The organism is Paenibacillus sp. PAMC 26794, from assembly GCF_000316035.1.
Taxonomy (GTDB): Bacteria; Bacillota; Bacilli; order Paenibacillales; family Paenibacillaceae; genus Paenibacillus.
In genome coordinates this window covers 1-57,205 of the sequence record NZ_ANHX01000084.1, presented here as the reverse complement: position 1 = coordinate 57,205, position 57,205 = coordinate 1, and the positions used below count along the sequence as shown (strand labels likewise).

Below are 57,205 nucleotides of genomic sequence, written 5' to 3'. Positions count from 1 at the left end.
ATTAGGCAGGTATAAATACATCTCTTAGCCTGTAAAACCTTTGCTGCTGCTGGGTTTGGACGGTTCTTGTCGTCAAGAACAGCATCCAAAAATCACTGGACGATTGAAAATGAAGGAAGAAAAACAAAAGTTTTAAGGGGAGCAGCATTGCGACTTTTAGCTGTTGATATGTAAGGGACTTTTATCGTTTCCATAAGAAATACTGATAAGGTTTGCACCAAAGAATTAAGCGCAAAACAGTAAGCTGAGTGCATTCAAGAAATCCGGCGCGAGTTCTAAACGATGATTTATATGAGCTGTTATAGAATGTGTGGTGAGCGATGGGTAAGAGCGTAAGAGCAAATCCAATGATCTAAAACGATTAGAGAGGTTCAGTAAGATGTAGATGTATTAACGTACACATTATAGGACTGTATTGAGGGACAGTAAGAGCACATTGAAAAGGCAATGAAGGAAAAATGCAGAGCATCGGGAGAGACATCAGAGATATGAGGGCTATCGCATAAACTAATATAATATATGGCGTAATAGTCATGAATATATAAAAAAGCCTTTGACCGAGGCCAAAGGCTTTTAATATTAACGTTTGGAGAACTGAGGTGCGCGACGAGCCGCTTTAAGACCGTATTTTTTACGCTCTTTCATACGTGGGTCACGAGTCAGGAATCCTGCTTTTTTCAGGGATGCACGGTATTCCGGATCTGCTTTGAGCAGAGCGCGGGAGATACCATGACGGATTGCGCCGGCTTGACCGGAGATTCCGCCACCATGAGCAATAACAAGAACGTCATAGTTGTTGAGCGTTTCTGTCAAGTTCAGTGGTTGTTTTACGATCAGTTTGAGTGTTTCCAAACCGAAGTATTCATTAATATCACGTTTATTGATGACAATGCGTCCTTCACCCGGTACAAGGCGAACACGTGCTACCGAATGTTTACGACGACCTGTCCCATAGTATTGTACTTGTGCCATGAAACTGTCCTCCTTTTAATTAACCGCGAAGTTCGTAAACTTCTGGTTTTTGTGCTGCATGTGGATGCTCAGTGCCTTTGTACGCTTTAAGTCTCAGCTTCATTTTCTCGCCCATGCGAGTTTTAGGAAGCATACCGCGAACAGCCAATTCCAACACACGCTCAGGTTTGTTCTTGATCATTTCTTCTGCTGTAGTTACTTTCAAACCACCTGGGTGCATCGAGTGACGGTAGTATTTTTTACCTTGCATTTTCTTACCAGTCAATACGATTTTCTCAGCATTGATGATAACAACGAAATCGCCAGTGTCCACGTGTGTAGTGAATTGTGGCTTATGTTTGCCGCGAATCAAAGCAGCTGCTTCGCTCGCCAAACGTCCGAGGGTTTTGCCTTCAGCATCAATGATGTGCCATTGGCGCTCAACTTCGTTAGGCTTCGCCATGTACGTAGTACGCATGAAAAGTTCCTCCTTAAAATGTTCAAAATCATTATTTTCATTTATCTTCGTTCGTTAGGTTATAACTTTAGGTGTTGATGGATTGTTATATTTCGATGTGAACATCTTAATTGGGGCTGTGGGAAAGCCATTAAGAAAACACAACTTTTATATTACAGGATAATCGATTAAATCGCAAGTGTTAATTAAACTTTTCACTCACGAAATTTAATCTTTTTTGTATTCAAGATCCCAGAGCATTAAACCACAGCTAACTGCAGTAGGTCCTGCAGCAGATCGGTTACATGCAGCAATCATATTCGGTACATCAGAGGCTTTCCGTTTGCCCTCTCCGATCTCCAGCAGTGTACCTACAATGATACGAACCATATGCTGCAAAAAGCCGTTACCACTCACATAAATGTGAATGACACCCTGATCGCGCGGATGGTCTCTGCACATTGATCGGTCCACTTCCATCCATGCTTCGTACACCGAACGGACATGATTCTCTTTCTGAGACTTGCGTGAAGCAAAAGAGGTAAAATCATACGTCCCTATGAAATGTCGTAAGCCCTCCTGCATTGCCATAATATCAAGCTTCGCATGATGATGATACTGCAGTCTTCTGTTAAATACATCCGGAAATTGATTCGCATTGACTGTATAACGATACGTTTTCTTTTTCGCTGCATAGCGAGAATGAAAATCAGCCGAAACTTCAATCGCATCAATAACGACAATATCGGAGGGTAATCTGGAGTTGAGTGCAATACACCAACGTTCAATCGGGATCTGGGACTCCGTAGGAAAATTGAAGATTTGTCTGCGGGCGTGAACACCTGCATCTGTTCGGCCTGAACCTGTAATTTTAACCTTCTCACCGGTTAAAGCACGAATCGCATCTTCAAGATGATCCTGAATGGTATTCCCACCCGGCTGTACTTGGAAGCCGAAATAGGCAGTGCCATCATAAGTTAACGTCATACATAAGTTCCGCATTATTACCACACCTTTGTTCCATACTATACATATCCCTATCCCGAACAGCAAAAGAAGCCCCTTACGGAGCTTCTATTACAGCACGAATTCCGAAATGAAGAGAAAAAAAGGGTTAATCCAGAATCGTTGATTCTGTCCCCTTTCCTCATCTCATCTGTTTTACGCGCGGTCTACCAGTTCCAAGTAAACCATTGGCGCTGCGTCACCACGACGAGGTCCCAGTTTCAAGATACGAGTGTATCCACCTGGACGCTCAGCGTAACGACCGGACAATTCGCTAAACAGTTTTTGGATTGCATCTTGCTCACCATCGATAGTTTCGCGGCGAACATAAGCTGCCACTTGGCGACGGGCATGAAGATCTCCCTTTTTCGCTTTAGTGATCAGTTTTTCAGCAATAGAGCGAACCTCTTTTGCTTTCGCTTCAGTTGTCTGAATGCGTTCGTATAAGAACAGGTCGGTTACCAGGTCACGGAACAAAGCTTTACGTGCGCTGGAATTACGGCCCAACTTTTGGTATGCCATTGTTATCCCTCCTTCACTTCAAGCACTCGGCTGTCTATTCTTCTGTACGGAGTCCCAAACCAAGTTCCTCAAGCTTCTCTTGAACTTCTTCCAAAGACTTGCGTCCGAGGTTACGGACTTTCATCATGTCTTCTTCCGTTTTCGTAGTCAGCTCTTGCACGGTATTAATACCGGCACGTTTGAGGCAGTTGTAGGAACGAACAGAGAGATCCAGCTCTTCGATCGTCATTTCGAGTACTTTTTCTTTTTTGTCTTCTTCTTTTTCGACCATGATCTCTGCATCTTTCGCTTCGTCTGTAAGACCCACGAAGAGCATCAAATGCTCAGTCAAAATTTTAGCGCCGAGGCTTACAGCCTCTTCAGGACGAATACTTCCATCAGTCCAAACTTCCAACGTGAGCTTGTCATAGTTGGTCACCTGACCGACACGCGTATTTTCCACAGCGTAGTTAACGCGACTGATCGGGGTGAAGATGGAATCGACTGGGATGACGCCGATCGGCTGGTCATCGCGTTTATTCCGATCTGCCTGGACGTAGCCGCGACCGCGATTGGCAAAAATACGCATGTGAAGTCTCGAACCTGGTCCGAGCGTAGCAATGTGCAAATCCGGGTTAAGGATTTCCACATCGGAGTCAGCACGGATATCTCCAGCCGTAATTGCTCCTTCGCCTTCAGCATCAATCTCGAGCACTTTCTCCTCGTCCGAATGAATCTTAAGCGACAAAGCTTTCAGGTTAAGAATAACCTCCGTTACATCTTCCATTACGCCAGGAACTGTAGCAAATTCATGCAGAACGCCATCGATTTGAACCGAAGACACTGCCGCACCCGGCAGTGACGAGAGCAAGATTCGGCGAAGCGAGTTTCCAAGCGTCGTACCGTATCCGCGCTCAAGCGGTTCTACTACGAATTTCCCATAGGTGCCATCATCGTTGACGTCTACCGTCTCAATTTTCGGCTTTTCGATTTCAATCACTGCAATACCCCTCCTTCAAAACGTCGGTCCTCTATGAAACATTTACCTTCTCTTGCGAAAACATGTAGTAGTATGCCTAAACAACCATTATTAGCAGATTGTGCCGGAAATATACCACACGCAGGGGCAAATCTCATTAGACACGACGACGTTTTGGAGGACGGCATCCGTTATGCGGGACTGGAGTTACGTCTTTGATCAGGTTAACTTCAAGACCAGCAGCTTGCAAAGAGCGGATCGCTGCTTCACGGCCTGCGCCTGGTCCTTTAACCATAACCTCAACGGCTTTCATCCCATGTTCCATTGCAGCTTTGGCAGCAGTCTCAGCAGCCATTTGTGCAGCAAACGGAGTCGATTTACGGGAACCTCTGAATCCGAGGCCGCCGGAGCTTGCCCACGAAATTGCATTTCCGTGAGGATCCGTAATAGTAACGATAGTGTTATTGAAAGTGGAACGGATATGCGCCACGCCAGATTCAATATTCTTACGGTCACGACGTTTAGTACGTACGACTTTTTTCGGTTTAGCCATTTTCTCTTATCCCCCCTTATTATTTCTTCTTGTTCGCTACTGTACGACGAGGACCTTTACGAGTACGAGCATTCGTTTTCGTACGTTGTCCACGAACAGGCAGACCACGACGATGACGAACTCCACGGTAACAACCGATCTCCGTCAAACGTTTAATATTCAAAGAGATTTCTCGACGCAGGTCACCTTCTACTTTGACCTCTTTATCGATACTTTCACGCAATTTGCCGACTTCATCTTCCGTCAAATCACGAACACGAGTGTCCGGATTGATGCCTGTTGTGCTCAGAATTTTCTGGGAAGTCGTTTTACCGATTCCGAAAATATAAGTCAAGGCGATCTCAACGCGCTTATCACGTGGCAAATCCACACCAGATATACGTGCCATTTTACGCTACACCCCCTTCTTTAACCTTGTTTTTGTTTGTGTTTCGGATTTTCACAGATAACCATAACATTCCCTTTGCGGCGAATGACTTTGCACTTTTCGCAAATCGGCTTGACCGAAGGTCTTACCTTCATGTGAATTACCTCCTCAAAGTTTTGCTAAGCAAAACCCTCTTCGTAAGCATTGACCTTGTTCTACTATTGTAAAACCGGCTTCGAAGCTTTCGCAAGTTTTGCCGGGCAAAACCCGCTTCATAAGCTTCACAGTTCATTGCAACTGTCTACTACTATTTACGGTAAGTTATGCGACCTTTTGTTAAATCATAAGGCGACAACTGAACAACTACTTTGTCTCCAGTCAGGATACGGATAAAGTGCATCCGCAGTTTTCCGGAAACGTGAGCGAGAATTTGATGACCGTTCTCAAGCTCAACCTTGAATGTTGCATTCGGTAGCGGTTCGAGAACCGTACCTTCCACTTCAATGACATCTTCCTTGGCCATTAGTCAGTCTCCTTTCTCTTCAGCTTGAATGTTGGTGGATTCCAGAAATGAATGAACCGCGTAACGGAGCTTTCCATTTGTCACCCGACCACTCTCGTTTAAACTGTTCACAACCTCGCTACTAATCATGGGCTGGAGTTCAAGATGAAGAAGATTCTTCTTCTTGGGTTGATCAAACTTACGTTTGTCTCCATCCGCAATATATACGAACTTACTGTCCGCTATAGCAACAATTACTGCGGCTTGGTCCGCATTGCGGCCTTTACGGATCTTCACAAGTTGACCGAGCTGCGGATTAGACTGATTGTTCATGCCTTATCACCTACGCATTCAGTTTCGTGAAAATTTCCATACCATCTGGTGTAACTGCTACGGTGTGTTCAAAGTGGGCACATAACGTTCCATCAACTGTGACGACAGTCCAGTTATCTTCCAACGTTTTCACATACCGTCTACCTACGTTAACCATCGGCTCTATGGCCAGCACCATGCCCGCTTTAAGCCGTGGTCCCCGATCAGGAAGACCATAGTTCGGAATCTTTGGTTCCTCGTGCAAATCTGCACCTATGCCGTGACCGACATATTCACGAACCACGGAGAACCCTTCATCTTCAATATATTTCTGAATCGCATGAGATATTGTAAACAAGCGAACGTCCGGTTTTACCAGCGCCAGACCTGCGTATAACGAAGCCTCGGTAACGTCCAGAAGACGACGGGCTTCTTCGGAAATACGGCCGACCGGATAAGTCCAGGCGGAATCTCCATGATACCCCTGGTACTGCGCGCCAATGTCAAACGTAACGATATCGCCCTCGTTCAACTTGCGTTTGCCGGGAAATCCATGTACCAACTCTTCATTGACTGAAGCGCACACACTGGCAGGGAAACCGTTATAACCTTTGAAAGACGGCACAGCTCCTTGACTGTGGATATATTGATCGGCCATATGGTCAAGTTCTCCAGTCGTAATACCGGGAGCGATATGCTCTGCCAAGAGACGATGCGTTTCCGCAACAATTCTCCCTGCTTCCCTCATCAAGCCCAGTTCCGTTTCGGACTTACCAATGATCATCAATTAACCTCTCAGTAAGGACACGATTTCTTGAGAAACTTGATCGATATCCTGTTCTCCGTTCATTTGTCGAAGAAGACCTTTAGTCTCATAGAACGTGAGGAGTGGTGCTGTTTTGTTGATATACTCGTCCAGTCGTGTACCTACACTCTCTTCATTATCATCAGAGCGTTGATACAACTCACCAGCACATCTATCACAAATACCTTCCTGCTTAGGCGGATTGAATACCACATGATAAGTGGAACCACAGTTTTTACAAATTCGACGCCCCGTCAAACGAGCGAGCAATTTGTTGCGATCCACTTTCAGGTTGATTACATGATCGAGACCTGAGTTCAATCGATCCAGAATGCCATCGAGCGCTTCTGCTTGGGAAAGGGTTCTTGGAAATCCGTCCAAGAGGAAACCTTCTCTGCAATCAGGCTGCTGCAAACGTTCTTCAACGATGCCAATGGTTACATCATCTGGTACAAGCAATCCTTGATCCATATATTCCTTGGCTTTCATGCCAATGGGAGTTCCCTGTTTGATCGCGAGACGAAATGCATCGCCTGTTGAAATATGGGGAATACCGAACTCTTTCACGATGACGTCTGCTTGTGTTCCTTTTCCTGCCCCCGGAGGGCCCATGAATAGGATGTTCACGTTATGTCACTCCCTCCAAGACTACCCTACATCAACAAACAGCACAATAGGTGCCGGCAAGTAAATCTTCACTCCACCGGTACCTATTGCCTATTTATTGATAAAACCTTTGTAGTGGCGTTTGATCAATTGGCTTTCGATTTGCTTCATCGTATCCAGCGCAACACCGATAACGATCAGGAGGGATGTTCCTCCAATTTGCGCAGATTGAGGCAAACCAGACAGTGCCCCCAAGATTACAGGCAGAACGGAAATGACTGCCAAGAACATGGCACCGGCCATTGTCAAACGAGTCATGACACGGGTCAGATATTTCTCGGTTGCTTTACCCGGGCGAATGCCTGGGATGTAACCGCCGTTCTTTTTCATATTATCAGCCATCTGCTGAGGATTCATCTGTACGAAAGTATAGAAGAATGTGAAACCGAAGATCATCACGACATACAACAACATTCCAAGAGGTTTGTGTGTAGTCAGATTCTGTCCGATCCATTGTGCCCATAAGCGATCTGCCCAGAAGTTGGCGATGATCGTCGGGAACATCAACAGCGATGATGCAAAGATAACAGGGATAACACCTGCTGCATTAATTTTCAGCGGGATATGTGTATTCTGTCCACCGTACATTTTGTTACCTACGACACGTTTAGCGTACTGTACCGGAATTTTCCGAATCGCCTGCTGAATGTAAATGACCCCTATGATGATCAACACAATAACAATTGCGATGATAACACCTTTAAGAATATTCATAAACAGTTGGTCAGGTTGAATGAAGTCGGATTCGATCGTTTGTTTGATAATGTTAGGCACCGTAGATAGGATACCCGCAAAGATCAAGATCGAAATCCCGTTTCCTATGCCCTTCTCGGTGATCTGCTCACCAAGCCACATCAGGAATGAAGTACCGGCCGTAAGTACAATCGCGATCAAGATATAATCTGCAAATGTAGCGTTAGGAATCATGTCTGTATTGTACAAGCGGTTGAATCCGATCGACGTACCAAACGCTTGAATCAATGCCAGGCCAATCGTTAAATAACGGGTCAATTGTGCAGATTTCTTCTTACCTTGTTCACCTTGCTTTGCCCACTCCGCTAATTTAGGAATAACGTCCATGGAAAGCAACTGTACTATGATAGACGCAGTGATGTAAGGCACGATCCCGAGCGCAAATATCGAGAACTGGAACAGCGCTCCACCCGAGAACGTATTGAGAAGTCCAAAAACTTCTTTACCCGCAGAATTTGTCGCTTCGAACACGTCTTTGTTAACTCCCGGTACGGGAACAAAGGAGCCGATGCGGTAAATGATCAGTACAAAAAGGGTAAATAATACCCTTTTGCGCAGATCTTCAACCCGCCAGATATTCTTTAGGGTCTTGAACATTAAATCACCTCGGTTGTACCGCCGGCAGCTTCAATTTTCTCAATAGCAGATTGAGAAAACTTGTTAGCTTTAACAGTCAGCTTCACAGTGACATCACCGTTACCCAGGATTTTGATTCCGGATTTAGCGTTTTTAACTACGCCGTTCGTCATCAAGAATTCTGGAGTTACTTCAGTACCCGCAGCAAAACTGTTCAGGTCTTCAGTATTCACAACTGCATATTCTTTGCGAGTTGGGTTTACAAAACCACGTTTTGGCAAGCGACGATACAATGGATTTTGTCCACCTTCGAAGCCTGGACGTACTCCACCGCCAGAACGAGAATTTTGTCCTTTGTGACCGCGACCTGATGTTTTACCTGTACCACTACTTGGACCGCGACCAAGACGTTTACGTTCTTTGCGGGATCCAGGAGATGGTGAAAGCTCATGTAACTTCATCGTTCGTTGCACCTCCTTAAAGATTTGTGGGATTAACCCGATATTAAGCTTCTACTTCTTTAACAGCAACCAAGTGGCTTACTTTGTTAATCATACCACGGATGGCAGGATTATCGTTTTGAACCACTTTGCTATTGATTTTGCGCAAACCCAATGTTTTCACAGTTGTTCTTTGCGTCTCCGGACGTCCGATCAAGCTGCGGACGAGGGTAATTTCTAATTTAGCCATGAGAATTCCCTCCTTAACCCAGAAGCTCTTCGACGGATTTTCCGCGCAGTTTAGCCACGTCTTCAGCACGCTTCAAACGGGACAAACCTTCCAAAGTCGCATTGACCATGTTCATGGAATTCGAAGAACCCAGAGATTTTGTCAAAATGTCACCTACACCAGCAAGTTCGAGAACCGCACGTACAGGACCACCAGCGATAACACCAGTACCTTCAGATGCTGGTTTTAACAGCACGCGTCCTGCGCCGAACTTACCTGTTACCAAGTGAGGAATCGATGTTCCTACGAGTGGAACGTGTACAAGGTTTTTCTTAGCGTCTTCAATACCTTTGCGAATTGCATCAGGTACTTCGCCCGCTTTACCGATACCAGCTCCAACCCAGCCGTTGCCGTCGCCGACTACAACCAGTGCGCTAAAGCTGAAACGGCGTCCGCCTTTTACTACTTTAGCTACGCGATTAATATTTACAACTCTTTCAGTCAGTTCCAAAGTATTCGGATCTACACGCAAGTCGTTAACCTCCTTTTGAAAAATATCTTAAAACTCAAGTCCTGCTTCACGAGCCGCTTCAGCCAATGCTGCGATACGACCATGGTACAGATAACCGCTACGGTCAAATACGATGTTGGAAACACCTTTGTCTTTCGCACGTTTAGCAACGAGTTCGCCAACTTTACGAGCTGATTCAACAGATGCACCATTTTTGATGTCAGTGCTCAATTCTTTGTCTACGGTAGACGCGGAAGCGATTGTTACACCAGCAACATCATCGATGATTTGAGCATACATATGTTTACCAGAACGGAATACGTTCAAACGAGGACGTGCTGCCGTTCCTTGGATTTTCTTACGAACACGAAGGTGTCTTTTCAGACGAGCCTTATTTTTATCTGGTTTCGTAATCATCTCAAAGATTCACTCCTTTCAGGTTACCTCGCTGGCTTCAAAGCAGAAGCCACGGGGTATATTAGAAACACACGAAGCAAGCAAGCCGAAAGCCGCGCAAAGGCGGTAAGAGAAATCTTATTTCTTCTTACCGGCTTTACCTTCCTTACGGATGATACGCTCGCCTTCATATTTAATACCTTTACCTTTGTACGGCTCAGGTTCACGTACGGAACGGATTTTAGCAGCGTAAGCACCTACACGCTCTTTGTCAATTCCGCGAACGATGATTTTTGTATTCGAAGGTACTTCGAATTCGATTCCCGCTTCCGGTGTAATTTCAACCGGGTGAGAGTAACCAACGTTCAGAACGATTTTATCTCCGGATTTGCTTGCACGATATCCGACCCCAACCAATTCCAGAGATTTCGCGAATCCTTCAGTAACGCCGCTCACCATATTGTTTACAACGCTACGCGTTGTGCCGTGCAAAGAACGGTGAGTTTTGTTATCGGAAGGACGCACAACTGTGATTTCGTTATTTTCAACTGTAACCTTCATGTCTTTATGAAGCTCACGAGTCAAAGTTCCTTTAGGTCCTTTTACCGTAATAACGGTGTTGTCCAGGGTGATGTCTACACCACTTGGTACTGTGATTGGTTTGCGACCAATACGAGACATATGTTGCACCTCCTATCTTGTGACGTTATATTACCAAACGTAGCAAACGACTTCTCCGCCGGATTTCGATTGACGAGCTTCTTTGTCCGTCATGATACCTTTAGATGTCGAGATGATCGCGATTCCCAGGCCACCAAGTACACGAGGTACTTCGTTGCTTTTCGTGTAAACACGAAGACCAGGTTTACTGATTCTTTTCAGACCAGTAATAACGCGCTCGTTATTTTGACCGTATTTCAGGAAAACACGGATAATCCCTTGTTTGTTATCATCGATAACTTCAGCGTCACGGATGAAACCTTCACGCTTCAGGATATCGGCGATTTGTTTTTTCATTGTTGAAGCAGGCATTTCTACCGTTTCGTGACGAACAGTGTTCGCGTTACGAATACGAGTAAGCATATCTGCAATTGGATCAGACATAGTCATTGTGAGTTAACCTCCTTCCCGTTCAGGACTTTTTACCAGCTTGCTTTTTTCACGCCAGGAATCTGGCCTTTATAAGCTAATTCACGGAAGCAAATTCTGCAAATTTTGAACTTTTGCAGGACCGAATGTGGACGTCCGCAACGTTCACAGCGTGTATATGCACGTACTTTGAACTTTGGTGTACGTTGTTGTTTAACTTTCATCGAAGTTTTTGCCACTTAGCCTGACACCTCCTAAATAATTTCGGAGAAAAGGGAGTCCTTCCAGACACCCGGAAACGTTATGCCAACATTACTTAACGAAAGGCATTCCCATTTGCGTAAGCAATTCACGGGACTCTTCGTCTGTTTTCGCCGTTGTTACAATGACAATATCCATACCGCGGACTTTATCAACTTTATCGTATTCGATCTCCGGGAAGATCAATTGCTCTTTCAGACCCAGTGTATAGTTACCACGTCCATCGAAAGCATTACTCGATACACCGCGGAAGTCGCGGACACGAGGAAGCGTTACGTTGAGCAGCTTATCTAGGAAGAAGTACATACGCTCACCGCGTAATGTAACTTTCGCACCGATAGGCATATTCTCACGCAGTTTGAAACCTGCGATAGATTTTTTAGCACGAGTGATTACAGGTTTTTGACCGGCGATCAGTTGCAAATCGTTTACTGCAGAATCCAACACTTTAGAGTTTTGGACAGCGTCGCCCACACCCATGTTGATAACGATTTTCTCGATTTTCGGCACTTGCATTACCGTTGTATAGTTAAACTTCTGCATCAAAGCAGGAGCGATTTCTTGCAGGTAACGTTCTTTCATTCTTGATGCCATGAATCATAGCCCTCCTTTCTCATTCGGTTCAATTAGTCGATAATTTCTCCGGAACGTTTAGCAACGCGCACTTTCTTACCGTTATCCAAAACTTTGTAACCTACACGGGTTACTTTTCCGCTCTTCGGATCGATGTGCATTACGTTGGAAACGTGAATCGGAGCTTCCTTCTCGATAATGCCGCCTTGCGGATTTTGCTGGTTAGGCTTCTGGTGTTTTTTCACCATGTTAACACCTTCCACAAGGACGCGGTTCTCACGAGGATAAGCAGCGATGACACGGCCTTTTTTACCTTTGTCTTTACCGCTGATCACCATAACCGTATCTTCCTTTTTAACGTGAAGTTTGTTGTTATGGGATTCCAGAACTTTTTTCACTCTTGGCATTTCGTACACCTCCTGTTTCTAACATCACGAGATTAAGCTTTAGATAACTTCTGGAGCCAAGGAAACGATTTTCATGAAGTCTTTATCGCGAAGTTCGCGAGCAACTGGTCCGAAAATACGTGTTCCACGTGGGCTTCTGTCGTCTTTTACAACAACCGCTGCATTTTCATCAAAACCGATGTAGGAACCGTCTTTACGACGTACAGAACGTTTCGTACGAACGACAACCGCTCTAACTACATCACCTTTTTTGACAACGCCGCCTGGTGTTGCTTGTTTAACAGAACAAACGATCAGATCACCGATTTGAGCTGTACGACGTCCCGTACCGCCGAGTACGCGGATACACATCAGTTCCTTCGCACCGGAGTTGTCGGCCACAGTCAAACGTGTAAATGGTTGAATCATTTAGTATTCCTCCTTTCAGCAATGCTGCTGATGCATTAGATGATAACCGCTTTTTCTACGATTTCAGTAAGTCTCCAGCGTTTATCTTTCGAAAGCGGACGAGTCTCCATGATTTTCACCGTGTCACCGATTTTCGCAGTGTTTTCTTCGTCATGCGCTTTGAATTTTTTAGTAACCTTAATGCGTTTATGGTACAAGTTGTGTTTTTTGTAAGTTTCTACAGCAACAACAATCGTTTTATCCATTTTATCGCTGACCACTTTACCAGTTTGCACTTTACGTGCGTTACGTTCTTCGCTCATTGTTGGCCTCCTTCCTGATTACGGACGGATTGTCCATCCTATCCCTAATTAACCGATTCCCAATTCTCTCTCACGGATAATGGTTTTAGCACGAGCTATTTCTTTCCGCACATCACGGATGCGAGTCGGGTTATCCAGCTGACCGGTAGCTAATTGAAAGCGGAGGTTAAAGAGTTCTTCTTTAAATCCGGCAATCTTTTGCTCGATTTCAGCAGAGGTTAGGTTGCGAAATTCACTAGCTTTCATTTGCTTCACCACCCAATTCTTCACGTTTCACGAACTTCGTTTTGATTGGCAGTTTGTGAGCGGCAAGACGCATTGCTTCGCGTGCAATTTCCTCCGGTACACCAGCAAGTTCAAACATGATCTTACCTGGTTTCACTACTGCAACCCATTTTTCTACGTTACCTTTACCGCTACCCATCCGAACCTCGAGAGGCTTTTGAGTGATTGGTTTGTCTGGGAAAATTTTGATCCAAACTTTACCACCACGTTTGATGTAACGAGTCATCGCAATACGAGCCGCTTCGATCTGACGGTTCGTAATCCAAGCCGGTTCCGTAGCTTGCAGACCGTATTCGCCAAAGTTCAGAGTCGTTCCGCCTTTAGCTTGGCCTTTCATATGTCCACGTTGTTGCTTACGGTGTTTTACGCGTTTTGGTACCAACATGATTAGTTGCCTCCTTCCTTAGCAGCTTGTTTCTTAGCCGTAGGAAGAACCTCTCCACGATAGATCCATACTTTTACGCCGATAAGTCCGTAAGTAGTATGAGCCTCTGCTGTACCATAGTCAATGTCAGCACGCAGTGTGTGCAGTGGAACAGTTCCTTCGCTGTAGCCTTCAGAACGTGCGATCTCAGCACCGCCAAGACGTCCGCCTACTTGAGTTTTGATACCTTTAGCACCAGAGCGCATAGTTCTTTGAATTGCTTGTTTCAGAGCACGACGGAAAGAAACACGACGTTCCAATTGTTGTGCAATGCTTTCAGCTACAAGAATAGCGTCCAAGTCTTGGTTCTTAATTTCAGAAATGTTGATGTGTACTTTTTTACCGCCAGCAATTTTCGTAATTTGGTTACGAAGATTTTCAACTTCCGAACCACCCTTACCAATAACCATACCTGGTTTAGCAGTGTGAATCGTTACGTTTACGCGGTTAGCCGCTCTCTCAATTTCTACACGAGATAAAGCGGAGTCTTTCAATTTATTTTTCAGGAATTCACGAATTCTCACGTCTTCCATCAAAAGATCACCGAAGTCTTTGCCTGCATACCACTTAGATTCCCAGTCACGGATAATTCCGACACGGAGTCCGACTGGATTTACCTTTTGGCCCACACATTTCCCCTCCTTCTACTTCTCAGATACCACCAAAGTAATGTGGCTAGTACGTTTGTTAATACGACTTGCACGTCCCATTGCACGAGGGCGGAAACGTTTCATTGTTGGTCCTTGGTTCACGTAAGCTTGCGAGATAACCAAGTTGTTAACATCCAAAGAATAGTTATGTTCCGCATTCGCAATAGCGGAGTTAAGCAACTTCTCAACGATTGGAGAAGCAGATTTCGGAGTGTGACGGAGAATGGCAACCGCCTCACCTACTTGCTTGCCACGAATCAAGTCAACAACGAGTTGAGCTTTACGAGGAGCAATCCGGATAAACTTAGCATGTGCTTTTGCTTCCATTGTGTAACCTCCTTTCAAACATTAAAGATATTCATTTATCTTCTTGTTTTCTTATCATCAGCAGTATGGCCTTTGTACGTACGGGTTGGAGCGAACTCACCCAGTTTGTGTCCGACCATGTCCTCAGTTACATACACTGGCACGTGTTTACGACCATCGTAAACGCCAAATGTGTGTCCGATGAATTGCGGGAAAATTGTAGAACGACGGGACCAGGTTTTGATCACATTCTTCTTACCTGAAGCTTCCATCTCTTCTACCTTTTTAAGCATGTAGCCATCAATGAATGGCCCTTTTTTCAAACTGCGACCCATGTGGAGATCCTCCCTTCAAACATAGCTATTATGCATCCGCAGATGCCTCACGAAGTTATGCACAGTGTGTATTACTTCGTGCGGCGGCGAATGATGTATTTATCAGAAGCTTTATTTTTCTTACGCGTTTTGTAACCAAGTGTAGGTTTACCCCATGGTGACATTGGCGATTTACGTCCGATTGGAGCACGACCTTCACCACCACCGTGTGGGTGATCGTTAGGGTTCATTACTACACCACGAACCTCAGGACGTTTACCCAACCAACGGCTACGACCGGCTTTACCGATTTTGATGAGCTCGTGGTCTTGGTTACCTACAGATCCGATTGTCGCGCGGCAAACTTTCAAAATACGACGAACTTCTCCGGAAGAGAGACGAACGGAAACGTATTTTTCTTCTTTACCAAGCAATTGAGCTTCTGTACCAGCAGCACGAACCAATTGTCCGCCTTTACCTGGTTTCAACTCGATGTTGTGGATAACGGTACCTACTGGAATGTTTTCGAGTGGCAGTGCGTTACCGATTTTGATGTCTGATTCAGGTCCGGAGAATACTTGATCTCCAACTTTCAAACCTTTAGGAGCGATGATATAACGCTTTTCACCATCAGCATAGTGAATCAGAGCGATGTTGGATGTACGGTTCGGGTCATACTCAATCGTAGCAACGCGGCCCGGTATTCCATCTTTAGTACGTTTGAAGTCAATGATACGGTATTTACGTTTGTGTCCACCACCATGGTGACGAACTGTAATTTTACCTTGGTTGTTGCGGCCTGCTTGTTTGCTCAACGGGGCCAACAACGATTTCTCCGGCTGATTTGTGGTGATTTCCTCAAATGTAGAAACGGACATGTTCCGTCTTGCCGGGGATGTTGGTTTATACTTTTTGATTGGCACTGGGTTTCCCTCCTTACTTCAAAAATTCAATTATACAGTTTCAAAGAACTCAAGCGTTTTGCTGTCTTTTGTCAACGTTACAAACGCTTTTTTCCATTCGCTAGTATATCCGGAATAACGTCCGTACCGTTTCGGCTTAGCTGGAACACGAAGCGTGTTCACGTTTTTCACTTTTACATTGAAAATAGCTTCTACTGCCTTTTTGATCTCGGTTTTGTTTGCACGGATATCGACTTCAAATACATATTTCAAGTCGTTCATCATGTCAGCAGTACGTTCCGTAATAATCGGACGTTTTACAATATCACGAGGATCCTTCATTACGCGAGCACCTCCTCTACCTTCTGAACTGCTTCTTTCGTAATGATCAATTTGTCGTGCGAGAGCACGTCAAGAACATTAATACCGTCAGCAGCTACGAATTTCACGCCTGGAATATTCCGTGCGGAAAGAGCTACATTATCATCATAGCTAGGAGCTACGATCAAAGCTTTACGTCCCACTTTGAGGTTACTCAAGATGGCTGCAAATTCTTTAGTTTTAGGCGTACTCAACGTGAGAGCGTCCAAAACGATAATGTCATTGTCAAGCACTTTGGATGAAAGGGCTGATTTGATCGCCAAGCGGCGAACTTTCTTAGGCAGTTTATACGCATAGCTCCGTGGTGTTGGACCAAATACGATACCGCCGCCTTTCCATTGTGGTGAACGAATTGAACCTTGACGAGCGCGACCTGTACCTTTTTGTTTCCAAGGCTTACGTCCACCGCCACGAACTTCAGAACGTCCTTTTACTTTGTGGGTACCTTGACGAAGGGAAGCGCGTTGCATAAGAACTGCATCGTACAGAACGTGTTGGTTCGGCTCAATTCCGAAAACCGCATCGTTCAATTCAACTTCGCCTACTTGGCTACCATCTACATTGTAAACTGATACTTTTGGCATTTTGTGTTCCTCCTTTCTTCAGTGGTTATTTTTTCACCGTTTCTTTAACTCTAATGAGACTGTTTTTCGGTCCAGGAATAGAACCTTTCACGAGCAACACGTTACGCTCAGCGTCTACTTTAACTACTTCAAGACGTTGGATTGTAATAGTATCATGTCCCATGTGTCCTGGCAGGCGTTTGCCTTTAGGAACGCGGTTAGCTTGGATCGAACCCATTGAACCAGGGCCACGGTGGTAACGCGAACCGTGTGACATAGGTCCAGTGCTTTGTCCCCAACGTTTGATAACGCCGGCAAAACCTTTACCTTTAGAAATACCCGTTACGTCAACGAATTCGCCTTCAGCGAAAATGTCAGCTTTCAGTTCTTGGCCAACTTCATATTCTGCGATGTTGATACCGCGAACTTCACGAACGTAGCGCTTAGGGGCAGTGTTCGCTTTTTTAGCGTGACCTGCTTCTGGCTTGTTAGCATTTTTCTCTTTCTTATCGGAGTAACCGATTTGAATTGCTTCGTAGCCATCGTTCTCAATGTCTTTCTTTTGCAAAACAACACAAGGGCCTGCTTCGATAACCGTTACTGGAACGACGTTACCTTCAGGAGTAAATACTTGAGTCATTCCGAGTTTTTTTCCTAAGATTGCTTTCATGTTGACACCTCTTTTCCTTTATACATGGTCTTTGTTGTAGCTTGTATTACAATTTAATTTCGATATCTACACCGGACGGCAGATCCAAGCGCATCAAGGCATCCACAGTTTGTGGAGTCGGGTTAACGATGTCGATCAAACGTTTGTGTGTACGTTGTTCGAATTGTTCCCGAGAATCCTTGTACTTGTGCACCGCACGAAGAATAGTAATGATTTGTTTTTCAGTAGGAAGCGGAATCGGACCGGATACACCAGCACCCGAACGTTTTGCTGTTTCAACAATTTTCTCCGCGGATTGATCAAGAATTCTGTGGTCGTAAGCTTTCAAACGAATACGAATTTTTTGCTTTGCCATTTTAGTCCCTCCTTCTATCGCCCAATTTTTTATCGGACATACTCCGTGAAAATTTTCTAGCCACTCTCCCATGGCAAAGGGGCCGGGTGTGCCAGTAACCTCTCACATCATCGCAACGTCACAGAACAACATTCATTATTATATAGAAAAGATAGGCGTATTGCAAGCATATTTAAGAAAAACATTTAAACTTATCTTTTCTGATGAAATGACTTCGTTTATTGCAGTGTTAATCTTCAATATCCAGGCTGCCTTGCCAATCCTTCTAAACTTGTAAATGATGTTCATTTCGTATGACGCAGGTTCCGAACTTTAAACATAATAAAAGAGTTCTCTATCCGATGTCGGATAAAGAACTCTTCCGAAACTTCGTTACAATACAATGTTACTCGTTCCAGTACACTGTTACATATGCTTTATTCAGCGTTAAGCCGAATTATTTTTGGATAGATGCTACGGAACCGGCACCTACTGTACGTCCGCCTTCACGAATGGAGAATTTAGTTCCTTCTTCAATCGCGATTGGGGAGATCAGGGAAACAGTAACAGTGATGTTATCACCAGGCATTACCATTTCAGTACCTTCAGGCAAGTTGATGATGCCTGTTACGTCAGTTGTACGGAAGTAGAACTGTGGACGGTAACCAGTGAAGAATGGTTTGTGACGTCCGCCCTCTTCTTTAGTCAGAACGTAGATTTGAGCTGTGAATTCTGTGTGTGGCTTAACAGAACCTGGTTTTGCAAGTACTTGACCACGCTCGATTTGAGTACGGTCAACACCACGCAACAATGCACCGATGTTGTCACCCGCTTGAGCGGAATCCAACAATTTACGGAACATCTCAACGCCTGTTACAACGGATTTTTTAGTTTCTTCAGTGATACCAACGATTTCGATCTCTTCGCCGACTTTAACAGTACCACGCTCTACACGGCCTGTAGCAACAGTACCACGACCAGTGATGGAGAATACGTCCTCGACAGGCATCAAGAAAGGCTTGTCAGTTTGACGCTCAGGCAGTGGGATGTAAGTGTCGATCTCTTTGAACATCTCAACGATTTTTTGAGCCCATTCGCCATCTGGGTTTGCCAGAGCTTCACGAGCGGATCCACGAGTGATTGGAGTATCGTCACCTGGGAACTCATATTCGTTAAGAAGGTCGCGAACTTCCATCTCAACCAATTCCAACAACTCTTCGTCTTCAACCATGTCACATTTGTTCAAGAATACAACAATGTAAGGTACGCCTACTTGACGGGAGAGCAAGATGTGCTCACGAGTTTGTGGCATTGGGCCGTCTGCTGCGGATACTACCAAGATAGCTCCATCCATTTGAGCCGCGCCAGTGATCATGTTTTTAACATAGTCGGCGTGACCTGGGCAGTCAACGTGAGCGTAGTGACGAGTGTCAGTTTCGTACTCAACGTGTGATGTGGAGATTGTGATACCGCGTTCGCGCTCTTCTGGAGCTTTGTCGATTTGGTCGAAAGCAATTGCTGCACCACCGTAAGTTTTGGACAATACAGTTGTGATTGCAGCAGTCAGAGTTGTTTTACCGTGATCGACGTGACCGATAGTACCGATGTTAACGTGGGGTTTATTACGTTCGTATTTAGCCTTTGCCATTTGAACGTGGCCTCCTTAAAATTATAATTTTATGTTTTCACTGAATGAAGTGCTCCGAATTGAATTCTTATGCACTTGCATTCAGTGTGAGAAAACTACTCGGTGCCTTTTGTTTTGGCAACGATTTCTTCAGCGATGCTCTTAGGAACTTCTTCATAGTGAGAGAGTTCCATGGAGAATACGCCGCGTCCTTGAGTACCGGAACGAAGAGTTGTAGAGTAACCAAACATTTCAGACAGAGGTACCTTAGCACGGATGATTTGAGCTCCACTACGGGAATCCATACCTTCGATGCGGCCACGACGGGAGTTCAACATACCCATTACGTCACCCATGTACTCTTCTGGAACAGTTACTTCTACTTTCATGATAGGCTCAAGCAGAACTGGTTTACACTTGTCTTTAGCCGCTTTAAGCGCCATAGATCCGGCAATTTTAAATGCCATCTCATTGGAATCGACATCATGGTAAGATCCGTCTACGATTGTAGCCTTAACGTCTACAAGCGGGAAGCCTGCAATAACGCCGTTTTTCATTTGCTCTTCAATCCCTGACAGTGCAGGTTGAATGTATTCTCTTGGAACCGAACCACCGACAACCTTACTTTCGAACTGGCTGCCTGTACCCGGCTCGAGAGGTTCGAATTCAACCCATACGTGACCGTATTGACCACGACCACCGGATTGACGTACGAATTTACCTTCAACGCGCGCTGGAGCACGGAATGTTTCGCGGTAAGCTACTTGTGGTTTACCCACAGTAGTTTCAACCTTGAACTCACGACGCATACGGTCGATGATGATATCAAGGTGAAGCTCACCCATACCTGCCAAGATCGTTTGGCCTGTTTCTTCGTCAGTATGAGCACGAAGAGTTGGATCCTCTTCAGTCAACTTACCGAGAGCAACACCCAGTTTATCCTGGTCAGCTTTGGTTTTAGGTTCAACAGCGATTTCGATAACCGGATCAGGGAAGTTCATTGACTCCAGGATAACCGGATTTTTCTCATCACATAGTGTATCACCTGTACCTGTATCTTTCAAACCTACGGCAGCTGCAATATCACCGGAGTAAACTACAGTGATTTCTTGACGGCTGTTCGCATGCATTTGAAGGATACGACCGATACGCTCACGTTTGTTTTTAGTGGCATTCAATACATATGATCCGGATTGAAGAACACCGGAGTATACACGGAAGAATGTCAATTTACCAACGTAAGGGTCTGTCATAATTTTGAATGCCAATGCGGAGAATGGCTCTTCATCAGAAGACTTACGAATTGTTTCAGTACCATCCTCAAGATGCCCTGTAATAGAAGCAACATCTGTTGGAGCTGGCAGGTAATCAACAACAGCATCCAACATCAGTTGAACACCTTTGTTACGATACGAGGATCCACAGATAACAGGGAAGATTTTAACTTCAACAACACCTTTACGAAGTACGGCTTTGATCTCATCAACTGTGATCTCTTCGCCTTCCAGGTATTTCATTGTCAAGTCTTCGTCAAGTTCTGCAACACGCTCGATCAATTCGTTGCGAAGTTCTTCAACTTGCTCAACGAATTCTGCAGGAATTTCAGTTTCTTCGATATCTTGTCCCAGGTCATCTTTGTACATATGTGCCCTTTGAGCAACGATATCAATGATACCATTGAAATCATTTTCAGCGCCGATTGGAAGTTGAATCGCAACAGCGTTCGCTTTAAGGCGATCACGCATATCAGATACAACGTTCAGGAAGTCAGCACCGATGATATCCATTTTGTTTACATATGCGATACGAGGTACGTTGTATTTATCAGCCTGTCTCCATACGGTTTCGGACTGAGGCTCAACGCCTTCTTTCGCACTGAATACACCAACTGCTCCGTCCAATACACGAAGGGAACGTTCAACTTCAACTGTGAAGTCAACGTGTCCCGGGGTATCAATAATATTAACGCGGTAGCCCTTCCAAGCAGCGGTAGTTGCAGCGGAAGTAATCGTAATTCCGCGCTCCTGTTCCTGTTCCATCCAGTCCATTGTCGCAGCGCCTTCGTGAACTTCACCGATTTTGTGCGTACGTCCTGTGTAGAACAGGATCCGCTCAGTTGTCGTGGTTTTACCCGCATCAATATGAGCCATGATCCCGATATTACGTGTATTTTTCAAGGAGAACTCTCTAGCCATGTAATGGGTCTCCCTTCAAAATTGAAGTTATTTTATTGTTAACTGAATCCTACCAACGGTAGTGAGCAAACGCTTTGTTTGCTTCAGCCATTTTGTGCGTATCTTCACGTTTTTTAACGGAAGCGCCTGTGTTGTTGGAAGCGTCGATGATCTCAGCCGCCAAACGCTCTTCCATTGTTTTCTCACCGCGGTTGCGGGAGTAGTTTACGAGCCAACGTAATCCCAGAGCAGTACGTCTCTCTGGTTTCACCTCGATTGGTACTTGGTAGTTGGCACCGCCGACACGGCGAGCTTTAACTTCCAGGACTGGCATGATATTCTTGATTGCTGCTTCAAATACTTCCATAGGGTCATTACCCGTACGTTCTTGAATTAACTTGAACGCATTATACAGAATGCTTTGAGCAACACCGCGTTTACCACCGATCATGATGCGGTTGATTAAACGAGTAACCAACTTACTGTTATATAACGGATCAGGCAACACGTCTCTTTTCGTAACTGGACCTTTGCGTGGCATGGATATCCCCCTTTCTTTCTTGTTCAGCAGATCCTGTACCTTCCAGACCTAAGCCAGAAGGCTTTCAGGTTCTCTGCTTATAATGGTTTAGGCTTTTTTAGCTTTTGGACGTTTTGCACCGTATTTCGAACGAGCTTGCATACGGTTGTTTACGCCTGCAGTATCGAGAGCTCCACGAACGATGTGATAACGAACTCCTGCAAGGTCTTTAACTTTACCTCCGCGGATCAATACCACGCTGTGCTCTTGAAGGTTATGTCCGATTCCCGGGATATAAGCAGTAACCTCGAGACGGTTCGTCAAACGAACACGGGCATACTTACGAAGTGCAGAGTTTGGTTTACGTGGAGTCATTGTACCTACACGAGTGCAGACACCACGTTTTTGTGGGGCACTGATGTTAGTAGATTCACGTTTCAAAGCGTTGAATCCTTTTTGCAAAGCTGGAGATTTTGACTTCTCAACTTTTGCTTGACGTCCTTTACGAACCAGTTGGTTAATAGTTGGCATGTGATTGCCACCCCCTTCCTCAAATATTCATGTTTCTTTATAAACCTCTTTGCACTAAGTCCACAGACCCAGGCGGTTCATAAAAAGACAAATGAAAAGTTTTTGCCTTAGAGAATCCCTAAAAGTTCTCGGACAAAAACGTTCCTTACACTATCATTTTACGACAGCAGCCATAGCTGCTCCTACTCCAATCCCGCAAGCCTTGCCGAGATTTTTCATTGTATCCACTTTCGTGCATTTCACATTGTGTTGTTCACACAAAGCAATGATTTTGGAAGTAAGCTGCGGATCACTATCTTCTGCGACATAGACTTCAGAAGCCATACCCGTCTGTACCATCCGCATGGTCTGTTTGGTACCAATTTTGACATGAGCATCTTGCAAGGCTTTTTCATTAGACATTGTGCATTCCTCCGAATTGAACCATGTACAATCAGCTGCCCACGCACCTTTGATATATTAGCATCTAGCGCAAGCATTGTCAATGCTAATCCTAAAACATTTTTTAAAAGTTTACGTACATCAGGATTCGTCCGCCTGTATCATACAAACGTCCGTCTCCTGACGCACAAAACTTTCTCTCTCCTCATTTAGAGGAGAAATCTATTTAATCAACCGAAACTGGCTCAAGTTCTTCTACTGAAGATTGGCCGTCTTCTGGCTCGGCAAGTTTGATGCTGCGGTAACGGTGCATACCTGTACCTGCAGGAATCAATTTACCGATGATTACATTTTCCTTCAGACCGAGCAACTGATCGACTTTCCCTTTGATCGCTGCATCTGTCAATACACGTGTAGTTTCTTGGAACGAAGCCGCCGAGAGGAAGGAGTCTGTTTCCAGGGATGCTTTCGTAATACCGAGCAGGATTGGTTTTGCAACCGCCGGCTCTTTATCACTAAGAATCGCAATTTTGTTAGCTCTTTCGTACTCATGCATATCCACGAACGATCCTGGCAACAGCGTTGTATCTCCTGCATCTACGATACGGATTTTACGCAGCATTTGACGGATCATAACTTCAACGTGCTTATCGTTAATTTCTACGCCTTGGTTACGATATACGCGTTGTACTTCCTGCAGAATGTAGTTTTGTACACCACGTATGCCTTTAATCCGTAGCATCTCTTTTGGATCGATGGAACCGTCTGTCAACTCGTCACCCGCTTCAACTTCCGCGCCTTCGCTTACGCGCACACGGGAACCGTAGGTAACGGCGTATACTTTGGATTCCGCTTCACCTTGAATTTCGATTTCACGACGATCTTTCGCTTCGCGAATCTCTTTAACCACACCATCGATTTCACTGATCGTTGCTTGACCCTTAGGATTACGAGCTTCGAACAACTCCTGGATACGTGGCAAACCTTGCGTAATATCGTCTCCGGCTACACCACCGGTGTGGAACGTACGCATTGTAAGCTGTGTTCCTGGCTCACCAATGGACTGTGCTGCGATAATACCAACCGCTTCACCAATCTCCACGTGTTTACCAGTCGCCAGGTTGCGACCATAACACTTCTTGCAGACACCATGACTAGCACGGCAGCTGAGCACGGAGCGGATTTGCAATTTGGTGATACCTGCTTCGATGATCGCTTCTGCTTTATCGGAGTCAATCAATTCATTGCGACCTACAATGATTTCTTTCGTTTCCGGATGACGAAGAGTCTCGAAACAGTATCTGCCTTCAATACGGTCATAGAGATCTTCAATAACCTCTTTACCATCTTGGATACGACTTACCGTAAAGCCTTTATCTGTTCCACAATCATCATCACGCACGATTACGTCTTGGGCTACGTCTACGAGACGACGAGTCAGGTAACCTGAATCCGCTGTACGTAGTGCCGTATCCGCCAAACCTTTACGCGCTCCGTGAGTCGAGATAAAGTACTCGAGTACTGTCAGACCTTCACGGAAGTTCGATTTGATTGGGAGTTCAATGATTCGACCGGATGGGTTGGCCATCAGACCACGCATACCGCCCAATTGGGTGATTTGCGATTTGTTACCCCGTGCTTTGGAGTCTACCATCATCATGATCGAGTTGTAACGATCCATGGACTTCATCAGAATCTCAGTGATGTCATCTTTGGATTTTGACCAGATATCAATGATACGGTCATAGCGCTCTTCATTCGTAATCAGACCACGACGGTACTGATTCGTAACGATTTGTGCTTTTTCCTCAGACTGTCTAAGAATTTCAAACTTCTCAGGCGGAACGATAACATCAGATACCGCAACCGTAATACCGGCACGAGTTGAGTATGTGAAGCCAAGTTGTTTGATCTTATCCAAAATAACGGCTGTTTCCGTTGTGTGATAAATTTCAAAACAACGTGCAATGATGGAGCCGAGGTATTCTTTACCGACACCGCCAGCCAGAGGAGCATTCATAATAGCTTCTCTAAGATCAGCACCTTTTTCATATACAAATGAGTGATCTGCAGTACCTTGGTACAGGTTCGCACGAGTCGCATCATTGATATACGGGAAGCTTGCCGGGAAAATTTCATTAAAGATAATTTTACCAACAGTTGTCAGCAACATTCCTTCTTGTTGTTTTTCCGTGAAGCTTGTTTTACCAAGCGCCTTAACCGGAATAGCAACACGCGCATGCAGACCAGCAGTACCACGTTGGTATGCCGATACAGCTTCGTTAACTGTACGCAGGATCATACCTGTGCCCTTTTCTTCCTTGTTGTCCATAGTGAGGTAATAAGAACCAAGCACCATATCCTGGGAAGGAGTAACAACCGGTTTACCGTCTTTCGGATTCAAAATGTTACCAGATGCGAGCATCAGGATACGCGCTTCCGCTTGAGCTTCAGCGGACAACGGAACGTGCACGGCCATTTGGTCACCGTCAAAGTCGGCATTGTATGCCGTACATACGAGCGGGTGAAGACGAATTGCTTTACCTTCAACAAGAATCGGTTCAAATGCTTGAATACCGAGTCTGTGAAGCGTAGGGGCACGGTTCAACAGAACCGGATGCTCCTTGATTACTTCTTCAAGAACATCCCATACTTCAGGACTTACACGCTCAACTTTACGTTTCGCGCTCTTGATGTTGTGGGCAAGCCCTTTATTTACAAGCTCTTTCATAACAAAAGGCTTGAACAATTCAAGTGCCATATCTTTTGGCAGACCACACTGATACATTTTCAGGTAAGGTCCAACAACGATAACGGAACGACCAGAATAGTCAACCCGTTTACCGAGCAAGTTTTGACGGAAACGTCCTTGTTTACCTTTCAGCATGTGGCTGAGAGATTTCAATGGACGGTTACCAGGACCCGTTACCGGGCGTCCACGACGACCATTATCGATCAATGCGTCAACAGCTTCCTGCAACATCCGTTTTTCATTTTGCACGATAATATCTGGCGCGCCCAGATCAAGCAGACGTTTCAGACGGTTGTTCCGGTTGATTACACGGCGGTACAAGTCATTCAGGTCAGACGTTGCAAAACGTCCACCATCCAACTGTACCATTGGACGAAGTTCCGGCGGGATAACAGGAAGTACATCCATGATCATCCACTCTGGCTTGTTGCCGGAGTTGCGGAATGCTTCGATAACTTCCAGACGTTTGATTGCACGATTACGACGTTGTCCTTGCGCAGTCCGGAGCTCTTCTTTCAGGAACTCGAGCTCTTTGTCTATATCAATGTCCTGAAGCAATTTTTTAACCGCTTCTGCGCCCATGCCAGCATGGAAACCATATCCGTATTTTTCACGGTAGCTGCGGTATTCCTTCTCGGACAACAGCTGTTTTTTCTCCAGTGGAGTTTCTCCTGGATCAGTTACAACATATGATGCAAAATAAATAATCTCCTCGAGAGATCTTGGAGACATATCCAGAGCAAGACCCATACGGCTCGGAATACCTTTGAAGTACCAGATATGCGATACCGGAGCAGCAAGCTCAATATGGCCCATCCGTTCGCGGCGTACTTTCGCACGTGTGACTTCAACGCCACAACGATCACAGACAACGCCTTTATAACGGACGCGTTTGTATTTACCGCAATGACATTCCCAGTCTTTTGTAGGGCCGAAAATCTTTTCGCAGAACAGCCCTTCTTTTTCCGGTTTCAACGTACGATAGTTGATCGTTTCCGGTTTTTTCACTTCTCCGCGGGACCAAGACCGAATTTTCTCTGGGGAAGCAAGCCCGATCTTCATGTATTCGAAATTGTTGACGTCCAACAAGGAGCAACCCTCCTTAACCAATTCCTGTATTCTAGGTTACGCCCTCTCCGGCCGAAGCCGGAGCAAGACGCGAGCCTGATGAAAAACGCCGGTCATCATGCGCTCGAAGCGGTTTATTCCGCTCCGACCTCTGTACCCTCAAGGTTGAGGCTGAGCTTATCGCTCGCAGCGTCATCTTCATCGTCCATTTCTCTCATTTCAATCTCTTGCTCATCTTCGCTCAAAATCTTAACGTCCATACCCAAGCTTTGCAGCTCTTTGATCAATACTTTGAATGATTCAGGAACGCCTGGTTCCGGAACATTCTCACCTTTGACAATGGATTCATACGTTTTAACCCGACCAACAACGTCATCGGATTTAACGGTCAAGATTTCTTGCAGTGTATAAGCAGCACCGTATGCCTCAAGCGCCCATACTTCCATCTCCCCGAAACGCTGTCCACCAAATTGGGCTTTACCACCCAATGGCTGTTGCGTAACAAGTGAGTAAGGACCCGTGGAACGGGCATGGATTTTATCATCAACCATGTGTGCCAATTTGATCATGTGCATGACACCTACGGTAACTTCACGTTCAAACTCTTCACCTGTACGACCATCATACAGGACAGTTTTACCATTACGTTGCATACCTGCTTCTTCCATCGTATCGAAGACGTCATACTCCTTCGCTCCGTCGAATACAGGAGTTGCTACGTGAATACCCAGTTGCATCGCCGCCATACCCAAGTGAACCTCGAGTACTTGACCGATATTCATCCGGGAAGGTACGCCCAGTGGGTTAAGAACGATCTGAACCGGTGTACCGTCTGGCAGGAAAGGCATATCTTCTTCCGGCAAGATGCGGGCCACGACCCCTTTGTTACCGTGACGTCCAGCCATTTTATCACCCTCGGAAATTTTCCGTTTTTGAGCGATATATACACGAACGAGTTGGTTAACACCTGGAGGCAGCTCATCACCGTTTTCACGGGTAAATACTTTCACGTCTACTACGATACCATCAGTACCATGTGGTACACGCAAGGAAGTATCACGTACTTCACGTGCTTTCTCACCAAAGATCGCATGCAAGAGACGTTCTTCTGCTGTCAGCTCTGTTACACCCTTAGGTGTTACTTTACCAACCAGAATGTCGCCAGCACTGATCTCAGCACCGATGCGGATAATACCGCGCTCATCCAAGTTACGCAACGCTTCTTCCCCAACGTTAGGGATGTCACGTGTGATCTCTTCAGGTCCAAGCTTGGTATCACGTGCTTCTGACTCATACTCCTCGATATGGATGGATGTGTATACATCTTCCTTAACGAGTTTTTCACTGAGCAAGATCGCATCCTCGTAGTTGTAACCTTCCCAAGTCATGAAGGCAACAACAACGTTACGTCCCAGAGCCAATTCACCCATTTCCGTTGAAGGACCATCAGCGAGGATATCGCCAGCTTTGACAGCAGCACCTCTTTTGACAATCGGACGCTGGTTAATGCATGTTCCTTGGTTCGAACGCATAAATTTGTGTAATTTATATTTAACGATATCGCCTTTGACTTCCTGACCATCCACTTCTTCAACACGACGGACCCAAATTTCGTTCGCAGAAGAACGTTCAATAATTCCGTCATAATCGGAGATAATACATACACCAGAATCTTTTGCAGCTTTGTGCTCCATACCTGTCCCTACAAGTGGTGCTTTAGGAATCAAGAGTGGAACCGCCTGCCGTTGCATGTTTGATCCCATGAGTGCACGGTTGGAGTCATCGTTCTCAAGGAACGGGATCAGCGCTGTCGCGACGGATACAACCTGTTTAGGAGATACGTCCATGTAGTCAACTCGCTCACTCGGCATCGTAAGGATGTTATCCGACTGTTTGTTGTAACGTACAATGATCGCTTCTTCTTCAAATGTACCGTCTTCGTTCAACTTTGCGTTCGCTTGCGCGATAACATAGTTGTCCTCTTCGTCCGCTGTCAGGTAATCAATTTGCTCGGTTACAATACCTGTCTTCGGATCAACCCAACGATATGGAGCTTCAATGAAGCCATATTCATTCACACGAGCAAACGTAGACAAGGAGTTGATCAAACCGATGTTTGGTCCCTCTGGCGTCTCGATTGGACACATACGACCATAGTGGGATGGATGGACGTCACGCACTTCCATACCTGCGCGCTCACGCGTCAAACCACCGGGTCCGAGTGCAGACAAACGACGTTTATGTGTCAACTCACCCAGCGGGTTCGTTTGATCCATAAACTGTGACAACTGAGAGCTACCAAAGAACTCTTTAATCGATGCAATCACAGGACGTATGTTAATCAAAGCCTGTGGTGTAATTACGTTAGCATCCTGAATGGACATTCTCTCACGAACCACACGCTCCATACGGGACAAACCGATACGGAACTGGTTCTGCAGGAGTTCACCCACCGAACGCAAACGACGGTTACCCAGATGATCGATATCATCCGTGCTACCAATTCCCTGCAGAAGGTTAAGGAAATAACTGATGGACGAAATGATATCCGCCGGTGTCACGTTTTTAACGGACTTGTCAATGATTCCATTAGCAATCAGTTTGACTACTTTACCATCTTCTGTTGGTGAAAATACATCGATCGTTTGCATAGGAACATCATTAGCATCCAGAACACCGTTACCCACGTGATACGTGCGGAAACCAACGCTCTTCTCAAGATACGGCATGATTTCATCCAACAAGCGACGATCCACCATTTGACCTGCTTCAGCAATAATCTCGCCTGTTTCAGCGTCAACAAGTGATTCAGCCAAACGCTGGTTAAACAAACGGTTTTTGATGTGAAGCTTTTTGTTCATTTTGTAACGACCTACATTAGCCAGGTCATAACGTTTTGGATCAAAGAAACGTGCTACGAGCAAGCTTTTCGCATTATCCAGCGTTGGAGGCTCGCCCGGACGAAGACGCTCATAGATCTCAATGAGTGCTTTCTCCGTGGAATCCGTGTTGTCTTTGTCCAGTGTGTTGCGGATATATTCGTCATTACCGAGCAGATCCAGAATCTCAGCATCTGTGCCAAAACCAAGTGAACGCAGGAGAACCGTAACCGGTATTTTACGTGTACGGTCGATCCGGACGTAAACAACATCCTTCGCGTCCATCTCCAGTTCCAACCAAGCGCCGCGGTTAGGAATAACTGTAGCGGTATACGTTTTTTTGGCGTTTTTATCTACTTTGGTACTGAAGTAAACGCTAGGAGAGCGAACCAACTGGCTGACAATAACCCGTTCCGCACCATTAATAATAAATGTGCCCGTGTTGGTCATCAGCGGGAAATCTCCCATGAATACTTCCTGCTCTTTGACTTCGCCGGTTTCCTTATTAATGAGCCGGACTTTGACCCGAAGCGGTGCTGCATAAGTAACGTCACGCTCTTTTGCGTCGTCTACTGTATACTTCGGTTCACCGAGACTGTAATCGATAAATTCCAAAATCAAGTTACCTGTAAAATCCTGAATCGGCGAGATATCCTGGAACATTTCGCGCAACCCTTCCTCCAAAAACCAATCATAGGATTTTTGTTGGATTTCAATCAGGTTCGGAACTTCGAGTATCTCGTTAATTCGTGCATAACTGCGCCGAGTGCGTCGACCATATTGAACAAGATGTCCTGCCAACTTAAACTCACCCCTCAATGTCTACTCACTTTAAAAATTTCGTTGCGAACCTCTGTTTGTAACCTTATAATGGTACACATACAGAGCAAAGCAATGCATCCACAAATAAAGAAAAGCCCTTACTCGAAATGTCGTTCGAAAAAAGAGCAACTTTGATCGGCGGATGTCTTTCCAAATCATTCTTATCCCCAGTTTGCCCAAAATGTACATATTATACGCCAAACGTAGGCATAATAAGCCCGTTCGGCGTAAAAAAAGGTTGACATTTTTAGTTAGCTAAAGCCAAGTAGGGCATCTTAATACTGACATTTCACAACTATACCACGACCTGAATTTCAAGTCAATAGTCCTATTGCAAAAAAAATGATCCCCTGCTTACTTTACAAACTCGGATTCAGCTTTTAGTAGATACCTCTTCCGATTTCACCGCTTTGAAAATCCGATAGCCTTTATCCTTCGTCACTTCTTCCACTCTTCCAAACAAAGATTCCAATTTTGCTTTCGCTGACGGGGCTCCTTGTTTCTTCTGAATGACAATCCACAACGAACCGCCTACCTTCAGATGGCGATGTGCCTGTTCGAAAATAGTATGAACCGTCTCTTTCCCAGCCCGTATAGGCGGGTTGGTTAGGATAACGTCAAAATCTTGCTTTTTTACTTCAGCCAGTAGATTACTTTGCAATACCGTAACATTGTTAATTCCGTTCGCTTTTGCATTTTCCCTGGAAAGTTCAACGGCTCTCTCGTTGATATCGATCATGGTGACATGCCCATCCGGTACAAGTTTGGCTGCTGTAAGACCCATCGGTCCGTATCCACAACCCACATCGAGAACATGAGCCCCTGATGGCAACTCTATCGCATCAATCAATACTCTGCTGCCATAATCGATTCCGTTTTTGGAAAATACACCGGCGTCAGTCACGAGTCGCAGACTGAATCCGCGAAGAACCGCTTCAGTTGCTTTGCGATCATGTGCTACTTGCGGTTTGTCCGAATAATAATGATTGGACACATCCTCACTCACTTTCCATTTACAATTACAGCAACAAACCCCTTGATATAAGTCAAGGGGTTTGTTGTTTTGTTCATTTAGCTTGTAATAGCTAAATTATTTAACTTCAACTGAAGCGCCTGCTTCTTCAAGCTTAGCTTTAACCGCTTCTGCTTCTTCTTTAGCAACTTTTTCTTTCAATGCTTTTGGAGCGTTGTCAACCAATTCTTTTGCTTCTTTCAGGCCAAGACCTGTGATTTCGCGAACTGCTTTGATAACGTTGATTTTGGAAGCACCAGCGCTAGTCAAGATTACGTCGAACTCGGATTGCTCAGCTTCAGCAGAAGCTACTGCACCTGCAGCAGCTACTGGAGCTGCAGCAGTTACGCCGAATTCTTCTTCGATTGCTTTAACAAGATCGTTCAATTCCAGTACAGTCATGCCTTTGATTGCTTCCAAGATTTGCTCTTTACTCATGAGTGAACCTCCATATATAATATTATTTTTTTTAATTCATTTGCCGCCTAAGCAGCATTCAGATCAAGTTGCTTACGCGCCTTGTTCTTCTTTTTCTGCAACTGCTTTAACCGCAAGCGCGAAGTTGCGCACTGGCGCTTGAAGCACGCTGAGGAGCATGGAGAGGAGTCCATCGCGGGATGGCAGTTCTGCCAATGCCTTAACTTCTTCTACTCCGATTACGCGACCTTCTACGACTGCACCTTTCAATTCCAATGCATCGTTCTTTTTCGCGAAGTCGTTCAGAATTTTAGCTGGAGCCACAACGTCATCTACGCTGAATGCAATTGCAGTAGGACCTGTAAGAACACTATCGAGTTCTGTCAGTTCTGCTGCTGCAGCTGCACGGCGAAGCAACGAGTTTTTCAGCACTTGGAATTCGATCCCTGCTTCACGAAGTTGCTTACGCAACTCAGTTACTTGGGCAACGTTCAATCCGCGATAGTCAACAACAACAGTTGTAACGCTCTCGCGCAATTTTGCTGTTACTGCATCAACGGATTCTTGTTTTGCTTGAATCACTTTTGCGTTTGCCAATCTGTACACCTCCTGATCAAATTTATCCCATTAAGAAAAGCCTCCGTAGAATCACGAAGGCTTGATATATACTCATCATCGATTTGCATCGTTCTAAGTTCTATAATCACACCTCGGCAGGAAATTAAGCCAAATGGCACCTACTGTCTACGGCAAGCATATTCAAATGTCAACGGTCAGTCACTCGGACTCACAACTTTTATATCTTATCAAAAACAGGACAAGCCTGTCAAGAGATATTATCTAAAAGCTGCTGCGTTCACGCGTGCGCCAGGGCCCATCGTGGAAGAAAGACTAACATTCTTCAGATAAACACCTTTTGCTGCCGCTGGTTTAGCACGATTCAGAGCTTCCATGAGAGCTTTGAAGTTCTCATTAAGTTGCTCAGAAGAGAAAGAAGCTTTACCAATCGGTGCATGAATTTGACCTGCACGATCCAGACGATATTCGATTTTACCGGCTTTAATTTCTTGAACAGCCTTAGTTACATCGAAAGTTACCGTTCCGGCTTTAGGGTTAGGCATCAGACCTTTACCGCCGAGCAGTCGGCCCAATTTACCTACTTCACTCATCATATCTGGTGTCGCTACGCAGACGTCGAATTCGAACCAGCCTTGTTGGATTTTGTTGATCATGTCTGCATCACCAACATAGTCCGCGCCAGCCGCTTCCGCTTCTTTCGCTTTGTCACCTTTTGCAAATACCAATACGCGTTGTGTTTTACCTGTGCCGTGTGGCAAGACAACAACACCACGTACAGCCTGGTCTTGCTTACGAGGGTCTACACCCAAACGAACTGCCGCTTCGATTGTTTCATCGAATTTTGCAGTAGCTGCCTTTTTCACAAGCTCTACAGCTTCTGAAGGCTCGTAAGTTGCTTCGCTGTCAATCAGCTTAGCAGCTTCCAGGTATTTTTTACCGTGTTTAGCCATGTTTTATTCCTCCTTTGTGGTGTTAGCGGATATACCTCCCACATCAACCGGTCGCGAATCAACCGGTTTTACGAAGCCATGTTTCTTATGAAAATTAGTCTTCGATGGTTATACCCATGCTGCGGGCAGTACCTTCGACCATACGCATAGCGGACTCAACGTCTGCTGCATTCAGGTCAGGCATTTTTGTTTCTGCGATTTGACGAACCGCATCACGTTTAACAGTAGCAACTTTTTTCTTATTCGGTTCGCCGGATCCTTTTTCAACTTTAGCTGCCACTTTCAACAGAACTGCTGCTGGTGGAGTTTTAGTGATGAAAGTAAAGGAACGGTCTTCGAATACAGAAATTTCAACTGGAATAATCAATCCCGCTTGATCAGCTGTACGAGCGTTGAATTCTTTACAGAATGCCATGATGTTGACACCTGCTTGACCCAAAGCTGGACCTACTGGTGGTGCTGGGTTTGCTTTACCTGCTGGAATCTGCAGTTTTACCATTTTAATAACTTTTTTCGCCATGATTGACACCTCCTTGCAAAATAGTGGTTAACGGGTTTTTCAACCCTCCCACAAGAAACTTAAAGAAACTAAATCTTCTCCACTTGTGTGTATTCCAACTCAAGCGGCGTTTCCCGTCCAAACATGTTCACGTGCACTTTCAACTTGCTCTTGTCTACCAAAATTTCTTCCACGGAGCCTACGAAATTCGCAAAAGGACCGACTTTAATACGTACGGATTCCTTAAGATCGAACTCAATTTTCGGCTTAGGTTCAACCATTCCCATGTGCTTCAGAATTTGTTCCACTTCTTCAGGCAACAATGCAGTTGGTTTGGACCCAGAACCTGTCGAACCGACAAATCCTGTAACCCCTGGTGTGTTGCGAACAACATACCAAGAATCATCCGTCTGTACCATTTCCACCAAGACATAACCGGGGTAAACTTTACGCATAACGGTTTTTTTCTTACCGTCCTTGTTTACCACTTCTTCTTCCATAGGAACAAGAACGCGGAATATCTTGTCTTCCATGCCCATAGACTCTACGCGTTTTTCCAAATTGGCTTTGACCTTGTTCTCATACCCTGAATAGGTATGAACGACGTACCATCTTTTTTCCATATCAAGCCACCGGAACCCTTCTTAAATAATCGCTTCGATCACAAAGGAGATGCCAATGTCAATGACCCAAAAAAACAGCGTCATAACCACAACAGTACCAAGTACGATCAATGTGTAGTTGGTCAGCTCTTTACGATTAGGCCAGCGAACTTTTTTAAGTTCAGCCCAGCTTTCTGAGAAAAAGGAAATCAGAGATTTGAAACTTCGTTTCACGCCGACACCTCCAAAAACTATCTGGTTTCGCGATGAGAAGTCTGCTCGTTACAAAACTTGCAAAATTTCTTCATCTCCATGCGGTCGGGGTGATTACGCTTGTTTTTTGTCGTAGTGTAATTTCTTTGTTTGCAGTTAGTACAAGCCAAAGTAATAATTACCCGCATGATGTACACCTCCCGAAGACTTCCACATTTAAGCAGAGTCTCTAAATTGATCCTGAAAAAAAGCCATAAATTTAGGCCTACCTAAAACACTTTATCACAAGGGTATAACCATGTCAATGAAAGAATAGCCTCTCATTCATTGGGTATTACTTCCGTACAACGTACATTCGTTTCTCATCTCTGTTTTTCTCTTCTCCTGCATGGACCGAGCGATTACTAGTATAAACATTCTTAGATTTTATAAACTTGAGACACTAAAAAAAGACTCAAACACCGAGCCTTTTCCGTCAATGACAACATGTGTTTAATTATCTCGAACTTCCAGGTACTTTTCAAGTTTGCGCTTGACGCGCTGAAGTGCATTATCAATGGACTTCACATGTCTGTCCAAATCTACTGCAATCTCTTGATAAGATCTCCCGTCCAGATACAACATCAATACTTTACGTTCCAGATCACTCAGAATCTCGGACATTTTATCTTCCAGGCCCACAAACTCTTCCTGATTAATGATAAGTTCTTCCGGATCACTGACCTGGGTTCCACAAATCACATCGAGTAACGTACGATCAGACTCTTCGTCATAAATAGGCTTGTCCAGAGATACATAAGAATTAAGCGGAATATGCTTCTGACGTGTTGCTGTCTTAATCGCCGTGATGATCTGTCTTGTAATACACAGTTCGGCAAAAGCCTTGAACGAAGCCAGCTTGTCCCCTTTGAAATCTCGAATGGATTTGTAGAGGCCAATCATTCCTTCTTGAATAATATCTTCCCGGTCTGCCCCAATCAGAAAATAAGATCTTGCCTTGGCGCGTACAAAGTTACGATATTTGTTAATCAAAAACTCTAACGCTTCGCTTTCGCCTTCACGGAAAGCTTCGACAATGTCTTCGTCACTTTGGTAATCATACTTAGATAACATGATATCTTTGAGGTCGACACTCACAGACAATCCCTCCGGCTGCAACGCAAGGTACCCCGTTACTCTACTCTATGAAATATAGGATCAGTATATATGATGGTACCTCACACCGTCAACCACGCTCTGCCTAAAAAAGAACATCAATAACATAAATGTCAAGAGTTTCAATATTCTAAATTTTGTAAAAACGTGCTGTTATTCCCGGCGCCATCGCTCAAACTCTTTTAATACATCGGGACTTAACTTACCCCCGATTGTGTTACGCGTGGTCTTCGCCTGATCTTCTTCCAGTCGTTTTTTTAATTCTTTTTCGTTCTGCTCAACTTCAATTAGCAACTCCCTTGCAGATACGCGTAGCGCTCCCTGTCCAAAAATGACATGTTGCTCTACCATATCGCTCGTAGCCACATAGATTTGGCGTCTTCGCATGCTTAGTTCCCGAACGAGTCTCTCAATGCATTCGTCTGCCGTCTCTTTTTCCTTTGTAAAATAGATCTGCACTTTGCTCTGAGTAAAGGATTTACCGAGTCCAGGCACGAGGTAGGCGTCAAACACAACAATGACTCGACGGCCGGAGAAAGCCTGGTAGTCTGCAAGACGAAAGAGAAGCCTGTTGCGCGCCTCTTCCAGCCCACTTTCCGCCAGTTTGGTTAATTCCGGCCAGTCGCCAATCATGTTGTACCCGTCTACAAGAAGCACATCACGGGAATCAGCCATACCTTCTATTCCTGCGCTTGACGCGAACGGAGCACTTCGTACATGACAACCCCGGCTGCCACGGAAGCATTCAGAGAATTAATCTGACCTTGCATTGGTAGTTTGATCAGCACATCGCATTTCTCACGAATAAGTCGTCCCATTCCCTTGTTCTCATTTCCGATTACCAATGCCACAGGGCCAGTAAAGACTCCATTACCAAAGACACCTTCGTGAGCCGTGACATCTGTCCCTACAACCCATACACCTTCCTCTTTGAGGCGATCGATGGTCTGACCAAGATTACTTACCCGAGCCACTGGCACGTACTCCACAGCGCCTGCTGATGTTTTGGATACTGTCACGGTTACCGCTGCAGAGCGACGTTTGGGTACAATGACGCCATGCGCACCCGTGCAATCTGCTGTCCGCAAAATTGACCCCAGGTTATGAGGATCCTCGATCTCATCCAGCAGAATCAGGAAAGGATGCTCATTCTTCGCTTTTGCTGCGGCAAGAATGTCTTCTACCTCCACATAAGCGTAAGGTGCCGCTTGAGCAACTACCCCCTGATGCTGAATGCCTGGTACCGTTTGATCCAGCTTACGCTTGTCCACGTGTTGAATGACAATACCTAGTTTTTTAGCTTCCGAGATAATAGGTTGAGTCAGATGTTTCTGTGCTGTATCGGCAATCCATATTTTATTAATGGTCCGGCCTGAACGCAGCGCCTCCGTCACGGAGTGTTTACCGGCGATCCATTCTTCTTCCATCGTTGTTCGATCCTCTCTGTAATGCATTGTTTTGTTGAAATTTCTATTTTTTTGTCGGCGATGGCGATTGTTGTTCCGCGTGCTCAATGCCAAGCCCGATCAGTTCAATCATGCGATCATGATGACCACTGCTATAGAGGTAACCAATGAGACATTCAAAAGCCGTGGCATGTCTGTACTCCAACACATCTGCATTTTTGGGTACACTACCCGACTTGGCATTCCGCCCTTGCCGGACGATATCCCGTTCTTCCTCTGTCAGTTCATCCTCAATCGTTGTAAGTATGCGGCTCTGTGCCTTCGCTGATACCAACCCGGTTGCACTACGGTGCAAATGATTGGGACGCATGTTGGCCTTCGACAACAGATATTGACGAACAGCTACCTCATATACCGCATCACCAATATAGGCCAGTGCAATAGGTGGAATCAACCTCGCAGGTCTGGAAGGAGGATATGGGAACCATCCTCCCTCTGTGACCTGCTCCTGTTGTTTTGGTGTATTTGGATGTCCTTCGCTCATTTGCGCCGCCATCTCATGCCCTGCGCCGTATCTTCAAGCAGAATGCCACGTGCAGACAATTCATCGCGAATTTCATCCGCTCTTGCCCAGTTTTTGGACTTGCGCGCTTCTACACGCTCTTCAATCAGACGTTCTACTTCCTCATCCAGAAGTTCTGGCTCTGCGTCAGTATAAATGCGCAGTACAGCATTCAATTCACTGAACAACTCGAGGAGCGCGCGAATGTCTGCCGCATTAACTACTTCTTGCTGCAACAGTTGGTTGGCTTCCCCTGCCCACTCAAACATAGCAGTAATTGCATCAGGAGTATTGAAATCATCCTGCATCTTCTCGTGATACTGCTGACGAATTTGGTCGAGTCTTGCCGCAAACTCTGCTGTGATATCCTGATCAACAGTTACTGCATTCAGACGATGGTTCAGGTTACCTACCGCATTCGCAATCCGGTCCACACTGTTCTGTGCCTGCTCCATCGTATCATCCGTGAAGTTCAAGGGGTTGCGATAGTGGGTAGACAACATGAAATAACGAATCGCTTCGCGTTTATATTGATTCCGCAAGTCTTTAACAAGAACACCATTACCGAGTGATTTTGACATCTTCTCGTTATCAATCCGGATGAATCCATTATGCATCCAGTAGTTCGCAAGTGGTTTACCTGTTAATACCTCGGATTGGGCGCATTCGCACTCATGGTGCGGGAACTGCAAATCCTGTCCACCCCCGTGAATGTCCAGTGTATCCCCAAGGTACTCCCTAGCCATGGCGGAGCACTCAATATGCCAGCCTGGTCGACCATCCCCCCAAGGACTGGACCAATAGATCTCACCTGGTTTGGCAGCCTTCCAGAGCACAAAATCTTCGGGATGCTCTTTGCGCTCGTCCACACCCACACGGATTCCAAATTGCAGCTCCTGCAGGTTTTGTTTCGAAAGTTTGCCATATTCGCTGAATTTGCCTGTACGATAATAGACGTCACCGCCATTTTCATACGCAAAACCTTTTTCAACGAGCTCACGGATAAAATCAATGATCAGCGGCATGTTTTCCGTTACTCTCGGATTGCTGCTTGCCTTGGGAATACCCAATCCCTCAATGTCTTCATAATAGGCAGCAATAAATTTCTCAGCCACGTGAGGAACGTCTGTTCCAAGTTGTTCTGCTTTGCGAATCAGCTTATCGTCCACATCCGTGAAGTTCACCACATAGTTCACATCATGTCCTGTCTGTTCCAGGTATCCACGAACCGTGTCGAAAAAGATAACCGGGCGTGCATTCCCGATATGAATGTAGTCATATACCGTTGGTCCGCAGACATACATTTTCACTTTCCCTGGCTCTTGGGGAACAAATTTCTCTTTGGTACGACTCATCGTATTATAAATCTGAAGCGTCATGGTCACTTATCCTTTCATCCTATACTGCCTTTATTTATTGTATCACGTATCACGTACAGTCTCATTTTCACGGGCATTCTGCAGTGTACGTACTTCTTTCTGCAATCGTTCGAGTTCTTTTTGCATACCGCGCAAGGAGTCAACGACCGGATCGGGCAATTGCTGACTGAGGCGATCTACCCGTCGGCCATCCTGTTTAACAATTCTGCCCGGTATACCTACCACGGTACTATTGGAAGGGACCTCCTTAAGCACAACGGAGTTCGCACCAATGTTACATTGATCCCCCACGCTAAATGAACCCAGCACCTTGGCTCCGGATGAGATAACCACATTATTACCAATGGTCGGATGTCTCTTTCCTTTTTCTTTCCCTGTTCCGCCCAGGGTAACCCCCTGATAGATAACGACATCATCGCCAATCTCACATGTTTCTCCAATAACGACGCCCATTCCGTGGTCAATAAACAACCGATTTCCGATCGTAGCTCCAGGATGTATCTCAATTCCTGTCATAAAACGGCTAACCTGCGAAATGAACCGGGCAACCGAGAACCATCTTCGCTTGTATAAAAAATGAGCGATCCGGTGTGCCCATATCGCATGCAGCCCTGAGTAGGTGAATACCACCTCAAACCAACCTCGGGCCGCCGGATCGTTTTCAAACACCGCCTGGATATCTGATCTGATCTTCTTGAACATGCTCGTTCCCCTCTTGTTCAGGTTCCCGTCCTCCGGCTTACCGGACGGCGCGTTCCTTGGTAGTGTACTGCACACTCGCCTAAACAAAAAAACGCCCCTGCAGCATTTAGCTGCAGAGGCGTTTATCGCGGTCCCACTCTGCTCGGTTCATTCTTAAATAGAATAAGCCCTCAAGCGGTTTGGTAACGGAAACCAATCGTCACAACCTATCCTAACGTTTTCCCATGTCATGATCGACAAAGGCGGGGCTGGATTCGGCTGTGCAGCTCACGGGCGCATTTCGACTGATGGACAGTGGATGGTTCACAGCCACCGCAACTAAAGAAATCTCTCTTTGCTGCGGGACCATCCTCTCTGAATCTGTCCGTGTCAGTCTACTCCTCCCGATCTTTGCTGTTCTATTAGATAAATCATATCAATTATTCGTTGTGTTGTTATTATAGCGAAAAGGCCTCAGACTGACAACAGCCTCCTACGTAATCCATCCATCGTAGGACTGTGTTCAGATTCCAAAAAACGGAATGTCCTCGACTAAGATTATTTTACTTGTGCAAGCAAACGTTCGATCACCGTATCACGACCCAGAAGCACGATCGTTTGGTTCAGATCCCGTCCATGCGTCTGTCCAGTCAAGGCTACACGAATTGGCATAAAGAGCTGTTTGCCCTTAAAGCCGGTTTCTTTCTGTACTTCCTTGATCAATGCAGCCATTTTGCTTGGAGTAAACTCTTCGCTCGCCTGTACTTTATCCGCAAATGCCTTCAGTACGGTTGGCACCTGCTCCTCAGCAAGCACTGCTTCTGCTTCACTTTCAAGCTCCAGATTGGAACGGAAGAATACTTCCGACAATTCGACAATATCGGAGGCAGAATTCATCTGCTCCTGGTACAGGTGTACCAGAGTATAAGCCCATTCTTTTTGTTCAGCAGACAGCTCGGAAGAAATACGTCCAGCCTTTTGCAGATGCGGAATGGCCATTTCGGCAATACGTTCCGGGTCAGCATGTTTGATATAGTGGTTGTTCAAGTGCGCCAGCTTGTGGGTATCAAATACCGCAGGGCTCTTGGACAGACGTTTCGTATCAAAAATGGAGATCAGCTGCTCTTGCGAGAAGATCTCTTCTTCCCCTTCCGGCGACCAACCGAGTAAGGAAATGAAGTTAAACATCGCTTCAGGCAAATAGCCGAGCTGATCATACTGCTCAATAAACTGAATAACGGACTCATCCCGTTTACTCAGCTTCTTGTGATTTTCATTCACGATCAGCGTCATATGACCGAATTGCGGTGGCTCCCAGCCAAGCGCTTCATAGATCATCAGTTGACGCGGCGTGTTCGAGATGTGATCTTCCCCACGCAGGACGTGGGAGATCTTCATCAAGTGATCATCCACAGCAACGGCATAGTTGTATGTGGGAATGCCGTCTTTTTTCACAATGACGAAGTCGCCGGATTCCTTGCTGTTGAACGAGATTGTGCCTTTAACCATATCATCAAACGTATATGTGCGCTCTTCCGGCACACGGAAACGAATACTCGCTACGCGGCCTTCCGCTTCAAACGCACTAATTTGCTCTGGAGTCAGGTCACGGTGTTTGCCAGAATAACGCGGTGTTTCTCCACGTGCGGACTGTTCCTCGCGCTCTTGCTCCAATTCTTCTTCCGTGCAGAAGCAACGGTAAGCCAGACCTTTATCCAGCAATTCCTGCGTATATTTACGATAGAGGTCCAGACGTTCCGTTTGACGGTATGGTCCGTATTCTCCGCCCACGTCAATACTTTCGTCCCACTCAATTCCCAGCCATTTCAGGTATTTCAATTGGCTTTCTTCACCACCGGCAATATTCCGTTTCACATCTGTATCTTCAATACGAATAATGAATTTACCGTTATTATGTTTGGCATATAAATAATTAAATAACGCCGTACGGGCATTCCCGATATGCAGGTGTCCCGTTGGGCTCGGCGCGTAACGCACACGAATATCCGTGCTCATATGATCCCCTCCGTCACGAATTGATTGATGATATTACACACGTACAAGGCAAACAACGGATTGAGCGGCAATGCCCTCTCCCCGTCCTGGGAATCCAAGTTGCTCTGTCGTTGTTGCTTTCACGTTCACCTGTGTCACATCCGCTTCCAGTGCTTTGGCAATAACCTCAGCCATCTGTGGGATGTAAGGAGCCATCTTTGGCTTCTGGGCAATAATCGTTGAATCGATATTCCCTAGCTTATACCCACGATCCTTCACAAGCTGCCATACATGCTCCAGCAATTTCAGGCTGTCGGCATCTTTGAATTCCGGATCGGTATCCGGGAAGTGCTTGCCAATATCCCCAAGTGCCAGCGCACCCAAAATGGCATCACTAATCGCGTGCAACAGCACGTCTGCGTCCGAGTGACCCAGCAGTCCTTTTTCATAAGGAATCGTTACTCCGCCAATAATACACGGGCGTCCCTCTACCAGCTGATGTACATCAAATCCCTGTCCTACACGTATCATCGCTTCTTCTCTCCCCCCAGCAAAAACGCAGCATATTGCAAATCTTCCGGCGTTGTTAATTTGATATTGGTATAATTGCCTTCCACAACCTTGACCGACATTCCTTGACGTTCAGCCAGCATGGCATCATCTGTCCCCAGAAATCCGTCCTGCTCGGCTGATTCGTGGGCGGAGAGCAGGGAAGAAAGACGAAAAGCCTGCGGGGTTTGAATGCTCCACAGACTGCTGCGGTCTGGCGTCGCCGTAACGACTCCTTCCGCATTCACTTGTTTGATCGTATCCTTCACGGGAACGGCCAGTACGGCTGCTCCACCACCGGACACGGCGGCCGCCATGCATCCCTTGATCTGCTCATGGTTCACAAAAGGACGTACCCCGTCGTGAACGAGAACCCAATCCGTCCCAAGTGCCTCAAGGCCTTTATGGACAGAATGTTGTCTCTCTTTCCCTCCGGGGATAACACGGACACGTGAATCCAGTTGGTATTCTTTTACCCAATCCTGGCAGCGTTCAACATCTGCGGCTCCTGTGACCAGCACCATCTCGCGGATCTCGTCCAGCGCAGCAAATACCTCAAGCGTATGTATGAAAACGGGCTTGTCCTGCAGCAACAGAAACTGTTTGCTCTCGGTCGTCCCCATCCGGGTTCCGCGACCTGCTGCCACAATGACAACGCCCCACCCTTTATCCATGCCGCAATCCCTGCCTTGTCTGTCAGTTTATCGTCCAAAGATATACAATATCATTCAACGATACACTACCCATCATACCGCTTTATTGGGCTTTTTCCAACAGTTTCGGCTTGGCAAAAATCATTCGTCCCGCTGAAGTCTGCAACACACTGGTCACCAGCACTTCCATCATCATGCCGATATACTCGCGTCCGCCTTCCACAACGATCATTGTGCCATCATCCAGATAGGCTACACCTTGACCATGCTCCTTGCCATCCTTGATGATCTGCACCATGATCTCCTCACCTGGCAGAACGACTGGCTTAACCGCATTGGCGAGATCATTAATGTTCAACACAGATACACCCTGAAGTTCACAGACCTTATTGAGATTGAAGTCGTTGGTAACGACCTTGCCTTGAAGTACTTTTGCCAATTTCACGAGCTTGCTGTCCACCTCGGAGATTTCCTCAAAATCCCCCTCGTAGATCAGGACTTTAACATCGAGTTCCTTCTGGATTTTGTTTAAAATGTCCAGTCCACGCCGTCCTCTGTTTCGCTTGAGCAGATCCGATGAATCGGCAATATGCTGTAACTCCTCCAGAACAAATTCCGGAATTACGATCGTACCTTCAATAAATCCGGTTTTGCATATATCAGCGATACGCCCATCGATAATAACACTGGTATCCAGAATTTTATGTTCTTCCATCCGTCTATCCTCGTCCACCTCGGGATGACCCCATCGTCCAGACATCCAGAAGGCCCCCAGATCGTCTTTCTTCGCCATGGCAAGGGTATAACCGGAATAAGCACTAATCACCGTCAGCGCCACTTGCAGCACTTCTCCTGCCGTCCCCATCCATCCCACAACAGGGTAGATCAGCAAGGCCACCAGCAACCCAGCAACGGTACCTGTGGCACCTGCAGCCAATTCGTTCATAGGTACTTTTGCCAATGAATCGATTCTACTATGCAGCCTGTCAGCCATCAATGTTCCACCAATATTACATACAGCCATAAACATTACAGCTCCCAGCAGCGTCGATATACCAGCTCCCAGTAATCCTGCTGACTGAATCCACTCCGCCATCCATGGGACCGATTTTCCTGCCAGATGATATGCCGTGTAGCCGAACCATGCACCGCACAATCCTGTAAAAGTTAAAATGCCTTTTTTCCACATTAGTCCCTGCACCTCCTTCAATGTATCTCGATCTTTATATCCAGTATGATCCAATTCTTGAATTGCTAATCCCATCTGGAAGAACTTTTTGGAAATGTTGCAATCGTCAGTTGAAAGTAGGTAAATTATTGGCATATAATGAATTCAATTCATATCCCGAGGTGAGTGGCAAAATGAGTACGCTAAGTTTACAGGCTTTCCAGGATCAAGTTTCTGAACTGTTGTTGCGTCACCGCAGCCTGATTGATGTACTGTCCAAAACGGGACAAGCCGGAGCGTCTGTTAACCGTGCCGTGTCCAAAGCCATTACCGAATGCGGCTGCATCGAGCTGCACGCCACCAAGCAGAAATATGCCCCGGAGAGCGATATCGCTCAAACCAAGGGCCTGCTGGAAACGCATGTGGAAGGTGAGTTGTGTGAGAACTGCAGAGAGGTCATCAGCTCTGAGCTAGGGCGGAACCTGTTCTACATGTCGGCTCTCTGCAATCTGCTGGACATTAACATGGAAGAGGTCGTAAATCACGAATCACAGAAGTGTTCAACGTTAGGGATGTTTAATCTGTCGTAAGAAGATATGTATGTCGTCCGTAAGGATTTCTTTTACCGTAAATAGATCTGAATAAACAAAAAGCACGCATTCTCCAGTTCAGGAGAGTACGTGCTTTCTTTGTGTAGTGTCTGTCCCCAAGGCGACTTAACGATCGGAAGGACGGGAAGATTTCTCATCCTTGCGCTTTTTCGCCCGACTACGCGAGGCGGCTGTTCGCACATTATGCTTCATTCCATACAAGGCGTATAACACCAGCGGAATAAAGATCAATTTGGATAACTGCTCCGGGAAAATAACGGCTACGGCTATGGCAAATAACACAACCCATGGTGCAATCCAGATTGCCTTGCGTGGCAAACCGACCTTTTTGAAATTGGGATACTTAAGCGAACTCACCATCAGATACGATAACAGCAACGTAGCAATCATCATGCTAACCGGGCCAATATCCTTATTGAACAAGGACAGTGTAGCCAGCACCCCACCGGCTGCGGGAATCGGCAGACCTGTGAAGTACCCGGGAATTCCCGGACGAACATTAAACCGAGCCAAACGAATGGCTCCACAGATCGGAAAAGCCGCTGTTGCAATCCAGGCGAGGATCGGCATCGAATCTTGAAACGACACCATAAATATGATCAGGGCTGGTGCTGCACCAAAGGAAACCATGTCAGACAAGGAATCAAGTTCCTTGCCGAATTCACTTTGGGCATTAAGTGCACGTGCCACTCGGCCATCCAGACCATCCAGCAACATCGCTACTATGACCATAATGGCAGCCAAACTGTAATTTCCATCAATCGCAAGCAAAATTGCCATCATTCCAAGAAACAGATTACCCAGGGTAAAGAGATTCGGAATGAATCTGGTTAGCATCGTTGTTTCACCTCATCCATTTCAAGCCTTTATATAGGCAAACCCTTACATCTGTCTGTCGATAAACATCTGCTCCTGCAAACGCTTGAGGCCTTCCTTAATGGTCCGAGCACGAACTTCACCAATACCGTCCACTTCGTCCAGTTCTTCAATTGTAGCCATAATAACATGAGGCAATTGTTCGAATTGATCCACCAGATTATGGATAATGACATTGGGCAGGCGGGGGATCTTATTTAATACCCGGAATCCGCGAGGTGCAACCGAATCCTCAGAAGTAGCCGCTGATGAAGGATAGCCGAGAAGACGGACAATATGATGTGCATCCAGCAACTCATCGTCCGACAATCTTTTCAGTCCCACGGTAATTTCACGGATTTTGTCATCACTGTCGTCACGAGCATAGTCCTTATACAATAACCAGGCTTCTTCTTCCGTTGTACCCACGAGTTCTTCCATTTGCATGGAAATGAGTCGTCCCTCATTCCCGAGTTCATGAATGTATCGTTTGATTTCCGTTGTGATCCGCATAACCATTTCGGTACGCTGAATCACATTAACCACTTCAGGAATCGTCACCAGTTCCTCAAATTCAGAGGCACTCAGATTCGTAAGGGACTGTGTTAATACCGCTTTGTATTTCTCCAGGGTTTGAATCGCTTGATTCGCTTTGGTCAAAATAACCCCGATTTCCTTGAGGGAATAACGAAGTGTTCCCTGATACAAAGTAATGATATTCCGGCGCTGTGATATGGATACGACCAATTTACCCGTTTGCTTCGCTACGCGCTCTGCCGTCCGGTGACGAATCCCCGTCTCTGATGAAGAGATAGATGAATCCGGGATTAACTGGGTATTGGCGTAAAGAATACGCTTCAAATCCTCGCTAAGAATAATGGCTCCATCCATCTTGGCGAGTTCATACAGATAGTTCGGGGAGAAATCACAGTTAATTGAGAATCCCCCATCCACTACTTCCATTACTTCAGGGCTGTATCCTACAACAAGCAGTGCGCCCGTCTTGGCGCGCAGCACATTTTCCAGACCTTCGCGGAAAGGTGTACCTGGTGCGATCAGCCTTAACAATTCATTCATATTATCCAGTTGGCTCATATCTTTCATCTTGTTATGCCCCCTAATCTAAAGCAACCGCTAGTGCATCTGCCACGGTATTCACACCGATCAGTTGTATCCCGCGAGGATGTTTCCAGCCCTTTAAGCTTTTTTCTGGTAAAATAACTCGTTTGAAGCCCAGTTTCGCAGCTTCTTTCACTCGTTGTTCGGCCCGTGATACGGCTCGAACCTCACCCGTCAGACCGATCTCGCCAAATATGACATCATCTGGCTTGGTCGGTACATCTCTCAAACTGGATGCAATGCAGACCGCAACCGCCAAATCTACAGCGGGCTCATCCAGCCTTACACCCCCGGCCACATTCAGATATGCATCCTGGGTCTGCAAAAACATCCCCATTCGCTTCTCCAACACAGCAATAATCAGGTTTAACCGATGAAGGTCAATTCCTGTTGCCATACGACGAGGTGAAGGGAAATGTGTGGTTGAGATCAATGCCTGCAACTCCACCAGCATCGGACGAGTGCCCTCCATACTGGCAACCACCGTAGAACCCGCTACACCCAGTGGACGTTCCGATAAAAAGAGTTCGGACGGATTGCCCACCTCACGAAGTCCATCCTCGCCCATTTCAAAAATGCCAATCTCATTGGTGGAACCAAAACGGTTCTTCACCGCACGCAGCAGGCGATACGTATGATGCCGTTCTCCTTCAAAATAAAGCACGCAATCCACCATATGTTCTAACATACGTGGACCGGCAATGGCACCTTCTTTGGTAACATGCCCCACAAGAACCGTTGCAATGCCTCTGCCTTTGGCAATCCGCATGAACCTTGACGTACATTCCCTTACCTGTGCAACACTACCAGGCGCACTGGTAACTTCGGGAAGATATACCGTCTGAATGGAGTCGATGACAAGAAAATGCGGCTGGATCTGATCCACCGCTTCCTCTACACGTTCCATATTGGTTTCACACAGTACATACAACTCGGCAGAGAGTGCCCCGAGACGGTCTGCCCGCAATTTGGTTTGCTTGACTGATTCCTCACCGGAAACATATAACACACGCAAACCCGAATGCGTTAAAGCATGAGACGTCTGCAACATCAACGTTGATTTACCGATACCCGGATCTCCGCCCACCAGAACGAGTGAACCCGGAACGATTCCGCCACCCAATACCCGGTTCAACTCTCCGATTCCAGTCTGTACACGCGGTTCCTGACCGCTATCTATATCTATGATAGGAAGCGGTTTATCTTTACTGTCAAACAGAGGAGAATTTCTCCCTTGTGTTTTGACCACCGTCTCTGTTTCTTCCACCATTGAATTCCATGACTGACAACCCGGACACTTACCGTACCACTTGGGGGCTTCATAGCCGCATTCCGTACATTGAAACTTGGTTTTAACTTTGGCCACTTCAGCACTCCTATAATTTAGTTTTATAACAGCATTTTGCATTATTCGACGAATTTCACCCAAACTCCCTGACGTGCAGGGTTACTAAAAGTTTACCATTGTTTGAGATTTTTCGTAAAGGATTATCGCAAACTTTACACATGTTCCTGACATAATCATGTCCGTCTTCTGTCCAAAGTGCAAAAAATCCTCCCCGGCCGAAGCCGAGAAGGATTTGATTAAGGAATAATACAAGCTGAAGTTTAACTCCTAAGCTTGCTGTATATTATTTGGTTTCGATTTCCTCATTGGACGGAACGACCACGTCTTTTTTCGTTACAGACAGTGCACCGTTCTCCTCGTCAATGAGCAATGAATCCCCTTTGGTTACGTTACCCGTGAGCAACTCTTCGGACAATTTGTCCTCGATGTGCTTCTGGATCGCCCGACGAAGCGGACGCGCACCGTAAGCTGGATCAAAGCCTGACTTCGCAAGGAAAGACTTAGCATTATCAGTGAGTTCGAAATCGACCTCATGTTCGAGCAGTCGTTTACGAAGTTCTTCACTCATAAGCGTAACAATTTCAGCGATGTGTTTTTCATCGAGTGAATGGAACACGATAATTTCATCAATCCGGTTAAGGAACTCTGGACGGAAGCTTTTCTTCAGCTCATCCATCACTTTCCCCTTCATGTTGTCATAATCTGCTCCTGCATCTACAACTGCAGTGAAGCCCAGTGTAGAGTTACGTTTGATCGCTTCGGCACCCACGTTGGATGTTAGAATGATCAGCGTATTGCGGAAGTCAACGACGCGACCTTTGGAATCCGTCAGTCGACCATCCTCAAGCACTTGTAACAAGATATTGAATACTTCTGGATGTGCTTTCTCGATTTCATCGAGCAGGACTACGGAATATGGTTTGCGACGAACTTTCTCTGTCAGCTGGCCACCTTCTTCGTACCCAACATATCCTGGAGGCGCTCCGACAAGTCGGGAAGTCGAGTGCTTCTCACCATACTCGGACATATCAATCCGGATTACTGCATTTTCATCGCCGAACATCGCTTCAGCCAGAGCACGAGCAAGTTCTGTTTTACCTACCCCTGTAGGGCCGAGGAAAATGAATGAACCCATCGGACGTTTGGGATCTTTAAGTCCCGCACGAGCACGACGAACCGCACGGCTGACAGACTTCACTGCCTCATCCTGACCGATGACACGTTCATGTAGAATAGACTCCAGATTCATCAGACGCTGTGTCTCTTCTTCTTTCAGTTGGTTCACAGGAATTCCTGTCCAGCTGGCTACCACTTGTGCGATATCCTCAGGAGTAACCTCGGAATCGGTGCGACCTTGTTTCTCTTTCCACTGGTTCTTCGTTACATCCAGCTCTTCACGAATTTTTTGTTCCGTATCACGCAGAGCTGCTGCTTTTTCGAACTCCTGACTTTGAACTGCAGCGTCTTTTTCCTTGCGGATATCTTCCAGACGGCTTTCCAGTTGTTTCAGGTTCGGTGGGATCGTGTAAGAGTTCAATCTTACTTTGGAGCCCGCTTCATCAATCAGGTCAATCGCTTTGTCTGGCAGGAAACGGTCCGTGATGTAACGGTCAGACAGTTTAACCGCCTGCACAATTGCTTCGTCCGTAATTTTCACGCGGTGATGCGCCTCATAACGGTCACGCAAGCCATGCAAGATTTGAATCGCTTCTTCCGGAGAAGGCTGATCTACAGTAATCGGTTGGAAACGACGCTCAAGCGCTGCATCCTTCTCGATGTATTTGCGATATTCATCCAGTGTTGTCGCACCGATACATTGCAATTCTCCACGGGCCAGAGCCGGTTTCAAAATGTTAGAAGCATCGATGGCGCCTTCAGCTCCGCCTGCACCAATCAGGGTATGCAATTCATCGATAAACAGGACAATGTTACCTGCTTGGCGAATCTCATCCATGATTTTTTTCAGACGATCTTCAAACTCACCACGATATTTGGTTCCAGCGACTACTGAACCCATATCCAGGGTCATTACACGTTTGTCGCGTAATGTTTCCGGAATCTCATTTGCTATGATTTTTTGTGCAAGTCCTTCAGCAATCGCTGTTTTACCTACACCTGGCTCACCGATCAACACCGGGTTGTTCTTGGTACGACGGCTGAGCACCTGGATGACACGTTCAATTTCTTTGCTACGTCCAATGACTGGGTCAAGGTTGTTCTCTTTGGCATACGCCGTTAGATCACGCGCCAGACTGTCCAGCGTTGGTGTGCTGACATTGGCAGGTGTTCCATTATGACTGGATACAGCTTCACTGCTGCCAAGCAATTGCAGCACTTGTTGACGTGCTTTGTTCAGGCTGATACCCAAGTTATTGAGCACACGTGCTGCAACACCCTCGCCTTCACGAATCAATCCGAGTAGAATATGCTCTGTGCCTACATAGGTGTGGCCCAATTTACGAGCTTCATCCATAGACAGTTCAATTACTTTTTTCGCACGTGGCGTATATGCAATGTTGGTAGGTTGCTCTTGGCCACGGCCAATCAGCGTTTCTACTTCATCCTGAATTTTTTCCAATCCGAGTCCCAGGCCGATCAGTGCTTTGGCTGCGATGCCTTCGCCTTCACGAATGAGGCCGAGCAAAATATGCTCAGTACCGATGTTATTATGACCGAGACGGACAGCTTCTTCCTGCGCGAGTGCGAGCACCTTTTGGGCCCGTTCCGTAAATCTTCCAAACATCATATCTCCTGCACCTCCATGGTTTTGGATAAAACGAGGGTCATGTAACGAAATAACCGTCGTATTCTTCATATCATTTTTGTTTGCAGCCGTGCTGCGAATAAAGTCATTCGGCATTTGTACATGCCTTATTATATAAAAGCCGCAATGCGGCATGAAACCATAATTCAATACAATATCAGGCTAAGCTAGGACTGCTTCGCTGCATTGATCGTATCACGAATCAACTGAGCACGGTAGATGTCACGCTCATCTGTGCGCATATCTTCCCCGAATGTTTTCTGCAAAAATCCCGGCTGTGTCATCACATTTAACTCATTCATTACCGTGATGGACAGTCCATCCAACAAACCGAGATCCACGCCAAGGCGTACATCCGATAAGCGCTGTGCAGCTTCCTTGGAATCGACAATAGCTGCATGAGACAATATGCCATAAGAACGCATGACCCGATCCGTAATCCGAAGTCTGGAGTCGGTCATTAACCGTTCTCTCGCTGTACGTTCATGACCAATCATCTGTAACACAACACCATGCAGGTTCTCGATGACTTCCTGCTCGGTCTGTCCCAGTGTTATCTGGTTCGAGATCTGGAACAGGTTACCCATCGCCTCACTGCCTTCACCGTATATCCCTCTTACCGTCAATCCCACTTGGGAAACTGCGGTTAGAATACGGCCTATCTGTTGTGTCATCACCAGGGCAGGCAAGTGCATCATAACCGATGCTCTAACACCTGTACCTACATTGGTAGGACAGCTGGTTAAGTATCCTCTGCGATCATCAAAAGCATAATCCACATGCGCTTCAAAAGCATCATCTATTGCGGAAGCTTTCTCCCAAGCTTCTTTCACCTGGAACCCCGGATAGAGGCACTGGATACGAAGATGATCCTCTTCGTTAATCATAATACTGACAGACTCATCCTCACTGAGAATAACCGCACCATTCCTGGATTCATTCGCAAGACTTGGACTGATGAGATGTTTCTCCACCAGCACCCGTTTGTCGAGTTCGTCAATATCGATCAGATCCAACGTATGAAAATCCCCAAAGGCATGAACGTCATCGTATTGAAGTACTTCGCTCAGCTTATTCAGCACCTCTTCCGATTGCTCATTGGAAGCCAGCATCGGAAACGGAACATGCTGAAGGTTGCGTGCAATCCGGACACGGCTGCTAATGACGATTTCGGAATCAGCCGCATCACTGCGCATCCAGTCGCTGAGCGCCTTCTCTGTAAAGCGCAGATTAGGCATTACGCATCCCTCCTACTCATGACAAACTTTACTCCTGAGCTATTCCTTTTTCAAGTCCTCTGATCTGGTCACGGATCTGAGCAGCCTCTTCAAATTCCTCTTGCGCGATGCTCTCCTGGAGCTCACGCTTCAGATCAGCGATTTGCCGTTTCACCTTGATGCGACCACCAGCTCGTGCAGGCACTTTGCCTACATGGGACGTATTACCATGAACCCGCTTGAACAAAGGATCCAGACGGCTGTCAAAATATTTATAACATGAACTGCAGCCGAACCGGCCTATCTTACTAAATTGTGTGTACGTCATACCACACTCTTCACATTGAAGTGCTTTTGCAGGTGGTGTTCCTGCCGATCCACTTTTGCCGGCTGGATCAAAATCAAGCAAGCCGGACAACAAGTTGTGAATGGAAAACCCACCTGCTGTTCCAGGGATCATTTCCCCTTTTTCACGGGCGCATGACTCACAAATATGGAATTCCGTCTTCTCTCCATTCACGATCTTCGTAAAATGAAGTGTAGCCGGACGTTTAGTGCATTCTTGGCACAGCATATTGATGTACCTCCTTTGACCCCGATAGTTTTCATTTACCGAGCAAAGATATTAACATCGCCTTCAACATTCTGGCACGAATTTGATCCCGGTAAGGAAGTTTGACCAATATAACCTCTCTAGATACAGCAGCTCGCATCAACCCGGCTTCCCGCTTGCTCAAGAAGCGCGCTTCTTCCAATTGATAGATCAGACCTTCGGCAGCTGTCTGCCCGATCTCATCACCAATACTATGGTGCAAATGATTATGCAGAGCTGATTGGGCCGGTAATTCAATGCGCTTTATGCGAACATAACCACCACCGCCGCGTTTACTCTCTACGAGGTATCCCTTCTCGAGGGTAAAGCGTGTGCCGATGACATAATTGATCTGGGAAGGTACACATGAAAAATGATCTGCCAGATCATTACGCTGAATTTCAACCATTCCTTCGGGACTTTCATGCAAAATACTCTTCAGATATCGTTCGATAATATCAGAGATATTACGCATCCAATCATCCTCCACTGTCTGAAACGTTAAGTCAATAAGGACCCACACGCCCCCACAGAGTACACCTTCTTCACCCATTTAACCAATCAGGGAAACAACGAATCTTGCTTCCACAGGGCGTCAACAGGAAAGCGAAGGAAGCACGAAGGTCCTTTAATATTCCCTTGATCCTACGATGAGATGAATGCTGTTTAAAGGCTCTCATCCATCAGATTGCAGAAAGAAAGCTACTTAAGTATTAAACCTTTAGTTGACTTTGACTTTCTTTGACTTTATAACCATTATAGCATATTTTGTGGTTTTGCCAAGTGGGGTCACTATTCATTTTTTACGATTTTACACGAAATATTCCCCAGACACAAAAAAACCTCTCCAAAATTGCTGGAGAAGTCCATTTGTCTTTCAATCACGCCGTATTTCTATATAAGCTAATCAAGTTAAATGGAGCATGGGAATGGCAATCAAAAGAAATCGAGCAAGTAGGTTTCCCGTTCAGGAATCGCTTGTTCCAAAGCCTTGATTGCTGTGTTCGGTCCGTGAATTCTTCCGATTCGTGCCATTTCCGTTGGTCTGCGATATCCCATCAGCACGGCGGTAAGGGATTGAATATCCACCTTAATGGTCTGATCATCAGTAATTGGCTCCGATGTTTTCCATATGGACGCCGTTCCGTTCATTGCCACGTTTAATTGCCATACCCCTTCATTCCATGGAGCGTGGGCATCTTCTACCTGAAGAACAATCTGCACCGGTGAGTCCTGGCTTGCAAAGGGATACTGGGATATAAACTGCTCCACACTAACGATACGCGCCATAAAATAAGGTACAATCTCCTGCTGAATCCGTGGGTTATCCAATTGGAAGGCAAGCGTATCACTGGCAGGCGCCTGCAACGTAACTTCCTGGATCATGGAATCATGATTGGCAATGAAGGTCCACAGCCCTTGCCTAGCCTCTTCATTCAGATAGATGATCTCTTTAATGGTAAAGTTATTTTCCTTAACCTCATATAAAAGATAACCTTGTGCTGCATCAGCTTCATCGTAATATACAGCCTTCTGGCTGGTCCCATTAACAAGAACTGAATTCTCCCACCTTGCATCATCCCGAACCAGAGTTCCGTTATAACGCTCAGCATAAGCACTGTATACTTCCTTTAATATGCTAAGGCCTGGATCCCCACGCCGAATCGTTCCAGGTGTCGCTTTTTTCGAAGGCAAATGAGCTGTAGGTACTTTATAACGTTTAAATTCAACATAAGTTTCCCATCCATACTTCCGATAGAAACCAAAAGAGAATGGATGCAAGAATGATATACTCTGTTTGTTACGATTCATTTTTTCCAACGCATGCTTCAGCAGACCCGCTACCCAGCCTTTGCGTCTATACTCTGGCCAGGTGGCTACACCAGCAATACCGCCCATCTCGAACGATCTGCCATGAATATAGGTTTGAAAAGGAATGATGTGAAGTTTGGCTCCTAGCTGCCCGTCCTCATATACACCCCATATATCCTGTGATGAAAATTGACTCCGCCGCTTTTCTTTTTGTTCTTCACTCATTACTACTTGAAAAGCATATTCGGAGAGTGCCATCGCCGGTTCAAAATCATCTACTGTCAATTTCTGAATTTCCATGTTGTCCTACACCCCATTCGCTAGAGTTATTATCAATCCAAATCATGGCCTGATATCTGATATATGTACCCCTTTTGAGTGTGTCAGAGGATTCTTACAAAGTCAAATAAGAGATGCTTTCGCATCCCCTTAAATAAACAAATAAAAACCACCACCGAATAACATCGGCAGTGGTTCTTCGCTTGGCGGCGTCCTACTCTCCCAGGACCCTGCGGTCCAAGTACCATCGGCGCTAGAGGGCTTAACGGTCGTGTTCGGGATGGGTACGTGTGGAACCCCTCCGCCATCGCCACCAAACGCGATTTGTCGAAGCATAGCTTCTTAAAATCAGATATGGAACTGAAAATCATACACACGTTCTGTGATGTACCAATTTTCATTTCAGAGATCATTCTCTGAAAACTAGATTCGAAACGAAACATGCAAATTACAACTTGCTATTGGATAAGCCCTCGACCGATTAGTACTGGTCAGCTCCATGCATTGCTGCACTTCCACCCCCAGCCTATCTACCTCGTCGTCTTCAAGGGGTCTTACATACTGGGAAATCTCATCTTGAGGGGGGCTTCACGCTTAGATGCTTTCAGCGTTTATCCCTTCCGTACATAGCTACCCAGCGGTGCTCCTGGCGGAACAACTGGTACACCAGCGGTACGTCCATCCCGGTCCTCTCGTACTAAGGACAGCTCCTCTCAAATTTCCTACGCCCACGACAGATAGGGACCGAACTGTCTCACGACGTTCTGAACCCAGCTCGCGTACCGCTTTAATGGGCGAACAGCCCAACCCTTGGGACCTACTTCAGCCCCAGGATGCGATGAGCCGACATCGAGGTGCCAAACCTCCCCGTCGATGTGGACTCTTGGGGGAGATAAGCCTGTTATCCCCAGGGTAGCTTTTATCCGTTGAGCGATGGCCCTTCCATGCGGTACCACCGGATCACTAAGCCCGACTTTCGTCCCTGCTCGACTTGTAGGTCTCGCAGTCAAGCTCCCTTATGCCTTTGCACTCTTCGAATGATTTCCAACCATTCTGAGGGAACCTTTGGGCGCCTCCGTTACTCTTTAGGAGGCGACCGCCCCAGTCAAACTGCCCACCTGACACTGTCCCCGCACCGGATTACGGTACCAGGTTAGAACCTAGATACGATCAGGGTGGTATCCCAACGTTGCCTCCACAGCAAGCTGGCGCTCATGTCTCTTAGGCTCCCACCTATCCTGTACAGATCGTACCCAAATTCAATATCAAGCTGCAGTAAAGCTCCATGGGGTCTTTCCGTCTTGTCGCGGGTAACCTGCATCTTCACAGGTATTAAAATTTCACCGGATCTCTCGTTGAGACAGCGCCCAAGTCGTTACGCCATTCGTGCGGGTCAGAATTTACCTGACAAGGAATTTCGCTACCTTAGGACCGTTATAGTTACGGCCGCCGTTTACTGGGGCTTCGGTTCACAGCTTCGGATTGCTCCTAACCACTCCCCTTAACCTTCCAGCACCGGGCAGGCGTCAGCCCGTATACTTCGCCTTACGGCTTCGCACAGACCTGTGTTTTTGCTAAACAGTCGCTTGGGCCTTTTCACTGCGGCCCCCTCGTGCTATTCACACTACCGGGGCACCCCTTCTCCCGAAGTTACGGGGTCATTTTGCCGAGTTCCTTAACGAGAGTTCTTCCGCGCGCCTTAGAATACTCTTCTCGCCTACCTGTGTCGGTTTGCGGTACGGGCACCTTCACCTGGCTAGAGGCTTTTCTTGGCAGTGTGAGATCATGACCTTCGCTACTACAATTTTCGCTCCCCATCACAGCTCAGCCTTACAATGTGCGGATTTGCCTACACATCAGCCTTACTGCTTAGACGGACATCCATCAGTCCGCGTCACTACCCTACTGCGTCCCCCCATTGCTCATAACGGCTTACGGTGGTACAGGAATTTCGACCTGTTGTCCTTCGACTACGCCTTTCGGCCTCGCCTTAGGTCCCGACTTACCCTGAGCGGACGAGCCTTCCTCAGGAACCCTTAGGCTTTCGGCGGATCAGATTCTCACTGATCTTTTCGTTACTCATACCGGCATTCTCACTTGTATAATGTCCAGCGCTCCTTACGGTACACCTTCAACCCTTATACAACGCTCCCCTACCCCTG

68 protein-coding genes, 2 rRNA genes and 1 other annotated feature are annotated in these 57,205 nt (G+C 46.2%); of the genes, 1 reads left to right on the top strand and 69 read right to left on the bottom strand.

The genetic code is table 11. The features are described 5' to 3' along the window. Nucleotides 1–579: 579 nt before the first annotated feature. The 59 genes from rpsI to D829_RS0127045 all read right to left on the bottom strand — a co-directional run bounded on the left by rpsI (nt 580) and on the right by D829_RS0127045 (nt 44,467). Complete coding sequence (gene rpsI, locus D829_RS0127330) at nt 580–972, bottom strand: 30S ribosomal protein S9 (RefSeq protein WP_017692105.1); 393 nt, start codon at nt 970–972, stop codon at nt 580–582. A 19-nt stretch (nt 973–991) separates the two neighbouring features. Further along, the gene (rplM, locus tag D829_RS0127325; protein WP_017692104.1) at nt 992–1,429 is read right to left on the bottom strand and encodes a 50S ribosomal protein L13; all 438 of its coding nucleotides are present in this window, start codon (nt 1,427–1,429) and stop codon (nt 992–994) included. A 207-nt stretch (nt 1,430–1,636) separates the two neighbouring features. After that, entirely contained in the window at nt 1,637–2,410 is a 774-nt protein-coding gene (truA, locus tag D829_RS0127320) for a tRNA pseudouridine(38-40) synthase TruA (protein WP_017692103.1), read from the bottom strand. Between the two features lie 159 nt (nt 2,411–2,569). Next, on the bottom strand, nt 2,570–2,935 hold the full coding sequence (gene rplQ, locus D829_RS0127315; RefSeq protein ID WP_017692102.1) for a 50S ribosomal protein L17: 366 nt from the start codon (nt 2,933–2,935) through the stop codon (nt 2,570–2,572). A gap of 34 nt (nt 2,936–2,969) precedes the next feature. Further along, the gene (locus D829_RS0127310; RefSeq protein ID WP_017692101.1) at nt 2,970–3,914 is read right to left on the bottom strand and encodes a DNA-directed RNA polymerase subunit alpha; all 945 of its coding nucleotides are present in this window, start codon (nt 3,912–3,914) and stop codon (nt 2,970–2,972) included. A 136-nt stretch (nt 3,915–4,050) separates the two neighbouring features. Continuing rightward, on the bottom strand, nt 4,051–4,446 hold the full coding sequence (gene rpsK / locus D829_RS0127305) for a 30S ribosomal protein S11 (RefSeq protein ID WP_017692100.1): 396 nt from the start codon (nt 4,444–4,446) through the stop codon (nt 4,051–4,053). A 19-nt stretch (nt 4,447–4,465) separates the two neighbouring features. Then, nucleotides 4,466–4,834: a 30S ribosomal protein S13 gene (rpsM, locus tag D829_RS0127300; RefSeq protein ID WP_017692099.1), complete on the bottom strand. Its 369-nt coding sequence runs from the start codon at nt 4,832–4,834 to the stop codon at nt 4,466–4,468. Between the two features lie 20 nt (nt 4,835–4,854). Further along, nucleotides 4,855–4,968 carry a 50S ribosomal protein L36 gene (gene rpmJ, locus D829_RS0127295; protein ID WP_003333770.1) on the bottom strand — a complete coding sequence of 38 codons (114 nt, stop codon included), beginning with the start codon at nt 4,966–4,968 and terminating at the stop codon, nt 4,855–4,857. 152 nt (nt 4,969–5,120) lie between these two features. Then, the gene (infA, locus tag D829_RS0127290; protein WP_017692098.1) at nt 5,121–5,336 is read right to left on the bottom strand and encodes a translation initiation factor IF-1; all 216 of its coding nucleotides are present in this window, start codon (nt 5,334–5,336) and stop codon (nt 5,121–5,123) included. A gap of 3 nt (nt 5,337–5,339) precedes the next feature. Further along, entirely contained in the window at nt 5,340–5,648 is a 309-nt protein-coding gene (locus tag D829_RS0127285) for a KOW domain-containing RNA-binding protein (RefSeq protein ID WP_017692097.1), read from the bottom strand. 10 nt (nt 5,649–5,658) lie between these two features. Continuing rightward, nucleotides 5,659–6,411: a type I methionyl aminopeptidase gene (map, locus tag D829_RS0127280; protein ID WP_017692096.1), complete on the bottom strand. Its 753-nt coding sequence runs from the start codon at nt 6,409–6,411 to the stop codon at nt 5,659–5,661. Nucleotides 6,412–6,414: 3 nt separating this feature from the next. Then, complete coding sequence (locus D829_RS0127275; protein ID WP_017692095.1) at nt 6,415–7,059, bottom strand: adenylate kinase; 645 nt, start codon at nt 7,057–7,059, stop codon at nt 6,415–6,417. Nucleotides 7,060–7,149: 90 nt separating this feature from the next. After that, entirely contained in the window at nt 7,150–8,448 is a 1,299-nt protein-coding gene (secY, locus tag D829_RS0127270) for a preprotein translocase subunit SecY (protein ID WP_017692094.1), read from the bottom strand. Continuing rightward, nucleotides 8,448–8,888 (bottom strand): 50S ribosomal protein L15, encoded by a 441-nt coding sequence (gene rplO / locus D829_RS0127265; RefSeq protein WP_017692093.1) that lies wholly within the window; start codon nt 8,886–8,888, stop codon nt 8,448–8,450. Before rplO ends, secY begins: the two co-directional genes overlap by 1 nt. 43 nt (nt 8,889–8,931) lie before the next feature. Further along, nucleotides 8,932–9,117, bottom strand: a complete 186-nt coding sequence (gene rpmD, locus D829_RS0127260; RefSeq protein WP_017692092.1) for a 50S ribosomal protein L30 — start codon at nt 9,115–9,117, stop codon at nt 8,932–8,934. A 13-nt stretch (nt 9,118–9,130) separates the two neighbouring features. Then, complete coding sequence (rpsE, locus tag D829_RS0127255; RefSeq protein ID WP_017692091.1) at nt 9,131–9,628, bottom strand: 30S ribosomal protein S5; 498 nt, start codon at nt 9,626–9,628, stop codon at nt 9,131–9,133. Nucleotides 9,629–9,655: 27 nt separating this feature from the next. Continuing rightward, nucleotides 9,656–10,024, bottom strand: coding sequence for a 50S ribosomal protein L18 (gene rplR, locus D829_RS0127250; RefSeq protein WP_017692090.1), 369 nt, complete (start codon nt 10,022–10,024; stop codon nt 9,656–9,658). Nucleotides 10,025–10,141: 117 nt separating this feature from the next. Then, on the bottom strand, nt 10,142–10,684 hold the full coding sequence (gene rplF / locus D829_RS0127245; RefSeq protein ID WP_017692089.1) for a 50S ribosomal protein L6: 543 nt from the start codon (nt 10,682–10,684) through the stop codon (nt 10,142–10,144). Nucleotides 10,685–10,714: 30 nt separating this feature from the next. After that, nucleotides 10,715–11,113, bottom strand: a complete 399-nt coding sequence (gene rpsH, locus D829_RS0127240; protein ID WP_017692088.1) for a 30S ribosomal protein S8 — start codon at nt 11,111–11,113, stop codon at nt 10,715–10,717. Nucleotides 11,114–11,145: 32 nt separating this feature from the next. Continuing rightward, nucleotides 11,146–11,331: a type Z 30S ribosomal protein S14 gene (locus D829_RS0127235; RefSeq protein WP_013312154.1), complete on the bottom strand. Its 186-nt coding sequence runs from the start codon at nt 11,329–11,331 to the stop codon at nt 11,146–11,148. A gap of 73 nt (nt 11,332–11,404) precedes the next feature. After that, nucleotides 11,405–11,947, bottom strand: a complete 543-nt coding sequence (gene rplE / locus D829_RS0127230) for a 50S ribosomal protein L5 (protein ID WP_017692087.1) — start codon at nt 11,945–11,947, stop codon at nt 11,405–11,407. A 32-nt stretch (nt 11,948–11,979) separates the two neighbouring features. After that, entirely contained in the window at nt 11,980–12,333 is a 354-nt protein-coding gene (gene rplX, locus D829_RS0127225; RefSeq protein WP_017692086.1) for a 50S ribosomal protein L24, read from the bottom strand. Nucleotides 12,334–12,372: 39 nt separating this feature from the next. Continuing rightward, nucleotides 12,373–12,741, bottom strand: a complete 369-nt coding sequence (gene rplN / locus D829_RS0127220; RefSeq protein WP_017692085.1) for a 50S ribosomal protein L14 — start codon at nt 12,739–12,741, stop codon at nt 12,373–12,375. A gap of 35 nt (nt 12,742–12,776) precedes the next feature. After that, a complete protein-coding gene (gene rpsQ, locus D829_RS0127215; RefSeq protein ID WP_017692084.1) occupies nt 12,777–13,043 on the bottom strand; it encodes a 30S ribosomal protein S17 in 267 nt (88 codons plus the stop codon). A gap of 48 nt (nt 13,044–13,091) precedes the next feature. Then, nucleotides 13,092–13,289 (bottom strand): 50S ribosomal protein L29, encoded by a 198-nt coding sequence (rpmC, locus tag D829_RS0127210; RefSeq protein WP_017692083.1) that lies wholly within the window; start codon nt 13,287–13,289, stop codon nt 13,092–13,094. Beyond that, complete coding sequence (gene rplP, locus D829_RS0127205; protein ID WP_017692082.1) at nt 13,279–13,713, bottom strand: 50S ribosomal protein L16; 435 nt, start codon at nt 13,711–13,713, stop codon at nt 13,279–13,281. The genes rpmC and rplP overlap by 11 nt, the downstream gene beginning before the upstream one ends. A gap of 2 nt (nt 13,714–13,715) precedes the next feature. Then, a complete protein-coding gene (gene rpsC / locus D829_RS0127200; protein ID WP_017692081.1) occupies nt 13,716–14,381 on the bottom strand; it encodes a 30S ribosomal protein S3 in 666 nt (221 codons plus the stop codon). Nucleotides 14,382–14,396: 15 nt separating this feature from the next. Beyond that, nucleotides 14,397–14,729, bottom strand: coding sequence for a 50S ribosomal protein L22 (rplV, locus tag D829_RS0127195; RefSeq protein WP_017692080.1), 333 nt, complete (start codon nt 14,727–14,729; stop codon nt 14,397–14,399). Between the two features lie 35 nt (nt 14,730–14,764). Next, the gene (gene rpsS, locus D829_RS0127190; protein ID WP_017692079.1) at nt 14,765–15,043 is read right to left on the bottom strand and encodes a 30S ribosomal protein S19; all 279 of its coding nucleotides are present in this window, start codon (nt 15,041–15,043) and stop codon (nt 14,765–14,767) included. A 71-nt stretch (nt 15,044–15,114) separates the two neighbouring features. Further along, nucleotides 15,115–15,945 (bottom strand): 50S ribosomal protein L2, encoded by an 831-nt coding sequence (gene rplB / locus D829_RS0127185; protein ID WP_017692078.1) that lies wholly within the window; start codon nt 15,943–15,945, stop codon nt 15,115–15,117. A 30-nt stretch (nt 15,946–15,975) separates the two neighbouring features. Beyond that, on the bottom strand, nt 15,976–16,266 hold the full coding sequence (gene rplW / locus D829_RS0127180; RefSeq protein ID WP_017692077.1) for a 50S ribosomal protein L23: 291 nt from the start codon (nt 16,264–16,266) through the stop codon (nt 15,976–15,978). Next, nucleotides 16,266–16,889 (bottom strand): 50S ribosomal protein L4, encoded by a 624-nt coding sequence (gene rplD, locus D829_RS0127175; protein WP_017692076.1) that lies wholly within the window; start codon nt 16,887–16,889, stop codon nt 16,266–16,268. The genes rplW and rplD overlap by 1 nt, the downstream gene beginning before the upstream one ends. 25 nt (nt 16,890–16,914) lie before the next feature. Then, nucleotides 16,915–17,538: a 50S ribosomal protein L3 gene (rplC, locus tag D829_RS0127170; protein WP_017692075.1), complete on the bottom strand. Its 624-nt coding sequence runs from the start codon at nt 17,536–17,538 to the stop codon at nt 16,915–16,917. A 46-nt stretch (nt 17,539–17,584) separates the two neighbouring features. Next, nucleotides 17,585–17,893 (bottom strand): 30S ribosomal protein S10, encoded by a 309-nt coding sequence (gene rpsJ / locus D829_RS0127165; RefSeq protein WP_017692074.1) that lies wholly within the window; start codon nt 17,891–17,893, stop codon nt 17,585–17,587. A gap of 436 nt (nt 17,894–18,329) precedes the next feature. Next, complete coding sequence (gene tuf / locus D829_RS0127160; protein ID WP_017692073.1) at nt 18,330–19,520, bottom strand: elongation factor Tu; 1,191 nt, start codon at nt 19,518–19,520, stop codon at nt 18,330–18,332. A gap of 95 nt (nt 19,521–19,615) precedes the next feature. Next, nucleotides 19,616–21,694, bottom strand: coding sequence for an elongation factor G (gene fusA / locus D829_RS0127155; protein ID WP_017692072.1), 2,079 nt, complete (start codon nt 21,692–21,694; stop codon nt 19,616–19,618). Between the two features lie 49 nt (nt 21,695–21,743). Then, nucleotides 21,744–22,214 (bottom strand): 30S ribosomal protein S7, encoded by a 471-nt coding sequence (rpsG, locus tag D829_RS0127150; RefSeq protein ID WP_017692071.1) that lies wholly within the window; start codon nt 22,212–22,214, stop codon nt 21,744–21,746. A gap of 87 nt (nt 22,215–22,301) precedes the next feature. Continuing rightward, nucleotides 22,302–22,724: a 30S ribosomal protein S12 gene (gene rpsL / locus D829_RS0127145; RefSeq protein ID WP_017692070.1), complete on the bottom strand. Its 423-nt coding sequence runs from the start codon at nt 22,722–22,724 to the stop codon at nt 22,302–22,304. A gap of 153 nt (nt 22,725–22,877) precedes the next feature. Further along, nucleotides 22,878–23,126, bottom strand: a complete 249-nt coding sequence (locus D829_RS0127140) for a ribosomal L7Ae/L30e/S12e/Gadd45 family protein (protein WP_017692069.1) — start codon at nt 23,124–23,126, stop codon at nt 22,878–22,880. 205 nt (nt 23,127–23,331) lie between these two features. Next, nucleotides 23,332–26,946, bottom strand: a complete 3,615-nt coding sequence (rpoC, locus tag D829_RS0127135) for a DNA-directed RNA polymerase subunit beta' (protein ID WP_017692068.1) — start codon at nt 26,944–26,946, stop codon at nt 23,332–23,334. Between the two features lie 113 nt (nt 26,947–27,059). After that, nucleotides 27,060–30,605 (bottom strand): DNA-directed RNA polymerase subunit beta, encoded by a 3,546-nt coding sequence (rpoB, locus tag D829_RS0127130; RefSeq protein ID WP_017692067.1) that lies wholly within the window; start codon nt 30,603–30,605, stop codon nt 27,060–27,062. Nucleotides 30,606–30,999: 394 nt separating this feature from the next. Then, nucleotides 31,000–31,620, bottom strand: coding sequence for a class I SAM-dependent methyltransferase (locus tag D829_RS0127125; protein ID WP_026081449.1), 621 nt, complete (start codon nt 31,618–31,620; stop codon nt 31,000–31,002). 96 nt (nt 31,621–31,716) lie between these two features. After that, nucleotides 31,717–32,076 carry a 50S ribosomal protein L7/L12 gene (gene rplL, locus D829_RS0127120; RefSeq protein ID WP_017692065.1) on the bottom strand — a complete coding sequence of 120 codons (360 nt, stop codon included), beginning with the start codon at nt 32,074–32,076 and terminating at the stop codon, nt 31,717–31,719. A 72-nt stretch (nt 32,077–32,148) separates the two neighbouring features. Continuing rightward, nucleotides 32,149–32,652 carry a 50S ribosomal protein L10 gene (rplJ, locus tag D829_RS0127115; RefSeq protein ID WP_017692064.1) on the bottom strand — a complete coding sequence of 168 codons (504 nt, stop codon included), beginning with the start codon at nt 32,650–32,652 and terminating at the stop codon, nt 32,149–32,151. Nucleotides 32,653–32,675: 23 nt separating this feature from the next. Beyond that, nucleotides 32,676–32,823, bottom strand: a sequence feature (ribosomal protein L10 leader region). Between the two features lie 68 nt (nt 32,824–32,891). Continuing rightward, nucleotides 32,892–33,584 (bottom strand): 50S ribosomal protein L1, encoded by a 693-nt coding sequence (rplA, locus tag D829_RS0127110; protein WP_017692063.1) that lies wholly within the window; start codon nt 33,582–33,584, stop codon nt 32,892–32,894. A 94-nt stretch (nt 33,585–33,678) separates the two neighbouring features. Beyond that, the gene (rplK, locus tag D829_RS0127105; RefSeq protein ID WP_017692062.1) at nt 33,679–34,104 is read right to left on the bottom strand and encodes a 50S ribosomal protein L11; all 426 of its coding nucleotides are present in this window, start codon (nt 34,102–34,104) and stop codon (nt 33,679–33,681) included. A gap of 68 nt (nt 34,105–34,172) precedes the next feature. Continuing rightward, nucleotides 34,173–34,706, bottom strand: coding sequence for a transcription termination/antitermination protein NusG (gene nusG, locus D829_RS0127100; protein ID WP_017692061.1), 534 nt, complete (start codon nt 34,704–34,706; stop codon nt 34,173–34,175). A gap of 21 nt (nt 34,707–34,727) precedes the next feature. Beyond that, the gene (secE, locus tag D829_RS0127095) at nt 34,728–34,919 is read right to left on the bottom strand and encodes a preprotein translocase subunit SecE (RefSeq protein WP_017692060.1); all 192 of its coding nucleotides are present in this window, start codon (nt 34,917–34,919) and stop codon (nt 34,728–34,730) included. A 17-nt stretch (nt 34,920–34,936) separates the two neighbouring features. Then, a complete protein-coding gene (gene rpmG, locus D829_RS33130) occupies nt 34,937–35,086 on the bottom strand; it encodes a 50S ribosomal protein L33 (RefSeq protein ID WP_072735843.1) in 150 nt (49 codons plus the stop codon). Nucleotides 35,087–35,390: 304 nt separating this feature from the next. Continuing rightward, nucleotides 35,391–36,035, bottom strand: a complete 645-nt coding sequence (gene sigH, locus D829_RS0127090) for an RNA polymerase sporulation sigma factor SigH (protein ID WP_017692059.1) — start codon at nt 36,033–36,035, stop codon at nt 35,391–35,393. A gap of 171 nt (nt 36,036–36,206) precedes the next feature. Beyond that, complete coding sequence (locus tag D829_RS0127085; RefSeq protein ID WP_017692058.1) at nt 36,207–36,728, bottom strand: NYN domain-containing protein; 522 nt, start codon at nt 36,726–36,728, stop codon at nt 36,207–36,209. A gap of 5 nt (nt 36,729–36,733) precedes the next feature. After that, on the bottom strand, nt 36,734–37,480 hold the full coding sequence (gene rlmB / locus D829_RS0127080; RefSeq protein WP_017692057.1) for a 23S rRNA (guanosine(2251)-2'-O)-methyltransferase RlmB: 747 nt from the start codon (nt 37,478–37,480) through the stop codon (nt 36,734–36,736). Nucleotides 37,481–37,523: 43 nt separating this feature from the next. Continuing rightward, a complete protein-coding gene (locus tag D829_RS32015; protein WP_017692056.1) occupies nt 37,524–38,003 on the bottom strand; it encodes a ribonuclease III domain-containing protein in 480 nt (159 codons plus the stop codon). Then, complete coding sequence (gene cysS / locus D829_RS0127070; RefSeq protein WP_017692055.1) at nt 38,000–39,400, bottom strand: cysteine--tRNA ligase; 1,401 nt, start codon at nt 39,398–39,400, stop codon at nt 38,000–38,002. Before cysS ends, D829_RS32015 begins: the two co-directional genes overlap by 4 nt. A 42-nt stretch (nt 39,401–39,442) precedes the next feature. Further along, nucleotides 39,443–40,102: a serine O-acetyltransferase gene (cysE, locus tag D829_RS0127065; RefSeq protein WP_017692054.1), complete on the bottom strand. Its 660-nt coding sequence runs from the start codon at nt 40,100–40,102 to the stop codon at nt 39,443–39,445. A gap of 537 nt (nt 40,103–40,639) precedes the next feature. Continuing rightward, nucleotides 40,640–42,097 (bottom strand): glutamate--tRNA ligase, encoded by a 1,458-nt coding sequence (gltX, locus tag D829_RS0127060; RefSeq protein ID WP_017692053.1) that lies wholly within the window; start codon nt 42,095–42,097, stop codon nt 40,640–40,642. A 33-nt stretch (nt 42,098–42,130) separates the two neighbouring features. Further along, nucleotides 42,131–42,607 carry a 2-C-methyl-D-erythritol 2,4-cyclodiphosphate synthase gene (gene ispF / locus D829_RS0127055; protein WP_017692052.1) on the bottom strand — a complete coding sequence of 159 codons (477 nt, stop codon included), beginning with the start codon at nt 42,605–42,607 and terminating at the stop codon, nt 42,131–42,133. Beyond that, a complete protein-coding gene (ispD, locus tag D829_RS0127050; protein ID WP_017692051.1) occupies nt 42,604–43,299 on the bottom strand; it encodes a 2-C-methyl-D-erythritol 4-phosphate cytidylyltransferase in 696 nt (231 codons plus the stop codon). Before ispD ends, ispF begins: the two co-directional genes overlap by 4 nt. 82 nt (nt 43,300–43,381) lie before the next feature. Then, on the bottom strand, nt 43,382–44,467 hold the full coding sequence (locus D829_RS0127045; protein WP_017692050.1) for a PIN/TRAM domain-containing protein: 1,086 nt from the start codon (nt 44,465–44,467) through the stop codon (nt 43,382–43,384). A gap of 173 nt (nt 44,468–44,640) precedes the next feature. On the opposite strand from D829_RS0127045, the gene D829_RS0127040 reads away from it, so the two are divergent. Beyond that, nucleotides 44,641–45,036 carry a hypothetical protein gene (locus D829_RS0127040; RefSeq protein ID WP_017692049.1) on the top strand — a complete coding sequence of 132 codons (396 nt, stop codon included), beginning with the start codon at nt 44,641–44,643 and terminating at the stop codon, nt 45,034–45,036. A 126-nt stretch (nt 45,037–45,162) separates the two neighbouring features. On the opposite strand, the gene pssA is transcribed toward D829_RS0127040, so the two are convergent. The 10 genes from pssA to D829_RS0126985 all read right to left on the bottom strand — a co-directional run. Further along, a complete protein-coding gene (gene pssA / locus D829_RS0127035) occupies nt 45,163–45,894 on the bottom strand; it encodes a CDP-diacylglycerol--serine O-phosphatidyltransferase (RefSeq protein WP_017692048.1) in 732 nt (243 codons plus the stop codon). Between the two features lie 45 nt (nt 45,895–45,939). Continuing rightward, nucleotides 45,940–47,016, bottom strand: a complete 1,077-nt coding sequence (gene disA, locus D829_RS0127030) for a DNA integrity scanning diadenylate cyclase DisA (RefSeq protein ID WP_017692047.1) — start codon at nt 47,014–47,016, stop codon at nt 45,940–45,942. A 13-nt stretch (nt 47,017–47,029) separates the two neighbouring features. Further along, complete coding sequence (radA, locus tag D829_RS0127025) at nt 47,030–48,397, bottom strand: DNA repair protein RadA (protein ID WP_017692046.1); 1,368 nt, start codon at nt 48,395–48,397, stop codon at nt 47,030–47,032. Nucleotides 48,398–48,662: 265 nt separating this feature from the next. Next, on the bottom strand, nt 48,663–51,125 hold the full coding sequence (locus tag D829_RS0127015) for an ATP-dependent Clp protease ATP-binding subunit (RefSeq protein ID WP_026081448.1): 2,463 nt from the start codon (nt 51,123–51,125) through the stop codon (nt 48,663–48,665). Nucleotides 51,126–51,310: 185 nt separating this feature from the next. Further along, on the bottom strand, nt 51,311–52,381 hold the full coding sequence (locus tag D829_RS0127010) for a protein arginine kinase (RefSeq protein ID WP_017692043.1): 1,071 nt from the start codon (nt 52,379–52,381) through the stop codon (nt 51,311–51,313). Nucleotides 52,382–52,409: 28 nt separating this feature from the next. Next, complete coding sequence (locus tag D829_RS0127005) at nt 52,410–52,934, bottom strand: UvrB/UvrC motif-containing protein (RefSeq protein WP_017692042.1); 525 nt, start codon at nt 52,932–52,934, stop codon at nt 52,410–52,412. A gap of 31 nt (nt 52,935–52,965) precedes the next feature. Beyond that, nucleotides 52,966–53,427 (bottom strand): CtsR family transcriptional regulator, encoded by a 462-nt coding sequence (locus tag D829_RS0127000; protein ID WP_017692041.1) that lies wholly within the window; start codon nt 53,425–53,427, stop codon nt 52,966–52,968. A gap of 461 nt (nt 53,428–53,888) precedes the next feature. Beyond that, the gene (locus D829_RS0126995; RefSeq protein ID WP_017692040.1) at nt 53,889–55,064 is read right to left on the bottom strand and encodes a GNAT family N-acetyltransferase; all 1,176 of its coding nucleotides are present in this window, start codon (nt 55,062–55,064) and stop codon (nt 53,889–53,891) included. A 180-nt stretch (nt 55,065–55,244) separates the two neighbouring features. Continuing rightward, nucleotides 55,245–55,361 (bottom strand): 5S ribosomal RNA (gene rrf / locus D829_RS0126990). Between the two features lie 143 nt (nt 55,362–55,504). After that, nucleotides 55,505–57,205, bottom strand: a 23S ribosomal RNA gene (locus D829_RS0126985); the annotation flags it as partial.

Coding starts and splice junctions, on each gene's coding strand:
- rplA (WP_017692063.1), bottom strand. CDS start 33,584: ATGGCTAAACACGGTAAAAAATACCTGGAAGCTGCTAAGCTGATTGAC.
- D829_RS0127040 (WP_017692049.1), top strand. CDS start 44,641: ATGAGTACGCTAAGTTTACAGGCTTTCCAGGATCAAGTTTCTGAACTG.
- rpsG (WP_017692071.1), bottom strand. CDS start 22,214: ATGCCACGCAAAGGTCCAGTTACGAAAAGAGACGTGTTGCCTGATCCG.
- rpmC (WP_017692083.1), bottom strand. CDS start 13,289: ATGAAAGCTAGTGAATTTCGCAACCTAACCTCTGCTGAAATCGAGCAA.
- infA (WP_017692098.1), bottom strand. CDS start 5,336: ATGGCCAAGGAAGATGTCATTGAAGTGGAAGGTACGGTTCTCGAACCG.
- truA (WP_017692103.1), bottom strand. CDS start 2,410: ATGCGGAACTTATGTATGACGTTAACTTATGATGGCACTGCCTATTTC.
- rplD (WP_017692076.1), bottom strand. CDS start 16,889: ATGCCAAAAGTATCAGTTTACAATGTAGATGGTAGCCAAGTAGGCGAA.
- rpsJ (WP_017692074.1), bottom strand. CDS start 17,893: ATGGCAAAGCAAAAAATTCGTATTCGTTTGAAAGCTTACGACCACAGA.
- nusG (WP_017692061.1), bottom strand. CDS start 34,706: ATGGAAAAAAGATGGTACGTCGTTCATACCTATTCAGGGTATGAGAAC.
- rlmB (WP_017692057.1), bottom strand. CDS start 37,480: ATGGAAGAAGAATGGATCGCCGGTAAACACTCCGTGACGGAGGCGCTG.
- D829_RS0126995 (WP_017692040.1), bottom strand. CDS start 55,064: ATGGAAATTCAGAAATTGACAGTAGATGATTTTGAACCGGCGATGGCA.
- rplK (WP_017692062.1), bottom strand. CDS start 34,104: ATGGCGAAAAAAGTTATTAAAATGGTAAAACTGCAGATTCCAGCAGGT.
- D829_RS0127285 (WP_017692097.1), bottom strand. CDS start 5,648: ATGAACAATCAGTCTAATCCGCAGCTCGGTCAACTTGTGAAGATCCGT.
- ispF (WP_017692052.1), bottom strand. CDS start 42,607: ATGATACGTGTAGGACAGGGATTTGATGTACATCAGCTGGTAGAGGGA.
- rplP (WP_017692082.1), bottom strand. CDS start 13,713: ATGTTGGTACCAAAACGCGTAAAACACCGTAAGCAACAACGTGGACAT.
- rplX (WP_017692086.1), bottom strand. CDS start 12,333: ATGCCAAGAGTGAAAAAAGTTCTGGAATCCCATAACAACAAACTTCAC.
- D829_RS0127010 (WP_017692043.1), bottom strand. CDS start 52,381: ATGCCTAATCTGCGCTTTACAGAGAAGGCGCTCAGCGACTGGATGCGC.
- D829_RS0127000 (WP_017692041.1), bottom strand. CDS start 53,427: ATGCGTAATATCTCTGATATTATCGAACGATATCTGAAGAGTATTTTG.
- rplV (WP_017692080.1), bottom strand. CDS start 14,729: ATGGAAGCAAAAGCACATGCTAAGTTTATCCGGATTGCTCCTCGTAAA.
- rplO (WP_017692093.1), bottom strand. CDS start 8,888: ATGAAGTTACATGAGCTTTCACCATCTCCTGGATCCCGCAAAGAACGT.
- rplN (WP_017692085.1), bottom strand. CDS start 12,741: ATGATTCAACCATTTACACGTTTGACTGTGGCCGACAACTCCGGTGCG.
- D829_RS0127045 (WP_017692050.1), bottom strand. CDS start 44,467: ATGTGGAAAAAAGGCATTTTAACTTTTACAGGATTGTGCGGTGCATGG.
- D829_RS32015 (WP_017692056.1), bottom strand. CDS start 38,003: ATGAGCGAAGGACATCCAAATACACCAAAACAACAGGAGCAGGTCACA.
- disA (WP_017692047.1), bottom strand. CDS start 47,016: ATGAAAGATATGAGCCAACTGGATAATATGAATGAATTGTTAAGGCTG.
- cysS (WP_017692055.1), bottom strand. CDS start 39,400: ATGACGCTTCAGATTTATAATACGATGAGTCGTACCAAAGAGAAATTT.
- rpsI (WP_017692105.1), bottom strand. CDS start 972: ATGGCACAAGTACAATACTATGGGACAGGTCGTCGTAAACATTCGGTA.
- rpsH (WP_017692088.1), bottom strand. CDS start 11,113: ATGACTATGTCTGATCCAATTGCAGATATGCTTACTCGTATTCGTAAC.
- D829_RS0127085 (WP_017692058.1), bottom strand. CDS start 36,728: ATGGCTGATTCCCGTGATGTGCTTCTTGTAGACGGGTACAACATGATT.
- fusA (WP_017692072.1), bottom strand. CDS start 21,694: ATGGCTAGAGAGTTCTCCTTGAAAAATACACGTAATATCGGGATCATG.
- D829_RS0127140 (WP_017692069.1), bottom strand. CDS start 23,126: ATGTCTAATGAAAAAGCCTTGCAAGATGCTCATGTCAAAATTGGTACC.
- rplW (WP_017692077.1), bottom strand. CDS start 16,266: ATGAAGGATCCTCGTGATATTGTAAAACGTCCGATTATTACGGAACGT.
- ispD (WP_017692051.1), bottom strand. CDS start 43,299: ATGGATAAAGGGTGGGGCGTTGTCATTGTGGCAGCAGGTCGCGGAACC.
- rplR (WP_017692090.1), bottom strand. CDS start 10,024: ATGATTACGAAACCAGATAAAAATAAGGCTCGTCTGAAAAGACACCTT.
- D829_RS0127015 (WP_026081448.1), bottom strand. CDS start 51,125: ATGATGTTTGGAAGATTTACGGAACGGGCCCAAAAGGTGCTCGCACTC.
- rpsQ (WP_017692084.1), bottom strand. CDS start 13,043: ATGAGCGAAGAACGTAACGCACGTAAAGTGCAAACTGGTAAAGTGGTC.
- rplL (WP_017692065.1), bottom strand. CDS start 32,076: ATGAGTAAAGAGCAAATCTTGGAAGCAATCAAAGGCATGACTGTACTG.
- secY (WP_017692094.1), bottom strand. CDS start 8,448: ATGTTCAAGACCCTAAAGAATATCTGGCGGGTTGAAGATCTGCGCAAA.
- rpsS (WP_017692079.1), bottom strand. CDS start 15,043: ATGGGTCGCAGTTTGAAAAAAGGGCCATTCATTGATGGCTACATGCTT.
- pssA (WP_017692048.1), bottom strand. CDS start 45,894: ATGCTAACCAGATTCATTCCGAATCTCTTTACCCTGGGTAATCTGTTT.
- rpsL (WP_017692070.1), bottom strand. CDS start 22,724: ATGCCAACTATTAACCAACTGGTTCGTAAAGGACGTCAAGCAAAAGTT.
- rplM (WP_017692104.1), bottom strand. CDS start 1,429: ATGCGTACTACGTACATGGCGAAGCCTAACGAAGTTGAGCGCCAATGG.
- rpmD (WP_017692092.1), bottom strand. CDS start 9,117: ATGGCTAAATTAGAAATTACCCTCGTCCGCAGCTTGATCGGACGTCCG.
- rpsK (WP_017692100.1), bottom strand. CDS start 4,446: ATGGCTAAACCGAAAAAAGTCGTACGTACTAAACGTCGTGACCGTAAG.
- tuf (WP_017692073.1), bottom strand. CDS start 19,520: ATGGCAAAGGCTAAATACGAACGTAATAAACCCCACGTTAACATCGGT.
- rplC (WP_017692075.1), bottom strand. CDS start 17,538: ATGAAAGCAATCTTAGGAAAAAAACTCGGAATGACTCAAGTATTTACT.
- rplF (WP_017692089.1), bottom strand. CDS start 10,684: ATGTCTCGTATTGGTCGCAAACCAATCACAGTACCAAGTGGTGTAGAC.
- rplE (WP_017692087.1), bottom strand. CDS start 11,947: ATGGCATCAAGAATGAAAGAACGTTACCTGCAAGAAATCGCTCCTGCT.
- gltX (WP_017692053.1), bottom strand. CDS start 42,097: ATGAGCACGGATATTCGTGTGCGTTACGCGCCGAGCCCAACGGGACAC.
- rplQ (WP_017692102.1), bottom strand. CDS start 2,935: ATGGCATACCAAAAGTTGGGCCGTAATTCCAGCGCACGTAAAGCTTTG.
- rpsM (WP_017692099.1), bottom strand. CDS start 4,834: ATGGCACGTATATCTGGTGTGGATTTGCCACGTGATAAGCGCGTTGAG.
- map (WP_017692096.1), bottom strand. CDS start 6,411: ATGATCATTGGTAAGTCCGAAACGGAACTGGGCTTGATGAGGGAAGCA.
- rpmG (WP_072735843.1), bottom strand. CDS start 35,086: ATGCGGGTAATTATTACTTTGGCTTGTACTAACTGCAAACAAAGAAAT.
- rpmJ (WP_003333770.1), bottom strand. CDS start 4,968: ATGAAGGTAAGACCTTCGGTCAAGCCGATTTGCGAAAAGTGCAAAGTC.
- cysE (WP_017692054.1), bottom strand. CDS start 40,102: ATGTTCAAGAAGATCAGATCAGATATCCAGGCGGTGTTTGAAAACGAT.
- D829_RS0127005 (WP_017692042.1), bottom strand. CDS start 52,934: ATGCTGTGCCAAGAATGCACTAAACGTCCGGCTACACTTCATTTTACG.